Origin of the sequence: Streptomyces sp. NBC_00353, from assembly GCF_036108815.1 — a bacterium.
Classification (GTDB): domain Bacteria; phylum Actinomycetota; class Actinomycetes; order Streptomycetales; family Streptomycetaceae; genus Streptomyces.
Window position 1 is genome coordinate 5,437,733 of record NZ_CP107985.1, and the last position, 56,795, is coordinate 5,494,527.

48 protein-coding genes and 4 tRNA genes are annotated in these 56,795 nt (G+C 70.2%); 26 read left to right on the plus strand and 26 right to left on the minus strand.

Features of this window, described 5'->3' with window-relative positions; genetic code table 11:
• The first annotated feature begins 121 nt into the window (after positions 1–121).
• Positions 122–208, plus strand: a tRNA-Ser gene (locus OHA88_RS24620).
• Between the two features lie 82 nt (positions 209–290).
• On the opposite strand, the gene OHA88_RS24625 is transcribed toward OHA88_RS24620, so the two are convergent.
• The 9 genes from OHA88_RS24625 to OHA88_RS24665 form a co-directional block, all read right to left on the minus strand.
• The gene (locus OHA88_RS24625; RefSeq protein WP_326628962.1) at positions 291–1,088 is read right to left on the minus strand and encodes an HAD family hydrolase; all 798 of its coding nucleotides are present in this window, start codon (positions 1,086–1,088) and stop codon (positions 291–293) included.
• Positions 1,085–2,362 carry a serine--tRNA ligase gene (gene serS, locus OHA88_RS24630; RefSeq protein ID WP_328627092.1) on the minus strand — a complete coding sequence of 426 codons (1,278 nt, stop codon included), beginning with the start codon at positions 2,360–2,362 and terminating at the stop codon, positions 1,085–1,087. Before serS ends, OHA88_RS24625 begins: the two co-directional genes overlap by 4 nt.
• A 654-nt stretch (positions 2,363–3,016) precedes the next feature.
• On the minus strand, positions 3,017–3,952 hold the full coding sequence (gene pheA / locus OHA88_RS24635; protein ID WP_328627093.1) for a prephenate dehydratase: 936 nt from the start codon (positions 3,950–3,952) through the stop codon (positions 3,017–3,019).
• Positions 3,953–3,979: 27 nt separating this feature from the next.
• Entirely contained in the window at positions 3,980–5,347 is a 1,368-nt protein-coding gene (efeB, locus tag OHA88_RS24640) for an iron uptake transporter deferrochelatase/peroxidase subunit (RefSeq protein WP_328627094.1), read from the minus strand.
• Positions 5,348–5,355: 8 nt separating this feature from the next.
• On the minus strand, positions 5,356–7,302 hold the full coding sequence (locus OHA88_RS24645) for a copper resistance CopC/CopD family protein (protein WP_328627095.1): 1,947 nt from the start codon (positions 7,300–7,302) through the stop codon (positions 5,356–5,358).
• A 14-nt stretch (positions 7,303–7,316) separates the two neighbouring features.
• Positions 7,317–7,766, minus strand: coding sequence for a copper chaperone PCu(A)C (locus tag OHA88_RS24650; RefSeq protein ID WP_326604720.1), 450 nt, complete (start codon positions 7,764–7,766; stop codon positions 7,317–7,319).
• A complete protein-coding gene (locus tag OHA88_RS24655) occupies positions 7,763–8,413 on the minus strand; it encodes an SCO family protein (protein ID WP_328627096.1) in 651 nt (216 codons plus the stop codon). The genes OHA88_RS24650 and OHA88_RS24655 overlap by 4 nt, the downstream gene beginning before the upstream one ends.
• A gap of 46 nt (positions 8,414–8,459) precedes the next feature.
• On the minus strand, positions 8,460–9,206 hold the full coding sequence (locus tag OHA88_RS24660; protein WP_328627097.1) for a YcnI family copper-binding membrane protein: 747 nt from the start codon (positions 9,204–9,206) through the stop codon (positions 8,460–8,462).
• A 181-nt stretch (positions 9,207–9,387) separates the two neighbouring features.
• Positions 9,388–10,224, minus strand: a complete 837-nt coding sequence (locus tag OHA88_RS24665) for a hypothetical protein (protein WP_328627098.1) — start codon at positions 10,222–10,224, stop codon at positions 9,388–9,390.
• A 228-nt stretch (positions 10,225–10,452) separates the two neighbouring features.
• On the opposite strand from OHA88_RS24665, the gene OHA88_RS24670 reads away from it, so the two are divergent.
• The gene (locus OHA88_RS24670) at positions 10,453–11,016 is read left to right on the plus strand and encodes an ATP-binding protein (RefSeq protein WP_267004227.1); all 564 of its coding nucleotides are present in this window, start codon (positions 10,453–10,455) and stop codon (positions 11,014–11,016) included.
• 73 nt (positions 11,017–11,089) lie between these two features.
• On the opposite strand, the gene OHA88_RS24675 is transcribed toward OHA88_RS24670, so the two are convergent.
• Together OHA88_RS24675 and OHA88_RS24680 are read right to left on the minus strand one after the other, a co-directional pair.
• A complete protein-coding gene (locus tag OHA88_RS24675; protein ID WP_328627099.1) occupies positions 11,090–12,553 on the minus strand; it encodes an aminopeptidase P family protein in 1,464 nt (487 codons plus the stop codon).
• A gap of 193 nt (positions 12,554–12,746) precedes the next feature.
• Positions 12,747–14,234, minus strand: coding sequence for a PP2C family protein-serine/threonine phosphatase (locus OHA88_RS24680; RefSeq protein WP_328627100.1), 1,488 nt, complete (start codon positions 14,232–14,234; stop codon positions 12,747–12,749).
• A gap of 471 nt (positions 14,235–14,705) precedes the next feature.
• On the opposite strand from OHA88_RS24680, the gene OHA88_RS24685 reads away from it, so the two are divergent.
• Together OHA88_RS24685 and OHA88_RS24690 are read left to right on the plus strand one after the other, a co-directional pair.
• Positions 14,706–15,389 (plus strand): bifunctional DNA primase/polymerase, encoded by a 684-nt coding sequence (locus OHA88_RS24685; protein WP_328627101.1) that lies wholly within the window; start codon positions 14,706–14,708, stop codon positions 15,387–15,389.
• A gap of 601 nt (positions 15,390–15,990) precedes the next feature.
• Positions 15,991–16,293 (plus strand): hypothetical protein, encoded by a 303-nt coding sequence (locus tag OHA88_RS24690; protein WP_328627102.1) that lies wholly within the window; start codon positions 15,991–15,993, stop codon positions 16,291–16,293.
• Between the two features lie 241 nt (positions 16,294–16,534).
• On the opposite strand, the gene OHA88_RS24695 is transcribed toward OHA88_RS24690, so the two are convergent.
• The 3 genes from OHA88_RS24695 to OHA88_RS24705 form a co-directional block, all read right to left on the minus strand.
• Positions 16,535–17,500 (minus strand): DUF5926 family protein, encoded by a 966-nt coding sequence (locus OHA88_RS24695; protein ID WP_328627103.1) that lies wholly within the window; start codon positions 17,498–17,500, stop codon positions 16,535–16,537.
• 249 nt (positions 17,501–17,749) lie between these two features.
• Positions 17,750–18,349 (minus strand): ATP-binding protein, encoded by a 600-nt coding sequence (locus OHA88_RS24700; protein ID WP_328627104.1) that lies wholly within the window; start codon positions 18,347–18,349, stop codon positions 17,750–17,752.
• Between the two features lie 53 nt (positions 18,350–18,402).
• On the minus strand, positions 18,403–19,206 hold the full coding sequence (locus tag OHA88_RS24705) for a glycerophosphodiester phosphodiesterase (protein WP_328629784.1): 804 nt from the start codon (positions 19,204–19,206) through the stop codon (positions 18,403–18,405).
• Between the two features lie 222 nt (positions 19,207–19,428).
• Here OHA88_RS24705 and OHA88_RS24710 point away from each other — a divergent pair, with 222 nt between their 5' ends.
• Together OHA88_RS24710 and OHA88_RS24715 are read left to right on the plus strand one after the other, a co-directional pair.
• Positions 19,429–20,895, plus strand: coding sequence for a S1C family serine protease (locus OHA88_RS24710; RefSeq protein WP_328627105.1), 1,467 nt, complete (start codon positions 19,429–19,431; stop codon positions 20,893–20,895).
• Between the two features lie 49 nt (positions 20,896–20,944).
• Positions 20,945–21,031: transfer RNA gene (locus OHA88_RS24715), tRNA-Ser, on the plus strand.
• An 82-nt stretch (positions 21,032–21,113) separates the two neighbouring features.
• Here OHA88_RS24715 and OHA88_RS24720 read toward each other — a convergent pair.
• Positions 21,114–22,019, minus strand: a complete 906-nt coding sequence (locus OHA88_RS24720) for a bifunctional DNA primase/polymerase (RefSeq protein WP_328627106.1) — start codon at positions 22,017–22,019, stop codon at positions 21,114–21,116.
• Between the two features lie 367 nt (positions 22,020–22,386).
• Here OHA88_RS24720 and OHA88_RS24725 point away from each other — a divergent pair, with 367 nt between their 5' ends.
• The 9 genes from OHA88_RS24725 to OHA88_RS24765 all read left to right on the plus strand — a co-directional run bounded on the left by OHA88_RS24725 (position 22,387) and on the right by OHA88_RS24765 (position 31,028).
• Entirely contained in the window at positions 22,387–22,698 is a 312-nt protein-coding gene (locus OHA88_RS24725) for a hypothetical protein (RefSeq protein ID WP_326604707.1), read from the plus strand.
• Between the two features lie 207 nt (positions 22,699–22,905).
• Positions 22,906–24,108, plus strand: a complete 1,203-nt coding sequence (locus OHA88_RS24730; RefSeq protein WP_328627107.1) for an acyl-CoA dehydrogenase family protein — start codon at positions 22,906–22,908, stop codon at positions 24,106–24,108.
• An 80-nt stretch (positions 24,109–24,188) separates the two neighbouring features.
• Positions 24,189–25,124, plus strand: coding sequence for a bifunctional MaoC family dehydratase N-terminal/OB-fold nucleic acid binding domain-containing protein (locus OHA88_RS24735; protein WP_328629785.1), 936 nt, complete (start codon positions 24,189–24,191; stop codon positions 25,122–25,124).
• Between the two features lies 1 nt (position 25,125).
• A complete protein-coding gene (locus tag OHA88_RS24740; RefSeq protein ID WP_328627108.1) occupies positions 25,126–26,208 on the plus strand; it encodes an acyl-CoA dehydrogenase family protein in 1,083 nt (360 codons plus the stop codon).
• Positions 26,205–26,600 (plus strand): MaoC family dehydratase, encoded by a 396-nt coding sequence (locus tag OHA88_RS24745; protein WP_328627109.1) that lies wholly within the window; start codon positions 26,205–26,207, stop codon positions 26,598–26,600. Before OHA88_RS24740 ends, OHA88_RS24745 begins: the two co-directional genes overlap by 4 nt.
• Positions 26,597–27,766 (plus strand): lipid-transfer protein, encoded by a 1,170-nt coding sequence (locus OHA88_RS24750; RefSeq protein ID WP_328627110.1) that lies wholly within the window; start codon positions 26,597–26,599, stop codon positions 27,764–27,766. Before OHA88_RS24745 ends, OHA88_RS24750 begins: the two co-directional genes overlap by 4 nt.
• A gap of 178 nt (positions 27,767–27,944) precedes the next feature.
• Positions 27,945–28,670, plus strand: a complete 726-nt coding sequence (locus tag OHA88_RS24755) for a SigE family RNA polymerase sigma factor (RefSeq protein ID WP_328627111.1) — start codon at positions 27,945–27,947, stop codon at positions 28,668–28,670.
• A gap of 157 nt (positions 28,671–28,827) precedes the next feature.
• Positions 28,828–29,223, plus strand: a complete 396-nt coding sequence (locus tag OHA88_RS24760; protein ID WP_328627112.1) for a nuclear transport factor 2 family protein — start codon at positions 28,828–28,830, stop codon at positions 29,221–29,223.
• A 155-nt stretch (positions 29,224–29,378) separates the two neighbouring features.
• The gene (locus OHA88_RS24765; protein WP_328627113.1) at positions 29,379–31,028 is read left to right on the plus strand and encodes a long-chain fatty acid--CoA ligase; all 1,650 of its coding nucleotides are present in this window, start codon (positions 29,379–29,381) and stop codon (positions 31,026–31,028) included.
• Between the two features lie 106 nt (positions 31,029–31,134).
• Here the strand turns inward: OHA88_RS24765 and OHA88_RS24770 are convergent, their stop codons facing one another.
• A complete protein-coding gene (locus OHA88_RS24770; protein WP_328627114.1) occupies positions 31,135–35,184 on the minus strand; it encodes a hybrid sensor histidine kinase/response regulator in 4,050 nt (1,349 codons plus the stop codon).
• A gap of 226 nt (positions 35,185–35,410) precedes the next feature.
• The gene (locus OHA88_RS24775; protein ID WP_328627115.1) at positions 35,411–35,902 is read right to left on the minus strand and encodes an SSI family serine proteinase inhibitor; all 492 of its coding nucleotides are present in this window, start codon (positions 35,900–35,902) and stop codon (positions 35,411–35,413) included.
• Between the two features lie 199 nt (positions 35,903–36,101).
• On the opposite strand from OHA88_RS24775, the gene OHA88_RS24780 reads away from it, so the two are divergent.
• From OHA88_RS24780 to OHA88_RS24815, 8 genes are all read left to right on the plus strand, one after another.
• Positions 36,102–36,192: transfer RNA gene (locus OHA88_RS24780), tRNA-Ser, on the plus strand.
• Positions 36,193–36,407: 215 nt separating this feature from the next.
• Positions 36,408–36,480: transfer RNA gene (locus OHA88_RS24785), tRNA-Arg, on the plus strand.
• A gap of 160 nt (positions 36,481–36,640) precedes the next feature.
• Complete coding sequence (locus tag OHA88_RS24790; RefSeq protein ID WP_328627116.1) at positions 36,641–37,549, plus strand: DUF2797 domain-containing protein; 909 nt, start codon at positions 36,641–36,643, stop codon at positions 37,547–37,549.
• A 45-nt stretch (positions 37,550–37,594) separates the two neighbouring features.
• Positions 37,595–38,473, plus strand: coding sequence for an amidohydrolase family protein (locus tag OHA88_RS24795; protein WP_328627117.1), 879 nt, complete (start codon positions 37,595–37,597; stop codon positions 38,471–38,473).
• Between the two features lie 78 nt (positions 38,474–38,551).
• On the plus strand, positions 38,552–39,289 hold the full coding sequence (locus OHA88_RS24800; RefSeq protein ID WP_266983553.1) for a response regulator transcription factor: 738 nt from the start codon (positions 38,552–38,554) through the stop codon (positions 39,287–39,289).
• Positions 39,282–40,904, plus strand: coding sequence for a HAMP domain-containing sensor histidine kinase (locus OHA88_RS24805; protein ID WP_328627118.1), 1,623 nt, complete (start codon positions 39,282–39,284; stop codon positions 40,902–40,904). Before OHA88_RS24800 ends, OHA88_RS24805 begins: the two co-directional genes overlap by 8 nt.
• Before the next feature lie 26 nt (positions 40,905–40,930).
• A complete protein-coding gene (locus tag OHA88_RS24810; protein ID WP_328627119.1) occupies positions 40,931–42,232 on the plus strand; it encodes a bifunctional glycosyltransferase family 2/GtrA family protein in 1,302 nt (433 codons plus the stop codon).
• Complete coding sequence (locus OHA88_RS24815) at positions 42,229–44,382, plus strand: ArnT family glycosyltransferase (protein WP_328627120.1); 2,154 nt, start codon at positions 42,229–42,231, stop codon at positions 44,380–44,382. The genes OHA88_RS24810 and OHA88_RS24815 overlap by 4 nt, the downstream gene beginning before the upstream one ends.
• Before the next feature lie 13 nt (positions 44,383–44,395).
• Here the strand turns inward: OHA88_RS24815 and OHA88_RS24820 are convergent, their stop codons facing one another.
• On the minus strand, positions 44,396–45,238 hold the full coding sequence (locus OHA88_RS24820) for an endonuclease/exonuclease/phosphatase family protein (protein WP_328627121.1): 843 nt from the start codon (positions 45,236–45,238) through the stop codon (positions 44,396–44,398).
• Positions 45,239–45,380: 142 nt separating this feature from the next.
• On the opposite strand from OHA88_RS24820, the gene OHA88_RS24825 reads away from it, so the two are divergent.
• A complete protein-coding gene (locus tag OHA88_RS24825) occupies positions 45,381–46,904 on the plus strand; it encodes an MFS transporter (protein WP_328627122.1) in 1,524 nt (507 codons plus the stop codon).
• A gap of 94 nt (positions 46,905–46,998) precedes the next feature.
• Positions 46,999–47,757, plus strand: a complete 759-nt coding sequence (locus OHA88_RS24830) for a TetR/AcrR family transcriptional regulator (protein WP_328627123.1) — start codon at positions 46,999–47,001, stop codon at positions 47,755–47,757.
• 24 nt (positions 47,758–47,781) lie between these two features.
• On the opposite strand, the gene OHA88_RS24835 is transcribed toward OHA88_RS24830, so the two are convergent.
• The 5 genes from OHA88_RS24835 to OHA88_RS24855 all read right to left on the minus strand — a co-directional run bounded on the left by OHA88_RS24835 (position 47,782) and on the right by OHA88_RS24855 (position 53,226).
• The gene (locus OHA88_RS24835) at positions 47,782–48,732 is read right to left on the minus strand and encodes an NAD(P)-dependent oxidoreductase (RefSeq protein WP_328627124.1); all 951 of its coding nucleotides are present in this window, start codon (positions 48,730–48,732) and stop codon (positions 47,782–47,784) included.
• Positions 48,733–48,745: 13 nt separating this feature from the next.
• Positions 48,746–49,216 carry a PPOX class F420-dependent oxidoreductase gene (locus tag OHA88_RS24840; RefSeq protein ID WP_328627125.1) on the minus strand — a complete coding sequence of 157 codons (471 nt, stop codon included), beginning with the start codon at positions 49,214–49,216 and terminating at the stop codon, positions 48,746–48,748.
• Between the two features lie 9 nt (positions 49,217–49,225).
• On the minus strand, positions 49,226–50,041 hold the full coding sequence (locus OHA88_RS24845) for a YceI family protein (protein ID WP_328627126.1): 816 nt from the start codon (positions 50,039–50,041) through the stop codon (positions 49,226–49,228).
• A gap of 156 nt (positions 50,042–50,197) precedes the next feature.
• Complete coding sequence (locus OHA88_RS24850) at positions 50,198–52,681, minus strand: MFS transporter (RefSeq protein ID WP_328627127.1); 2,484 nt, start codon at positions 52,679–52,681, stop codon at positions 50,198–50,200.
• A 23-nt stretch (positions 52,682–52,704) separates the two neighbouring features.
• Positions 52,705–53,226, minus strand: coding sequence for a MarR family winged helix-turn-helix transcriptional regulator (locus OHA88_RS24855; protein ID WP_328627128.1), 522 nt, complete (start codon positions 53,224–53,226; stop codon positions 52,705–52,707).
• A gap of 275 nt (positions 53,227–53,501) precedes the next feature.
• Between OHA88_RS24855 and OHA88_RS24860 the strand changes: the two genes are divergently transcribed.
• Positions 53,502–53,711: a hypothetical protein gene (locus OHA88_RS24860; RefSeq protein WP_326604685.1), complete on the plus strand. Its 210-nt coding sequence runs from the start codon at positions 53,502–53,504 to the stop codon at positions 53,709–53,711.
• A 23-nt stretch (positions 53,712–53,734) separates the two neighbouring features.
• Here the strand turns inward: OHA88_RS24860 and OHA88_RS24865 are convergent, their stop codons facing one another.
• The 3 genes from OHA88_RS24865 to OHA88_RS24875 form a co-directional block, all read right to left on the minus strand.
• Complete coding sequence (locus tag OHA88_RS24865; protein WP_328627129.1) at positions 53,735–54,568, minus strand: hypothetical protein; 834 nt, start codon at positions 54,566–54,568, stop codon at positions 53,735–53,737.
• A 77-nt stretch (positions 54,569–54,645) separates the two neighbouring features.
• Positions 54,646–55,515 (minus strand): RNA polymerase sigma factor SigF, encoded by an 870-nt coding sequence (locus OHA88_RS24870; protein WP_267004264.1) that lies wholly within the window; start codon positions 55,513–55,515, stop codon positions 54,646–54,648.
• A 235-nt stretch (positions 55,516–55,750) separates the two neighbouring features.
• Positions 55,751–56,593: an RNA polymerase sigma factor SigF gene (locus tag OHA88_RS24875; protein WP_030973929.1), complete on the minus strand. Its 843-nt coding sequence runs from the start codon at positions 56,591–56,593 to the stop codon at positions 55,751–55,753.
• Between the last annotated feature and the right edge of the window lie 202 nt (positions 56,594–56,795).

Sequence of the window (56,795 nt, forward strand, 5' to 3'; positions counted from 1 at the left end):
TCGAGTTCCCATCGGGGCGGCCCGGAGCAGGCGCCGGAGTAACCATCACCTCACTCCGCCGAGCCGCTCGCAGCGGGAAGCCGGGGCGGCCCTTCTGCGCGCATCGCGCGGCCGCCCTCCCGGAGGATTGGCCGAGTGGTAAGGCAGCGGCTTGCTAAGCCGTCGTCGGGGCCTGGACCCCGCGCGCGTTCGATCCGCGCATCCTCCGCACAGTTACGTCAGCCCAGCCGGCACAGCCAACTCATCTGCGTATCCGCGCGTCGGCGCAACCGTGCGACCGGCGCAGATGCCTAGAGCAGCTGTTCCAGCACCACTGCGATGCCGTCGTCCTCGTTCGACGCGGTGATCTCGTGTGCCACGGCCTTCAGGTCGTCGTGCGCGTTGGCCATCGCCACACTGTGCTGCGCCCAGGCGAACATCGGGATGTCGTTCGGCATGTCACCGAAGGCGAGCGTGTCCGCCGCCTTCACGCCCAGTCGGCGCGCGGCCAGCGAGAGCCCGGTCGCCTTGCTGAGCCCCAGCGGCAGGATCTCCACCACTCCGGGTCCTGCCATGACCACGTCCACCAGGCTGCCGACGGCTCCGCGAGCGGCCTTCGCCAGTGCGTCGTCGTCGAGTGCCGGATGCTGGATGTAGACCTTGTTCAGCGGCGCGGACCACATCTCGGTCGGGTCCTCCACGAAGACGGCCGGAAGCGGCCCTTCCTGCACCTGGTAGCCGGGGCCGACCAGCACCTCGCCGTCGAGTCCGTCGCGGCTCGCCGCCAGCGCCAGCGGACCGACCTCCGCCTCGATCTTGGACAGCGCGAGTCCGGCGAGCTGCCGGTCCAGCGTCAGCGAGGTCAGCAGCTTGTGCTCGCCCGCGTGGTAGACCTGCGCGCCCTGACCGCAGACCGCGATGCCGTTGTAGCCCAGGTCGTCCAGGATGTGGCGGGTCCACGGGACGGCCCGACCGGTGACGATGATGTGCGCGGCACCGGCCGCCGTCACGGCGGCCAGTGCCTCGCGGGTGCGCTCGGAGACCGTGTCGTCGTTACGCAGCAGCGTGCCGTCGAGGTCGGTCGCGACGAGCTTGTAGGGGAAGGTCACTTGGCGACCGGTTCCAGAACCTCACGCCCGCCCAGGTACGGACGGAGCACCTCGGGCACCCGCACCGAACCGTCGGCCAGCTGGTGGTTCTCCAGGATCGCCACAATGGTGCGCGGTACGGCGCAGAGCGTGCCGTTCAGGGTGGCGAGCGGCTGAACCTTCTTGCCCTCGCGCATCCGGACGGAGAGGCGACGCGCCTGGAAACCGTTGCAGTTCGACGCCGAAGTCAGCTCGCGGTACTTGCCCTGGGTCGGGATCCACGCCTCGCAGTCGAACTTCCGGGAGGCCGAGGACCCGAGGTCGCCGGTGGCCACATCGATCACCTGGAACGGCAGCTCAAGTCCGGTGAGCCACTGCTTCTCCCAGTCGAGGAGACGCCGGTGCTCGGCCTCGGCGTCCGCCGGGTCGACGTACGAGAACATCTCGACCTTGTCGAACTGGTGGACCCGGAAGATGCCTCGGGTGTCCTTGCCGTACGTACCGGCCTCGCGGCGGAAGCACGGCGAAAAGCCGGCGTACCGCAGCGGAAGCTTGTCCGCGTCGATGATTTCGTCCATGTGGTAGGCGGCGAGCGGGACCTCGGAGGTGCCGACCAGGTAGTAGTCGTCCTTCTCCAGGTGGTACACGTTCTCCGCGGCCTGGCCGAGGAAACCGGTGCCCTCCATGGCGCGCGGGCGGACCAGCGCCGGCGTCAGCATCGGGATGAATCCGGCCTCGGTGGCCTGCGCGATCGCAGCGTTGACGAGGGCGAGCTCCAGCAGCGCGCCGACACCTGTCAGGTAGTAGAAGCGCGAGCCGGAGACCTTGGCGCCGCGCTCCACGTCGATGGCGCCGAGCGCCTCGCCGAGCTCCAGGTGGTCCTTGGGCTCGAAGCCCTCGGCGCCGAAATCGCGGATGGTGCCGTGCGTCTCGAGAACGACGAAGTCCTCCTCGCCGCCGACCGGCACGTCCTCGTGGACGATGTTGCCGAGCTGCAGCAGCAGGCTCTTGGCCTCCGCGTCCGCCTCGTCCTGTTCCGCGTCGGCGGCCTTGACGTCGGCCTTCAGCTGCTCGGCCTTCTTGAGCAGCTCGGTGCGCTCCTCGGGCGAAGCCTTGGGGATGAGCTTGCCGAGCGCTTTCTGCTCGGAGCGGAGTTCGTCGAAGCGGACACCGGACGACCTGCGCCGCTCGTCGGCGGAGAGAAGAGCGTCGACGAGTGCGACGTCCTCTCCACGGGCGCGCTGGGAGGCGCGAACACGGTCGGGGTCCTCACGGAGCAGGCGAAGGTCAATCACCCCTCCAGGCTACCGGTGTGCGCTTCCGTAGCTCGAACCGATATTGCCGAGCGTGTCACTTTGCCCGAATTGCCGGAATTAGCAATGCTGGGGCACGCTCGATGGCCGCAGTTGATCTTGGCTGTCAAATAAAGAGCCCCTATTCCCCTAAATGGGGTATTAAGGGGCTCCCGTTCTTGACGTACCGACCTTGCGTGGAGCGGGAGTTGGGGGTCGCTTGTCCACAGGGGGCGGTGACCCTCCGAAGTTATCCACAGGCTGTGAAGAAGATCTGTGGACACAGGAAGAGATCATTCCGAAAGCCGCATGAAGGCTCATGGATTCCCCGTTCAAACTCGCTTCACACACTCATTCGGGTGGGAATTCCTCGTCCTAAAGAGTTGATCAATGGAATTGAGGTGACACGGGCCGACCTGCGGGTCTGTGGAGGGGTGTGGGGTGACTGGAGCGATTTGTCGACCATGTCGTATTGGGGTGTCGACTTGTCCCCAGGTCGAGAACCAACCCTGTGGATAACTCTGCGGGTTGTGAAAATCGGCAGATAACACCGGTGATGGGCGCACGCCACCGCGGCACGAGGGCCGACACCCTGGATCCCGACTCTCGGCCCCGACCGTCAAGCGCGACCCTGGTCCCGACCGTCAGGCCGGACCGTCAGGCCCGACCGTCCTGATTCCGGGCCAGCCAGTCCGAGGCGTCCGTGAAGTCGGTGTCCGACGTCCCCGCACGCAGCGGCCGTACGTCCTCCGGCGCCACGCCGGCCCGCGGATACGAACCGAGGAACCGCACCTTCGGGCAGATCCGCTTCAGACCCATCAACGCCTCGCCGACCCTGCGGTCCGCGATGTGTCCCTCGGCGTCCACCGCGAAGCAGTAGTTCCCGATGCCCGCACCCGTCGGCCGTGACTGGATCAGCATCAGGTTCACCCCGCGCACCATGAACTCCTGGAGTAGTTCGAGCAGCGCACCGGGGTGGTCGTCGCCCAGCCAGATGACCACCGACGTCTTGTCCGCACCGGTCGGCGCCGCCGGCCGTGCCGGGCGGCCCACCAGGACGAAGCGAGTCTGCGCGTTCTCCGCGTCGTGGATCTCCGTCACCAGCGGTTCGAGACCGTACGTCGCCGCCGCGAACTCACCGGCGAAGGCGGCGTCGTACCGCCCCTCCTGTACCAACCGCGCACCGTCCGCGTTGGACGCGGCCGACTCCCACACGGCCTCCGGCAGATGGGCCGCCATCCAGTTGCGTACCTGCGGCTGCGCTGCCGGGTGGGCAGTGACCGTCTTGACGTCGGACAGCTTGGTGCCGGGCCGCACGAGCAGCGCAAAGGTGATGGAGAGCAGCACCTCGCGATAGATCATCAGCGGTTCGCCGGTCGTCAGCTCGTCGAGGGTCGCGGTGATGCCGCCCTCGACGGAGTTCTCGATCGGTACGAGTGCTGCCGCGGCAGCCCCGCTCCGTACCGCGTCCAGAGCCGCCGGTACGGAGACCATCGGGACAAGTTCCCGAGTGGCTGCTTCCGGGAGCGTACGGAGGGCGACCTCGGTGAAGGTGCCTTCGGGACCGAGATAGGCGTAGCGCGTGGCGGACATACCGTCACCCTAGTGCGCCGCGGTGGCTCACGACTCCAGCAGCCGCTGACCCACGTACTCCCCGTCCGCCGCGCCGCCCGGCACCGCGAACAGGCCGCTCGCCTCGTGCCGGATGAACGGCGACAGCGCGTCTCCTCGGTCGAGCTTGCGCTGCACCGGCACGAACCCCTTCAGCGGATCAGCCTGCCAGCAGATGAACAGCAGCCCGGCATCCGGAGTGCCGTCCGCCGCGATGCCGTCGTGGTACGAGAAGGGGCGTCGCAGCATCGCCGCGCCGCTGTTCCTTTCGGGGGAGGAGATCCGGGCGTGCGCGTTGTCCGGGATCAACAGCTTGCCGTCGGGCCCCGCCTTGTCGAGGTCCATCTCGGTGGTCTCGGTGCCACCGCTCAGCGGCGCACCGTCCGCCCTGCGCCGCCCTATGACCCGCTCCTGCCGGTCCAGCGGGAGCTTCTCCCAGTCGTCGAGCAGCATCCTGATCCGCCGCACGACTGCGTACGAGCCGCCGGCCAGCCAGGCGTATTTCGCGTCGTCGCCCTCCGCCGTGTGCGACGGGACGAAGATGCGCCGGTCGAAGTCGCTCTCCGACGGCTTCGGGTTTCCGGTGCCGTCGATCTGGCCCATCAGATTGCGGGCTGTCATCGGCTTGGCCGTGGCGCCGGGGGTGCGGTTGAAGCCGTTCATCTGCCAGCGCACCCCGGCGGTCGTGGCGGCCTCCTTCTGGATGGCGCGCAGTGCGTGGAAGGCGACGAGGGCGTCGTCGGCACCGATCTGCACCCAGAGATCTCCGCCCGAGCGCTTGGGGTCGAGCCGGTCGGAGGAGAACGGCGGCAGTGGGTCCAGTCCCGGCGGCCGATGGGCCGCCAGGCCCGTGCGTTCGAACAAGGTGTGCCCGAAGCCGAAGGTGACCGTCAGTGAGGACGGTCCGGCGTCCAGCGCGATCCCGGTGTCGTGTGTCGTGCCGTCCGCACTCCCGCCGGCGGTGGGTTCGCCGGCCATCAGCCGCTGGGCCACGGCGGACCATCGGCGCATCAGGGCGGCGGCTTCCTTCCGTCCCGCGCCGGGTGCCAGATCGAACGCGACGAGATGGCCGCGCGCCTGAAGCGGAGTGGTGATCCCCGGTTGATGTTTCCCGTGAAACGTTGCCCGGGCCGTGCCGATCGTCGCCAGCGCGGTCGGCTCGTCGGAGCGGGTGGCGGCGTAGCCCGTCGCGCCACCTGCCGCGCCCAGCACCAGTCCGGCCGCACCGGCCGCGCCCACACTGCCGAGGAGCCGCCGCCGGGAGAGGTCCCCCGTGGCGGCATCGGCTCCGGCATCCGTGCCGCGCTTGCTGCCTGCACCGTTCTTGCTGCTCGAGCCGCGCTTGCTGTTCGCGCTGCTCATGCTGGTTCCGCTCATGATCCTGCTCAGCCGATCTTCACGTTCTTGGCGATGGTGGTCTGATCGATGTCCGACGTACGCACGGTCACCGCGATCTTCCAGTTGCCCGCCATCGGGATCTGGACGCCGCTCGCCGTCCAGTGCCCCTCGGTGAGCCGGTCGGGGACGACGGGCAGCGGACCGATGTCCTTGGACGCGAGGGTGAAGGCGAGCTTCACCTCGGGGACGTCCATGGGCTGTCCGTCGGGGCCGTCGATCCACATGTGGAGCCCGTTGGCGCCGGTACGACCGGGGTCGATGTCCATCCGGACCGTCCCCTTGCCGTTCCGGCCGCCGGTGTCGAAAGGCAGGCTCACCGCGAGGGGGCCCGCGGTCGTGGGCGCGGATGCGGCCGTCGAGGTGCGGGCCGCTTCCTCCTCGGTACGTCCGGGCTCGGTCGAGGTCAGCACGGTCGTCACCGCCAACAGCGCGACCGCGACCCCGACTTCCGCCAGCACCGAGCGGCGGAGCCCGGACCGATCGGGATCGGCGTCGCGGATCCGCCTCTTCGTGGCGGTCGCCACGGCGGCCTTCTGCCGGGCGAGTTGGGCGGCCCGTGCGGGATCCTCGGGCACAGTCGCCGGCTCGGTCTCCACAGCGGCCCCGGTATCGGCGTCAGCGGTGCCGGCGCCCGTGCCCTCCGCCTCGGTCGTGCCCGCACCGAGGCGGGCCGTCCACCGCCGCGAGATCCAGGCGACCCCGACCAGGACGGCGACGAGCCCCACCTTCAGGAGCAGCAGCTGCCCGTACCGGGTGCCGGTCAGCGCGGACCAGGAGCCGACCTGCCGCCAGGACTGGTAGAGCCCGGTCGCGGTGAGCACCAGCACACTGCCGAACGCGATACGGGAGAAGCGGCGTACGGCCGTGACTTCGATGTCCGGCGTCCGGTACAGCGCGACCAGCAGCGCGGCGAGGCCGCCCAGCCATGCGGCGACGGCCAGCAGGTGCAGTACGTCGACCGGCATCGCGATGCCGGGCTGGATCCCGGTCGAGGCGTGTTCGGCCAGCGCCCATGTCCCGGCGATCCCGGCGGCGATGACCGCGCCGCCGATGGCCAGGCCGAAGGTGAGGTCCTTCTTCTCCCGCTCGTCCTCCCGCTTCGCGTACGCCCCGAACAGCACTGCGATGAAGAGCGCGGCGGCGCCGAGCAGCAGCAGCCGGGAGACCAGCGCGGCCCCCGGCTTGGTGTCGAGCACGGTTTTCAGGCCGTCCAGGTCGAAGATGTCCGCGAGCTTTCCGGAGCCGGTGTACGGGTTGCGCAGCAGCAGCATGGCCAGGGTGGCCGTGGTGAGCGTCATCCAGCCGCGCACGACGAGGCGCTGCAGCGGGCGGGCGCTCGCCCCGCGCTGCCAGCAGGCCAGTACGAAGGCCGCGCCACCGGCCAGCAGGATGAATCCGGCGTACGCGGCGTAGCGTGCGATGCCGTAGAGCGTGCCGACCAGGCCGCCTCCGGCCTGGTCCGTCGGCAGGGCGACGGTCGTCTCGGACGGGGCGCCGATGGAGAAGGTGAAGGCGCCGGAGACCGGGTGGCTGTCCGCGGAGACGGCCTGCCAGGCCACGGTGTAGGTGCCGTCGGGCAGCCCTGTGTGCAGCGGGACGCCGTACTTCACGGTGGAGCCGCTCTGCAGGTTCCGTGGTTCCGCACCGGTATCGGCGCGTTTGCCGCTGGGGTCCAGGACCCGGACGGAGCCGTCGCTCATGGCGACCTGTTCGGAGAAGGTGAGCGTGACCTCCTTGGGGGCGGTGGCGACCACCGCCCCGTCCTGCGGATCGCTCCCGGTGAGCGCGGCATGCGCGGACGCCGGTCCCGCGCCCCCCAGCAGCAGGCCGAACACCATGCCGGCGAATGCGGCGAGGAGTGCGGCAGCGGCGAGTGGCCGGCGCATCGGGGACACGGACGGGGTCGGCCCGAAGTGCGGGGCGGTGGCTGTCATGGAGTGTCAGTCCCTCACTGCTTCTTCGGGTTGTGGGTGGTCTCCTTCACGGGAAGGTCGACCTTGATGGGATCGGCCTTCTCGAAGTGCAGCTCGACGGACACCTTCTCGCCCTGCCTGGGCCGCTGCTTCAGTTTCATGAACATGATGTGGTTGCCGCCGCGCTCCAGGTCCAGCTCGCCGCCCGCGGGCACCTCGAAGGACGTCACCATGCGCATCGTCTGGTTCGTCGTCCGGTGGATCGTGACGTCGTCGGAGAGCGGGCTGGTGACCGAGGTGAGCCGGTCGGAGCTGTCGCCGCTGTTCTGTACGACGAGGAAGCCGGCCGCCATGTCGTTGACGGGCTGCGGCATGAACGCACCGGTCACCTTCAGTTCGGGCTTGCCGCCCGAGGACGAGCACCCCGCCAGCGTCAGCCCGGTGGTGAGGGCGACGACGCCGGCGAGGACGGTGCGGCGGTTCACGGGTTCTCCCCCTTGATGATCTTGGGGAGGTCCTTGGTGTAGTCGTCGGGCGTGGTGTCCTCGCTGTACAGCACATACCCCTTGTCGGTCTTCGGGGAGAACGCGATGACCTGCGACCCGTGCATCGAGACGACCGTGCCGTCCTTCTCCTTCTTCGGAGGGTCTATGCCGATGCCGATCTGGCGTGCGCCCGCCTGGATGGTCGGGAAGTCGCCGGTGAGACCGATGAAGGAGGCGTCCTGGGCCCTGAGCCAGCTGCCCAGCGAGGACGGGGTGTCCCGCTCGGGGTCGGTGGTGACGAAGACGACCTGGAGCTTGTCCTGGTCGGCCTTGGACAGGGACTTCTTGGCGATGGCGATGTTGCTCATGATGAGCGGACAGACGTCGGGGCAGTTGGTGTAGCCGAAGTAGATGAGCGTCGGCTTGCCCTTGGTCCGCTCGCGCAGGTCGTACTTCTTGCCGTGGGTGTCGGTCAGGACGAGGTCGGGCTTGGTGAACGGCTGGTCGAGCACCGTCGCGGCCTTGGTCTTCGCCTGGGCGGAGACGTCCGCGAGGGGCTTGTTGGCTTCGTCGCTGCTGCCGCAGGCCGACAGGGTGAGCGCGGCCGCGGCGACGAACGCCGCGGCCAGCACTGTCTTCTTACGCATGGATTGCTGATTCCTGGTGGGTCGATGGTTCGGTGGGGCCGGAGGGTCAGGCGGTGCGCCGGCGGCCGGCCAGGACGCCGAAGGCGACCCCGGCGGCGCCGATGAGGATGCCGACGATGCCGAGGACCCGGGCCGTGGTGTCACTGGAGGACGACGACGCGGACGACGCCTCGGTGTGCTCGTCCTTCGCCCGGTCGGCGCCGGCGGCACCGGCCTTGTCGTCGGCGGCGCCGTGCTCGTCGGTGGTCGCGGCGGTCAGCTTGAGAACCGGCGCCGGGCTCTCGGGCTCCTCGGCGCCGTCCTTCTGCTCCTCGATCCAGCGGACGACTTCCTTGTTGTCGTACGTCTGGATGGCCTTGAACACCAGCTGGTCGGCATCCTCGGGGAGCTGACCGACGGAGAGCGGGAACTGCTGGAACTGGCCCGGGCGGATGCCGAGGTCGCTCTTGCCGCCCTCGGCGGACCAGGTGACCTTGGAGACCGCCTCGTTGATCTTGTTGCCGTGGACCTCGAGCGGCTTGGCGAGCTTGCTCTTGGTGACGACGATCTTCCAGCCGGGCACCGGCTGCGGCATCACGGAAGCGAGCGGGTGGTCGGTCGGGAAGTTGACCTCGAGCTTGGTCGTCGAGGCGTCGTCGCGCTCGTTGGGGACCTTGAAGTTGATCGTGGCGTAGCCGCCCTTGGCGGCCTCGCCCTGCGGCTGCACGCTGACGTGGGCGGAGGCCGTACCGGCAAGGATCAGCACGGTGGACGCGGCGACGCCGCCGGCGAGGGCGATGCGGGAAACGTTCATGGCAGGAATCACTCCACTGAAGCACGAAGGAAAGGTGGTCCGACACGCGGATGCGCTACGGCATCGCGACACCTCTTCCTCACGTGCGGCGTGCCTGCACCGAGCCTGGCGGCCACCGCATGGCGGGCGCCGAGCGGTGACTGCGGTCGAGTCGTGCGTGCAACGAGCGGAGGGTGTCGCGTCAGGCTGCGAGGGTGAATACGGGCGGAGGCCCGCGCCTGATCACCAGGTGCTGCAGTGGATCGCCGGTGGCGGGAGCCGGGGCGTCGACAGCGGTACGGGGGATGCGCGGCCCGGTCGCCGGTTCGCCCGGGAGACCGGCGCACAGTGCCCGTACGAGAGCGAGCGCGGCCCACAGCGCACGCAACCGGGCCCCGGTCATGAGCTGCTTGATGCCGTGCGCCGACAGCCGGACCAGCCGGAACAGTGCGATTTCGCCGCGCCGCAGCAGCCAGCCGGTGGCCAGCGCGGCCAGCAGGTGGCCGAGCAGCATGGGCAGGCTGGGCAGCAGACCGGCGAGCGCGGCCGGGTCGGTCACGGCGGTGACCGCCGCTCCTGTCCCGGTGGCCATGTGCTGATGGCCCTGGTCCACCGCCGTCACGGTCGCCGGATCGATGCCCGCGTCGGTGACGATGCGGTGGGCGGCGGCGGCGTTCAGCTGTTCCGGTCCTGCGCCGCAGACGAGGCCTGCCGCGAACCGGATCAGTGAGCGGTCGCCCGCCGCGTCGCCCGTCGACGTGCTGGGGACGCCGTGCGAGCCCAGGCCGAAGAGAGTGTGCAGAGCGATCTGCCCGCCGGCCAGGGCGGTGGCGATGGACGGCATGGAACGCTCGCGTCCGGCGAGCGGCGCCACCACCGCGAAGACCCCGAGGAAGCCTGCGAGCAGCGTCCACCAAGGAACGGTCGCGCAGGAGGCCAGTGTGTGCCCTGCCGCGGACAGCGCGACACAGGCCGCGGTGAACACCGCGGCCCTCAGTAGCCGCAGACCGGCTCCGGCGCGTGCGACAGGCGTAGACATGGCCGGGTCATCATCGCACTGCGTCCCCGGCTTCCGTACGTCAGGTCCGGAAGGTCGCCTTCTGACCGGTTGGACACGAGGCGCGTGAGCTGGACGGGTCCGGCATACACGGGTGTACGGAGTGCTGGTATCCGCCGAATGAGCGGTCTCACATCAGAACTGTGCTTACGAACCGCCCGCCGCGGCAATACGTATCGGTATGTCGAGCCGCAGCCAGGAGGCTGGAGCATGAGCATCTGGTGGTCACTCCATTTGCGGCGCGAAGCTGCGAGCGTTCCGCTCGCCCGTCGCTTCCTGCTCGGCACCATGGAGTCCGCGGGCGTGGATCCGGACATCTCCTTCGACCTGTCGCTCGCGCTCAGCGAAGCCTGTGCGAACGCCGTCGAGCACGGCGGGGAGCAGCGGGGCGCCGACGACCGCGTCGCCCCCGGGGACTGCGACCCATGGGACGCGTGGGACTCCTGGAGCGAGCAGTCCGGTACGGCCTCCGGGCAGTACTGGGTCACCGCATATCTGGACGGTGAGAAATGCCGTATCGAAGTCGCCGACTCGGGGCCCGGCTTCCCCGCGCGGCGTGTGCTTCGCACTGCCGAACAGCCGCATGCGCATCAACCGCCCGCGCACCATCCGCAGCAGCTTCCGCCGCTCAGTGCCGAGGACGGCCGAGGACTCTGCCTCATCGAACAGCTCGCCGACCACGTCCACTTCGCCAACCGCCCGGGGCGTGGTGCGGTGGTGAGCTTCGACAAGGTCCTGAAATGGCGGGAGGGCGCCCTGCTCATGGTGTCCTGAGCGGGGCGCCCTCCGACGCGCGGTGCCGACCGGTCACGACCGGTCGATGATCAGCGTTTGATCAACCCTTGAATCAGCCCTTGAGCTGAGCCATCCAGGCCTCGACCTCGTCGGCCTGGCGCGGCAGCTTGTCGGAGAGGTTCCGGTTGCCGTCCTCGGTGACGAGGATGTCGTCCTCGATCCGGACGCCGATGCCGCGGTACTCCGCCGGCACGGTCAGGTCGTCGGCCTGGAAGTACAGACCGGGCTCGACGGTGAGGCAGACGCCGGGCTCCAGCGTCCCGTTGACGTACGTCTCGGTGCGTGCGGCGGCGCAGTCGTGGACGTCCATGCCGAGCATGTGGCCGGTGCCGTGCAGGGTCCAGCGGCGCTGCAGACCCAGCTCCAGGACCTTGTCCACGGACAGGTCGCCCAGCAGACCCCACTCGACGAGCTTCTCGGTGAGCACGCGCTGCGCGGCGTCGTGGAAGTCGCGGTAGGCCGCGCCGGGCTTGACGGCCGCGATTCCCGCCTCCTGGGCCTCGTACACCGCGTCGTAGATCTTCCGCTGCAGCGGCGTGAACGTGCCGTTGATGGGAAGGGTCCGCGTCACATCGGCGGTGTAGAGGTCATTGGTCTCCACACCGGCGTCGAGCAGCAGCAGTTCGCCGGAGCGCACGGGGCCGTCGTTGCGCACCCAGTGCAGGGTGGTGGCGTGCGGGCCCGCCGCGCAGATCGAGCCGTAGCCGATGTCGTTGCCCTCGATGCGGGCGCGCAGGAAGAACGTGCCCTCGATGTAGCGCTCGCTGGTCGCCTCGGCCTTGTCGAGGACCTTCACGACGTCCTCGAAGCCGCGTGCCGTGGCATCGCAGGCCTTCGCCAGCTCGGCGATCTCGAAGGCATCCTTGACCAGGCGCGCTTCGGAGAGGAAGACCCGCAGCTCCTCGTCGCGCTCCGCGGTGACCTTGTCGGTCAGCGCGGACTCGATGCCCGAGTCGTGGCCGCGGACGTTACGGACCGGTCCGGTGGCCTCGGTCAGCGCGGCCGGGAGCTGACGTACGTCCTTCGCCGGGATGCCCAGCAGCTGCTCGGCCTCGGCCAGGGAGTGGCGGCGGCCGACCCACAGCTCGCCCTGGCCGTCGAGCCAGAACTCGCCGTTCTCGCGGTTGGAGCGCGGCAGCAGGTAGATGGTCGCCTCGTGCCCGTCCTCCTTCGGCTCCAGGACGAGCACGCCGTCCTGGGTCTGGTCGCCGGTGAGGTACGCGTACTCGGTGGAGGCGCGGAAGGCGTACTCGGTGTCATTGGAACGGGTCTTCAGGTTGCCCGCGGGAATGACCAGACGCTCGCCGGGGAAGCGCGCGGACAGTGCGGCGCGACGGGCCGCAGTGTGCTCGGCCTGGGCGATCGGCTCGAGACCGTGCAGCTCGGTGTCGGCCCATCCCGACTTCATGTTGGCGGCGAGCTCATCGGAGACGCCCGGGTACAGGCCGTTCTTCCGCTGCTTGACCGTCTCTGTCTCTTCGGTCTCCGGGGTCTCCGGGGTGGGCTCCTCAGACACGACTTGTCTCTCCTTGATACGACACTGGACCCCGTCCATCGTACGGGCGTGCGGAAGGGGGCCCAGGGCCGGAAGACCTCTTACAGAGACCGGCTGCCGAGACCTGTTGCAGAGACTGATCACAAAGACCGGTCGGAGACACCGGCCGAACCACCTGCTCGGCCGAATCGCGAAGCTCCGCCGATGACGCGGGTCAGTCGAAGCGCGCGGCCAGAATGACGACGTCCTCGGCGCTGTCGACCTGGTCGAGCCCGTTCGGCAGGACGGTTCGCAGCACATGGTCGGCCACCGATCCGGCGTCCCGGCGCAGCGCCTTCGGTACGCTCGCGGCCGCCGAGTGGAGCCGTGCGAACGCCCGGTCCATCGAGTCGCCGGTGCGGCGCAGCAGCCCGTCGGTGTACAGCAGCAGCGTCTCGCCGGGCGCCGGAGCGAACTCCACGCTCGGCGCCTCCCAACAGGCGAGCATGCCCAGCGGAGCGGACAGGGTTGTCTCGACGAACTCCGTGCGCCGGTCGCCGGTCACCAGCGGTGGGGTGTGCCCGGCACCGGCCAGCACGATCTTGCGTGCGGCGGGCTCGCAGCAGGCGAAGAGCGCAGTAGCGGACCGTGCGGGTTCGGTCAGCCGCAGCAGCAGCTCCAGATCGGAGAGCACGGCAACCGGATCCTCGCCCTCCATCACCGCGTACGCCCGCAGACCGGCCCGCAGCCGTCCCATGGCAGTCAGCGCGCTGGGCCCGGAGCCGCCCACCGAACCGACGGCGAGACCGAGCGCGCCCTCCGGCAGCGCCATCGCGTCGTACCAGTCACCGCCGCCGCGCGGTGCGGCGCGATGGCGGGCGGCCAGCTGTACGCCGGGGACCCGGGGCAGCCGGCCGGGCCGCAGCTCCTCGGTGAGGGCGGCCACTTCTGCCCTGGCCCGATGCAGCTCCAGCAGCCGGGCCAGGTGCGCGCCCGCGTAACGGGCGTAGAGACCGACGAGGTGGCGCTGGCGTTCCAGGGGTTCGGCGGGCTCGTCGTAGAGCCAGACGGCCGCGCCGAGCCGTCCGGTCGCGGCGGTGGTCAGGGGCAGGGCGTAGCTGGCGGCGTATCCGAGCCGGGCGGCGACTTCGCGGTGGCGGGGGTCCAGGCCTGTGTCGCCGAGCAGATCGGGGCTGGTCTGGGGTCCTTCGGCGCCCGGGAGGCCGTCCAGGATCCTGCCGTACGAGGTTGCGCTGCGCGGCACCGTCTCGATGTGGCCGAGCTCGGCGTGGGCGAGTCCGAGACCGATGGTGGAGACCGGGCCGCGACGGTCGGAGGGTTCGAAGACGATCAGCCCCCGGCGGGCGCCGACCAGGGCCGCACCGGCACCGAGCAGCTCGTGCAAAGCGTCGTCGAGGGTGTTGGTTCCGGCCAGGCGCTCGGTGAGCTCGTGCAGCGTGGTGAGGTCGGAGACCCAACCGGCCAGACGGTCTTGAAGAAAGGCCCCTGGCGCGGCCGGCACATCGTCCAGAGGACCGGCAGTGTGCGCTGAAACAGGAACTGTGGGATCGATTCCAGCCACTTTCGGCAGGTGAGGGGCGCTCATGGCAACCGGCTTTCCGACCAGTGCGTTTCGTCGAATAGCATCGCAAACCCCCATGTCATTCTGCGCCGCTATCAGTGCATCCACATGTACACGCACAAGTAAGCAGATGTCCAGCATTGTCCCTGCGGGATTCGTGGTGTCCGCGGACTGCTAAGTTGGCCAAAAAATGCACCCTATGGACGCTATTTGCTGTCGACTGGGTCTGGCTCGACAGGGGGTTACCTCGGGGTGAAGTCCCGGGGGAGCGTCATTCCGGGCATGCTGGGTACGTAATCGGTGATGAACCAGGGGCAGTTCTATCGCCCCGGAACCTGGCAGCGAGCCCGGACGTCCTCACATGTGACGGCCGCGCCCCACCCCCGAGTGGCGGGGTTGTGCACCATGGGACGGCAGATGCGATGCGCACTGCCCCTCGCCATGTTTTTGGCTGGACCGGCTCAGCTCGACTCGGCTCACGCTCGGTACCGACGGGTTACCCGTACCGCAGACTTAGAGAACATGTACGCACGGTGAAGTAATACACACGTGGCGTGACGCACGCGTGTTGTGATGTGGCCCTCGGCGTTCAACGGAAAGGAACGAGCGCTCATGCGCGAGATCCTCGGAAGGCGACGCAGGCTCCGGCTCCGGCGCAAGGCACGGCCCGCCCAGCTCGACGCGGCCCTGACCTGCGCCACCGCATGGCAGTGGCCCGTGCTTCCCGGAGTGGGGCTGAGCGCAGGCGGTGGTCGCGGTGACCGCGGCCGTGGCTGTGCCTGCCCCGATCCCGAGTGCGCCGTACCCGGCGCACACCCCTTCGACCCCGGTCTCCTCGCGGCGACCACCGACGAGCGCATGGTGCGCTGGTGGTGGACCAATCGGCCGACCGCGCCGATCATGCTGGCCACCGGCGGCCGTGCCCCGTGCGCGCTCAGCCTGCCGGCCATGGCCGGCGCCCGGGCGCTGACCGAGCTCGACCGCATGGGCATGCGGCTCGGTCCGGTGGTGGCGACACCGACGCGGTGGTCGCTGCTGGTCGCTCCCTACACCCTCGAACAGCTCGGCGAGCTGTTGCACGCCAAGGACCGGGTGCCCAGTTCGCTGCGTTTCCACGGCGAGGGGGGCTATCTCGTCCTTCCCCCGTCCGAGGTGGGTACGGGGCAGGTGCGCTGGGAACGGGCTCCACTGCCCGGCCCTGCGACGCCCTGGCTGCCGGGCGTGGAGGCGGTCCTGGACGCGCTGGTCGAAGCAAGCAACAGCGCTCCCGACGGCGGCAGCCGGCTCGCGTACTGAGAGCGGCCGGTCGGCGTCGGCGGAGACCGGTGGGGCTCCCGAGCGGGCGTACGGGCTGCTGCTCGGCTCACTCGTTCGGGTGTGAGCCGGTCGAGTTCTGCGTTAAATGGGTGCGCTCCACCCCGGCGTCCGCTTTTCCGTCGATATCTTCGGCGCACCGTCAGGAATTCCCGCGCAGTCGACAGGTGGAGCCGCCACGGATCTCCGCATGATCGTTATGGCGGGCGTGGTGGTCTCCGCCGTCGTGCTTCCGCTCGCGGCTTCTGCGGAACCCCCGGGCGGCCCGGTCCCGTACCGCGTAATGCAAAGTCTGCCGATGCAAAGTCCAGTCATGGCGGGCTTTCTGATGGACCTTCCGGAACCGGTGCGAAGGAGCCTTCGAAGGAGTATTCGGGGGCGCTTTCAAAGGGATCTTCACAAGGGAGTTCCTGGCCCGGACTTCTGTCCGATACCGACCTGCCGAGCGGTCGCGGGAAAGTCGGCGGGCCCGGCGGAGGGGGCGGCTCCGCGTTCACCGGATCGGCCGGTTCCGCGCTGCGGACCGTCGACCGCTGCGGCCCCGAGAGACCCCCCCGAGTGCGCCGAAGGGCAGACCTGTGTCATGACCGACGGGCGTGCCGCATGGGCGCGCAGCTACTACCGCAATACGACGGGTGACGAACTCCGGTCCGTACTCACGCTGATGGGACCCCGAGGCCGGACCGTCGAAACGCACTGCGCGGTGGAGGGGTCACAGGACGAGCCGGGCGGCTGCGAGACGCCGCGTCGCTGGTCCTGCGGAGGTCCTGACGAGTACGTGGCGGTGGCCGAGTGCGCGGGCGGCGGGGTGCCCGACGGGACGGCCGAGGAGGCTCCGCTGCTGCTGAGGTCCGGATCTGATCCGGCGCCTTCCGCGGCGGGTTGACGCCGGTTCTGCAGTCACCGCGCCCGGTCCCGTGTGTCGCTCCGTGCGCCGTGTCCGGGCATGAGAACGCCCGGTCGCTGGCGACGGGGGATGCACCAGCGACCGGGCTTCTAGAACGGTAACAAGAGATCTGCCGTTCGCAAATTCGATCTCGCTTATTCGGACAGCTATTTACTTGCGGGTACTGTGAGTTGTGACGTGAGTCACCGATCGGCCCGCCGCTGTCGTCACGCGGTCACGGTCAGCTGAGCGTCACCTGGCGGTTGGTGAGACCGCCGCGGGCCCGCCGCTCGTCCGCGGTGAGCGGAGCGTCCGAGGCGAGCGCCTGCGCCAGCCGCTCCGCGAGCTCGGCCGCGGGCTTCTCGCACTCCTCGGCCCCCATCGCGCTCGGCAGATCCCAGACCGGGACCATCAGTCCGTGCGCGCGGAAGGAGCCGACCAGCCGCGTCCCCTCACCGAGCGAGGAGGTGCCGGCGGCGTGCAGCCGGGCGAGCGCGTCGAGGAGCTGCTCCTCGGGGTGCGGCATGACCCAGCGCAGGTGGTTCTTCTCCGGGGTCTCGCACCAGTACGCAGCGTCCACGCCGGAGAGCATGGTGGTAGGGATCGCCGCCTCGTTCGCACGCTCCAGGGATGCGGACACCTCGGGCGTGACGCTCTCCGCGTCCGGGACCCAGAACTCGAAGCCGGAGTGGACGACCGGCTCGAACGCGGCTTCCGGGTCGAGCAGGTCCTGCAGGCGCGGCCCGTCGGCCGGTACGCGCCGGGCGGCGACGGGTGAGCCGGGCTCGGTGGCCAGCGCGCGCTGCAGGGTGTCCGCGAGGTCGCGGCTGAGGTCGCCGGAGGAGGTGTCGTTCTGCAGGGCGAGCAGGACGGAGCCGTCGTCGCGGCGCAGCGCCGGCCACGCCATCGGCAGCACGGTCGCGAGCGTCACGGACGGCACGCCTTCGGGCAGTCCGCCCTTCAGGGTCAGCTCGACCGTTGCGGCGGGCACCAGCTCGCGCAGGGCGACCCAGTCGCACTCACCCGCCAGGCCCTCGAACGGGCGCTGGACCAGCTCGGTCACGGCGTGGGCGGCGGCGCGGCCGTGACAGGCCTTGTAGCGGCGGCCCGAACCGCACGGGCAGGGCTCGCGAGCCCCGACCACCGGGATCTCGCCGTCCTTGAGCTGCTGCTTCCCGGCCTTGGTCTGAGGGCGCTTCTTGGCCATGGTGGGCTTTCTCCCGATTGCGACAGTGCGGTCTGGGCCGCGAGCCTAGCCGCCCGTGTCGGGTCCGGGACACAGACGCCCGGGGCGCATGGGGTACGTACGCCGGAGCGCCGGTGTGTCGCGCTCCGTTCAGCGGCCCCGGGCCGCGTCGGGACATCGGTGCACAGGCTCATCCGTACACAGGTTCGCAAGCCCGTCAGTTCACCGGCCCGCGCGTACGCCGAACCGGTGCATCGACCTCGGGCCACGTCAGCCCGCGTCGTCGAAGGCGTCGGCGAGGTCCAGCCCGTCGAGCCCCGGCAGATGCCCGTTCCCGTGCCCGCGGCCCTCGCTGACCAGTACCCACACGGTGACCTCGCCGGACGAGCTGTCGCGTACGCCCCACTCCTCGGCGAGCGCGCTGATGATGTTGAGCCCGCGGCCACCGCGGGCCGTCACGGACGGTGTGGCCGGAATCGGTCGGGTCGGACCGCCTCCGTCCGTCACTTCGACGGTCAGCCCACCTGTTCTGTCGACGCGCCAGGCGGCACGTACGTCGCCGTCACCCACATCTGTGTGTCGGCCCAGCGGCCTGCCGTGTCGGCAGGCATTGCTGAGAAGTTCGGAAAGGATCAATACAGCATCGTCGACGACCGAATCCGACACCCCGTAGCTGCGCAATTGCTCGCGCATCCGGTGCCGCGCCTGCCCCACGCCCGCAGGGCCATGGGGTACGGCCATGCTCGACGACGTGGGCACTTCCTGTGCCACCACCAACGCCACCCCCGAGACCTCCTTTGCCCCACGCCACGGAGTGGATGCCCTCCTGGACTGGACCGGAAACCGGCCAATGGCCCGCCAGTGACGCATTCGTAACGAGCGAATACAGGCTGAATGCGCCGGTGTACACCCTGTAACTGATGTTAAAAGCGACCCAGTTGGGACAGGACCTGTTTTGGCCGGTTCGTGATGATTGCCTCGACGCCAAGGCGTGCGCAGAGCTCCACGTCCTCGGGTTCATTGACCGTCCAGACGTGCACGCGGTGGCCGGCGCGGTGCAGCCGCTCGATGTAGCCCGGGTGACTGCGTACGATCCTCAGCCCCGGACCGGCGATCCGGGCACCGGCCGGCAGTCGCCCGTCGCGCAGCCGCGGCGAGACGAACTGCATCAGATAGACGGTGGGCAGGGTGGGCGCGGCAGCCTGAATGCGATGCAGGGACCGTGCCGAGAAGCTCATGATCCGGACCGGCGAGGGGCCCTCGTCCGGCGGAGTGTCGAGCTCGAAGCGCTTCAGCAGATGCAGCAGCCGTTCCTCCACCTGGCCCGCCCAGCGAGTGGGGTGTTTGGTCTCGATGGCCAGCTGGAGGGGGCGCCCGGCGGCACGCGTCTCGACGACCAGCTCGAGCAGTCGCTCCAGAGTGAGTACGGAGGTGAGCTCGCCCGGCACCGGATCCCAGTCCGGGGACTCCTCGCGGTCCTTCCAGGAGCCGAAGTCGAGGGCGGCGAGTTCGGCGAGTTCCAGGGCGGAGACGGCGCCGCGGCCGTTGGACGTACGGTTCACCCGGCGGTCGTGCACGCAGACGAGGTGGCCGTCGGAGGTGAGCCGTACATCGCACTCCAGCGCGTCCGCGCCGTCCTCGATGGCCTTCCGGTAGGCGGCCAGGGTGTGCTCGGGAGCGTCGTCGGACGCCCCGCGGTGTGCGATGACCTGGATGGGATGCTGCATGGTGTGCTGCCGTGCGTGGGTCACCGCGTCATGGTGCCACCGAGTGGCGGCGGGGGTGCGTACCTTGCGGTGGGGGACCGTTTTGCCGGATATAAAGATTGGTGCACGGACGCACAGGTCCTGCTTACAGTGGCCTGACGGGTCATGGGAAAAGCTGGCTCCGGACACGTACACAGCGGATCTCTTGCCGAAAATTGATGAGGAACCGAGGAGTAAAGAGCTGTGAGCACAGAGAACGAGGGCAACGAGGGCACTGCGGCTCAGGCCGTTCCGTCCGTTCCGTCCGCACCTCCCGTGCCGGCCGCTGCTCCTGAGGGCACGCCTGCGCCCCCGTCGGCGCCCCCGGGCCCGGATTCGTCGGACGCGGCGGCGACGCAGCAGTCCGGGCCGGCGATGGACTGGCCGCCGCCGCAGCCCTCCGGGCCGCAGCACGCGCCGTCCGCGCAGCCGCAGCCGGCCGGTGCCTGGCCGCCGCCCCCGCCTGCCGTTCCCGCGTACGCGCAGGGCGCGGGTGATGGCGGTGGTCCCGTGTGGGGGGCGGCCGGCCAGCTGCCGCCGGAGGCCCCGCGAAAGAGGCGCGGCAGCGGCCTGGTGGCCGCGGTGGCCGTCGCGGCCCTCGTGGCGGGCGGCGTCGGCGGCGCCCTCGGCTACTGGGCTGCCGACCGGAACGACAGCGGCAACTCCTCCGGTTCGACCACGGTCACGGCGTCGACCAATCCGCAGGCCCTCAAGCGCGACCCCGGCACGGTCGCGGGCGTCGCGGCCAAGGCGCTGCCCAGCGTGGTCACCATCGACGCGCAGAACGGCGACGGCGAGGGCGGCACGGGCACCGGCTTCGTGTACGACAAGGAAGGCCACATCCTCACCAACAACCACGTGGTGGCTTCCGCGGCGAACAATGGCCAGCTCACGGCGACGTTCTCCAACGGCAAGAAGTACGACGCCGAGGTGGTGGGCCGCGCGGAGGGTTACGACGTCGCCGTACTGAAGCTCAAGAACGCGCCGTCGGGGCTCGCCCCGCTGCTCCTCGGCAACTCGGACCAGGTCGCGGTCGGTGATTCGACGATCGCGATCGGCGCGCCGTTCGGTCTGTCCAACACGGTCACGACCGGCATCATCAGCGCGAAGAACCGTCCGGTCGCCTCCGGTGACGGTTCCGGCGGCAGCAACTCGTACATGAGCGCACTGCAGACCGACGCCTCGATCAACCCGGGCAACTCCGGTGGCCCGCTGCTCGATGCGCGCGGTGCGGTCATCGGTATCAACTCGGCCATCCAGTCGACCGGTAGCAGCGGTCAGGCCCAGGCGGGATCCATCGGCCTCGGTTTCGCGATCCCGATCAACCAGGCGGAGAACGTCGCCCAGCAGCTGATCAAGACCGGTCAGCCGGTCTACCCGGTGATCGGTGCCACGGTCACCATGGACGAGAAGACCGGCGGCGCCGTCATCTCGGAGCAGGGCTCGGGCGGCACGCCGCCCGTCAGTCCGGACGGTCCCGCCGCCAAGGCCGGTCTCAAGGCGGGCGACGTCATCACCAAGTTCAACGACACGGTGATCGACAGCGGCCCGACCCTGATCGGCGAGATCTGGACCCACAAGCCGGGCGACAAGGTCACGCTGACCTACAAGCGCGACGGCAAGGTGTCGACGGCCGAAGTCACCCTGGGGGAGCGCAAGGGCGACAGCTGACCGGCTAGGCTGTCCTCGCGTCAAGGCCGGTCGATGACCGATGACGTGGGGTGGGTTGCCCGAGCGGCCTAAGGGAACGGTCTTGAAAACCGTCGTGGCAGCGATGTCACCGTGGGTTCAAATCCCACACCCACCGCAGCACCTGTGAAGGGGCGTCCGAGAGGGCGCCCCTTCTGCGTGCGCGGCCGACGGTGTCGAGTCCGGTCGGTGGTGCGGGCTCAGGGGAATCGGTCGGGACGGTCGGCGTCCTCCGGGCCCATGGGGCGGCCGGAGGTGAGGCGGGCGGCTGAGGCGATGGTGGCCCGTGCCTCGCGTTCGGTGAGGCCGGTGCGGACGGCGGCGTCGGTGAGGGCGTCCGCCAGGGCTTCGCCGAAGCCGTGTTCGTACGCACGGCAAGCAGCCCAGAAGAGACGGGTGTTGCGCTGTCCTTCGTGTGCCGCGAGAACGAACTGGACCAGGCCCCGGCCGTGGTGGGGGCGGCCGGAGGGGTGGTGAGGACGTGCGGGGGGCGTGAGCAGCCGGAGGAGCGCGCGGGGGCAGGGGGCTGGGGAGAGATCGGCGGCGCCGGGGGCGAGGCGGTAGGTGCCGCGGGCGGTGACCGAGCCGGGACCGACCAGGTAGCCGCCGGTGCCGCGGATGTCGATGCCGGGGGCGAGGCGGCTCGCGGAATTCGGTACGGATATGCCGGGCGGGCCGGTGAGCCAGATGTGGTGGCCGCCGCTGGGTGTGATCACCGTGACCGTCGGCGGGATGGTGAACAGGTGGTGCAGGGCCAGTTGCTGGAGGGCCGCCACGGAGTCCATCCGGCCGGTGGTGTCGATGTCGAGGTCGACGCCGATGAGGTGGTGCGGGGCCCGGCCGCAGGCGATTCCGTAGCCGGTGGCCCAGGGGGCGGCGGCGAAGAGGGCGCGTACGGCAGCAGGGTTCGTGGTGGCGTCGTGGACGCCGTGTCCGGGGAGACCGCAGGCGCCCCGGCACGTGACCGGCCGGTCCTCGTCGTGGTGGGGAGAGCGCAGGGCGGGGAGCTTGGTGGCGGACAGCGGGATGACGGGGAGCCCGTGCTCGGCGGCGGAGAGCGCGTGGGCGAGGGCCAGGGTGGCGGTCTGCCGGTCGGTGATGGCCATAGCTCTATGTTCGTACAACTGTTCGAAGAAAGGAAGGGGTGGCGGGGGTGAGCGGCGGGCGACGGTGGAGGGTGGGGCCGGATCGGTTGCTGTGGATCGGGCGGGGTGGAAGGGCGGGAAATGGGCCGAAACGTTTTTCCTCTTGGGTGCGCGGGATTGCGTGGTGCCGGGGGTGTGAGCTGGGGCTTCGGGGGCGGGCGGGAGGTTTATCGGGTGTTCCTCATGCTTGCGGGGGAATCGGTGGACCTGGGTGGTTCCCCGGGGATTCGGTGGGCAGCTTTGGTCTCGCGACGTCGTGATCAAGACCGAGGCGGTCGGCCAACTGCCTCGAGAACAGCCACACTTTCGGTTCCTGGAGGAAATTGACATGGCAAGCATCCGTACTGCTCGCGCCCTCGCCGCTGTTGCCGCACTGCCCCTCGCCGTCGCGCTCTTCGGCGGCGTTGCTCAGGCCGACAACGGCTCGTTCGCGAACGACGGGTCGAACGCGGGTGTTGCGACGATCAGCGGCAGTGGAGTCGGCAGGGACAACTCCGGCAATTCGTCGACGTCGCAGCAGCAGGCCACCGGTTCCGGGGCATCGAATCAGAGCAACTCGGCTCAGGTGAACCGCTCGGCGTTCGCCGCGATCTACCAGTCCAATAGGAATGTCACGGTGAACTTCACGAAACTCTGGTGAGTCGGGGTCCACCGTGGGCCGGTCGGGGGGCCGGCGCGGGGTGGGGTGAACAACGGCCTGCGTGAAGGCGCTTCTGCGTCTTCACGCAGGCCGCTCGCGTTTCCCGCGCAGGAGTGTTCGGGCGTCGCCGACCTTGACAGCGGCCACGAATCTGACGGACAGTCAGAAATCCTGATCCGTACGCCCGCGTCCGGAAGGCCCGCCGCCGTGCACCTCGCCCCGACGGAGCGTCAGCAACAGCTGCGCGCCGAGCTCCGCACCTATTTCCGCGATGTGATCACCGGGCCTGACGCGGCCTCCGGGACGGATGCGACGTCCGGGATGCGGGCAAGACATGCCGATGATCCGGTCGAACAGCGCCGGCTGCTGCGTCGGATCGGCACCGACGGGATGCTCGGACTTGGCTGGCCCGTAGAGTACGGAGGTCAGGGCCGCGGTCCCGACGAGCAGTTCGTCTTCTTCGACGAGGCGTACCGGGCGGGTGCGCCCGTGTCCATGGTCACGCTCAACACTGTCGGCCCGACCCTGATGAAGTACGGGACCGAGGCGCAGAGGGCGTACTTCCTGCCGCGGATCCTCAACGGCGACCTCGTCTTCGCGATCGGCTACAGCGAGCCGGAGGCCGGCACGGACCTGGCGGCCTTGCGCACCAGGGCGGTGCGGGACGGCGACGCCTGGGTGATCGACGGACAGAAGATCTTCACCAGCAATGCGCAGAACGCGGACTGGATCTGGCTCGCCTGCCGTACGGATCCGGATGCGGCCAAGCACAAGGGCATCTCGATCATCCTGGTCCCGACGGACGCCCCCGGGTTCGCCTGGACCCCCATCGAGACCGTAGGTGGTCTGACCACGACGGCCACCTATTACGACGGGATACGGGTACCCGTCACGAATCTGGTCGGCGAGGAGAACGGGGGCTGGGGGCTGATCACCAACCAGCTGAACCATGAGCGGGTGGCGCTCGCCGCGATCGGGATGCAGGCGGAGGAGTTCTACGAGGCGGTGCTCGCCCACGCCCGTACCCCCGATCCGGTGAGTGGACGGCGCCCGGTTGACGAGCTGTGGGTGCGGTCCCGGCTGGCTGAGGCCTATGCCCGGCTGGCGGCAACGCGCCTGCTCAACTGGCGTTTGGTGGGGGATGTGGGGGCGGGCTCGCTGGCCCCCGGCGAGGCGAGCGGCGTGAAATTCATGGGAACCGAATCGGCCGTCGAGGTGTATCGAATGTGCCAGGAAATCACGGGCGAGGCCGGAATGGTCCGCGGTGGTTCGCTCGGCTCCTTCGGGGACGGGGAGCTGGAGCGGATGAACAGGGCGGCGCAGATCAACACCTTCGGGGGCGGGGTGAGCGAGGTGCAGCGGGAGATCGTCGCGACGATGCGGCTCGGTATGAAGAGGGGGAAGCGGTGACGGACGCGCGATACGAGCAGGGCGGCCGGAGCCCGCAGGGCGGGCGCGGCGGGCAGGGAGGGCAGGGAGGGGCGGACGAGTTGTACGAACGGCTCAAGGCGTACGAGGGCCGGGCGGCCGCCACCGCCGGCGTCGGCAAGGACCTGGTCAACGAGCCGATGGTCAGGCACTGGTGCGAGGCCGTGGGAGACACGAACCCGGCATACGCGGGGCCGGGGGCGATTGCTCCGCCCACCATGCTGCAGGCGTGGACGATGGGCGGCCTGTCGGGGCACTCGAACCGTTCCGAGGCGTACGACGAGCTGTTCGCCCTCCTCGACGGCGCCGGGTACACATCGGTGGTCGCGACCGACTGCGAGCAGGAGTATCTGCGGCCGCTGCGTCCCGGGGACCGCATCACCTTCGACGCGGTGATCGAGTCGGTGTCGGAGCGGAAGACGACCAGGCTGGGGACGGGCTACTTCGTCACGACGCTGATGGATGTCCGAGCAGCCGGGGAGCCGGCCGGGACGCACCGCTTCCGGATCCTCAAGTACACGCCCGCAGCGGTGAGGCGAGGGGCGAAGCCGGGAGGGCCGGCGGGGGTGAAGGAAGGCGGCCGGAGTCTGCGGCCGAGGCCGGTGATCAATCGGGACAACGCCGGGTTCTGGCAGGGCGTCGCCGAACACAAATTACTCATCCAGCGGTGCGGGGAGTGCGAGACCCTGCGCTTCCCCTGGCTGCCCGGGTGCAATGAGTGCGGTTGTCAGGAGTGGGACACGGTCGAGGCGAGTGGCGAGGGCACCGTCTTCAGCTATGTAGTGATGCATCACCCGCCCTTCCCCGCCTTCGGCGCCTCCGACGACGCCGGGCCGTACGCAGTGGCGCTGATAGAGCTGGCGGAGGGTGTACGGATGGTCAGCAATGTGGTCGGTGTGCCGTACGACAAGGTGCGGACAGGGATGCCGGTCCGGCTGGAATTCCTGCGCACGGACCCAGAGTTGGAGTTGCCGGTCTTCCGGGGGAGCGAGGGTTGACATGGACTTCACGCCCACGGAGGAGCAGACCGCGGCACAGGGTCTCGCCGCGCAGATCTTCGGAGATCTGGCCACGCACGAGCGGCTGTCCGCCGCCGGGACGGGGACGGACAGCGAGCTATGGAAGGAGCTGTGCGCGGCCGGGCTGACCGCCGCCGTCGAGGAGATCGGGCTGCTGGGCCTGGTGCTGCTGCTGGAGGAGCAGGGGAGAACGACTGCGCAGGTGCCGTTCGCGGTGACATGTGCGTACGGGCTGCTTGCCATTGCCGAGCACGGTACGGACGAACAGCGGGAGCGACTGCTTCCGCCGCTGCGGGACGGCACTGCTGTCGCCACCGGCGCGTTCCCGGCACGCGATGGTCTACGGGCCGACGGGGAAGGGCGGTTGAGCGGCAGCGTGCCCTATGTGCCGTGGCTGAGGGACGCCACTCTGGTGCTCGTGGCGGACGCGGACCGGGTGCTGTGGATCGTACGGACCGCCGACCCGGGTGTGGCGGTGACGCCGGTGGAGACCACGGCTCCATGGTCGGCGGCCCGGCTCGCCCTGGACCGGGCGCCCGGCGAGCGGCTCGGTGGACCAGCAGGACGCACGGGGGCGAGCACGGGGGCGGACAGCGTAACCGGGAAGGCGGTGTATGGAGCTGTGCTGGCCGCGAGCCGTACGGCGTTTGCGGGGTTGCAGGCGGGGGTGTGCGCCGGGTCGCTGACCCGGGCGGTCGCCCACACCACCACCAGGGAGCAGTTCGGGCGCCCACTCTCCACCAACCAGGGGGTGCTGCTGCGGGCCGCTGATGCCCATATGGACACCGAGGCGATACGGGTCACCGCGTACGAGGCGGCGTGGCGCCACGACAAGGGGCTGCCGTTCGCGGCCCAGGCACTGACCGCGGCCTGGTGGGCGTCGGAGGCGGGCAAGAGGGTCGTGCATGCCGGACAGCATCTGCACGGTGGGACGGGAGCCGACCTCGACCACCCCGTGCACCGGCACTTCCTCTGGGGCCGCCAGCTCGACGCCTATCTGGGATGCGGCAGCGAAGTGCTGGAGGAATTGGGTCAGTTGCTGGTGAAGGAGGAATCGCAATGAAGGTCGGCGAGGAGCTGGCACCGCTGGAGGTCGCGGTGACCCGCACCCTGATCGTCGCGGGCGCCATCGCCTCCCGCGACTACCAGGACGTGCACCATGATGCCGAGCTCGCACAGCAGAAGGGCTCCCCGGACATTTTCATGAACATCCTGACGACCAACGGCCTGGTCGGGCGGTACGTCACCGACCACTTCGGGCCCTCGGCGGTGCTCCGCAAGGTCGCCATCAGGCTGGGCGCACCCAACTATCCGGGGGACACCATGGTGTTGAGCGGCACCGTCACGGCCGTCGGCGACGACGGGACGGCCGAGGTGACGGTCGTCGGAGCCAATGGTCTCGGCAGGCACGTCACCGGCAAGGTGACGGTCAGCGTCCCGGAGGGATCCGCATGAGCGTGCGCAGGGCAGATTCGCTCGGCGGACGGGCCGCGATCGTAGGGATCGGGGCGACCGAGTTCTCCAAGGACTCCGGGCGCAGCGAACTGAAGCTGGCCGTCGAGGCGGTGCGGGCCGCCCTCGACGACGCCGGGCTGACCCCCGCCGATGTCGACGGCCTGGTCACCTTCACGATGGACACCAGCCCCGAGATCACTGTCGCCCAGGCGGCCGGCATCGGGGAGCTGTCGTTCTTCTCCCGCATCCACTACGGGGGCGGGGCGGCCTGCGCCACCGTGCAGCAGGCGGCGCTCGCCGTGGCGAGCGGGGTGGCCGATGTCGTGGTCTGTTACCGCGCATTCAACGAGCGGTCGGGGCGCCGTTTCGGTTCCGGGGTGCAGCACCGGGAACCGACGGCTGAGGGGACTGCGCTCGGCTGGAATCTCCCCTTCGGACTCCTCACCCCGGCCTCCTGGGTCGCCATGGCCGCCCAGCGCTACCTGCACACGTACAACCTGACCCCGGAAGCCTTCGGCCATGTCGCGGTCACCGACCGGCGCCACGCCGCGCGCAACCCGGCGGCGTACTTCTACGAGAAGCCGATCACGCTTGCCGATCACGCCGCATCGCGCTGGATCGTCGAACCGCTACGGCTGCTCGACTGCTGTCAGGAGACCGACGGCGGACAGGCGATCGTCGTCACCAGTGCGGAGCGGGCCCGCGACCTTCCCCGTCCGCCCGCAGTGATCGTCGCTGCCGCTCAGGGTGCCGGGCGGGCGCAGGAACAGATGACCAGCTTCTACCGTGACGGGCTGACCGGACTGCCGGAGACGGATGTCGTCGCCGGACAGCTCTGGCGTACCTCCGGACTCGCTCCCGCCGACATCGACGTGGGCATCCTCTACGACCACTTCACCCCGTTCGTTCTGATGCAGCTGGAGGAGTTCGGATTCTGCGGACCGGGTGAGGCCGCTGACTTCGTGGCGGACGACGCGCTGCCACTGAACACACACGGAGGCCAGTTGGGAGAGGCCTATCTGCACGGGATGAATGGCATTGCGGAGGCGGTCCGGCAGATCCGGGGCACGTCGGTGAATCAGATACCCGGAGCGGCGAGAACGCTGGTGACGGCAGGCACGGGGGTCCCCACCTCGGGACTGATACTGGGCACGGACGGCGCGTGACGGGGGAGCGACGGCGCGGGTGGGGCGGTGGGGCCGTCCGGGGGTGACCCTGAGTCCTGATGACGGCCCCTACTCCTTCAGGAGGTGGGGCCGACCCCACCCCTACAACCTGAGGCGGACGTGGCTTCGGGACCTGGGGCCGATCCCCCGGGGTAGTACCCACTCCTAGCGTGGACCTATGACCACGCCAGTCTGCACGGGCGCCTCCAGGGGAGCCACTGCCGCCACCGGATACGCGCCGCACACCTCGTCGGCGTCGCACACGCAGCACGCGCCACGCGCCTCGTCGGCGTCGCACACGCAGCACGCGCCACGCGCCTCGTCGGCGTCATACCCGCAGCACGCATCGGCCACCACGCAGGCCTCGCACACCGCGCTCACTCCGCACGGGGCGTGTGCTCCGCACGTTCCGTACCCGTCGTTCTCGTCGTTCGTGCGGGCGCGGGGGCCCGTGCTGCTGCGTACCGCGCGCTCGCTCACCGCGAATCCGAGTGATGCCGAGGACCTGCTGCAGACCGCGCTCACCAAGACGTACGTGGCGTGGGAGCGGATCGAGGATCACCGGGCGCTCGACGGTTACGTTCGCCGGGCGCTGCTGAACACCCGGACCTCGCAGTGGCGCAAGCGCAAGGTCGACGAGTTCGCCTGCGACGAGCTGCCCGAGCAGGAGGCCTCTCCGGCGCCCGATCCCGCGGAGCAGCAGTCCTTGCACGATGCGATGTGGCGGGCCGTGCTGAAGCTTCCCGACCGGCAGCGGGCGATGGTCGTCCTGCGTTACTACGAGGACCTCAGTGAGGCGCAGACGGCCGAGGTGCTCGGGGTGTCCGTCGGCACCGTCAAGAGCGCGGTCTCACGAGCGCTCGGCAAGCTCCGCGAGGACCCGGAGCTGATCCCTGTGCGCTGAGCCCGAAGCTCACCGGCGGGCCGACAGCACGGCGGGCCTCGGGCCGGCAGACGGGCGGGCGCGGGCTCGCGAGGCGTTCCGGGTGGTGCGACGGTTGGGGGTATCAGCCTTCCTCCCAGGACCGGGAAACCAGAAGCCGGGAAAGGTGGCGACGGTCATGGCTGAACATCCGCATGCCGCGCTGGTCCGCAAGGGCTATGAAGCGTTCAACCGCGGTGACATGGAGACGCTGGCCGAGATTCTGGCGGGCGACGCGACCCACCATGTCCCGGGCAACAGTGCACTCTCCGGTGACTACAAGGGCCGGGACGAGATGCTCGCGTACTACCGGCGGCTGGCCGAGGAATCGGACGGCACGATGACGGCCACGCTGCTGAATGTGCTGGTCGACGGCCGGGGGCACGCAGTGTCTGTGCATCGGGTCATGGCGAAGCGCAAGGGGCGGACGCTCGATGCCATGGGCGGGATCGTCTTCCGGATCATCGGCGACAAGGCCACCGACCTTGACGAGTGCATGGAAGACATTGAGGTCAGCGACGCATTCTGGTCCTGATTCCCGGTTGCTCGCCCCGCGGGCCCCGTCGGCATGGCGGCCAGGGGAATCCGACGGAAACCGATTCGTACTCCCGGGAGTAGTGACATACCGCACGGTATGTGCGCAGAATCAGCGGAACCTTACTGCCGCGTAGCGCCCACCGGGAGGACGCCGTGCTGAGCACCATGCAGGACGTACCGCTGACTGTCACCCGCATCCTGACGCATGGGATGACGATCCATGGGAAGTCTCAGGTCACGACCTGGACCGGCGAGCCCGAGCCGCAGCGGCGAAGCTTCGCCGAAGTGGGCCGCCGTGCCACACAGCTCGCCCACGCGCTGCGCGACGAGCTCGGCGTCGTCGGCGACCAGCGGGTGGCGACCCTCATGTGGAACAACGCGGAGCACATCGAGGCGTATCTCGCGATCCCCTCCATGGGCGCGGTGCTCCACACGCTCAACCTGCGGCTTCCCGCCGAGCAGTTGATCTGGGTGGTCAAGCACGCGGACGACAAGGTCGTCCTCGTCAACGGCTCGCTGCTGCCGCTTCTTGCACCGCTCCTCGCCCACCTGACGTCGATCGAGCATGTGGTGGTCGTGGGGCCAGGCGACCGTTCGGTGCTCGACGGCGCCGTGCCGCAGGTGCACGACTACGAGGAGCTGATCGCCGGCCGCCCGACCAGCTACGACTGGCCCGAGCTGGACGAACGCCAGGCCGCCGCCATGTGTTACACCTCCGGCACCACCGGCGACCCCAAGGGCGTCGTCTACTCCCATCGCTCCATCTACCTGCACTCCATGCAGGTCAACATGGCCGAGTCGATGGGGCTGTCGGACAAGGACACCACGCTGGTGGTCGTCCCCCAGTTCCACGTCAACGCCTGGGGTCTGCCGCATGCGACGTTCATGACCGGCGTCAACATGCTCATGCCGGACCGCTTCCTGCAGCCCGCCCCGCTCGCCGACATGATCGAGCGTGAGAAGCCGACCCACGCCGCCGCCGTCCCCACCATCTGGCAGGGGCTGCTCGCCGAGGTCACCGCCAACCCGCGCGATCTGACCTCCATGGCCCGCGTCACCATCGGCGGCGCCGCTTGTCCGCCCGCCCTGATGGAGGCGTACGACAAGCTGGGTGTCCGCCTCTGCCACGCCTGGGGCATGACGGAGACGTCGCCGCTCGGCACCATGGCCAACCCGCCCGCCGGTCTGACGGAGGAGCAGGAGTGGCCGTACCGGATCACCCAGGGCCGTTTCCCGGCCGGCGTCGAGGCGCGGCTGGTCGGCCCCGGCGGCGACCACCTGCCCTGGGACGGCGAGTCGGCCGGTGAGCTGGAGGTGCGCGGTCCCTGGATCGCAGGTGCGTACTACGGGGGTGCGGACGGCGAGGCGCTGCGCCCCGAGGACAAGTTCAGCGACGACGGCTGGCTGAAGACCGGTGACGTCGGCGTCATCAGCGAGGACGGCTTCCTCACCCTCACCGACCGCGCCAAGGACGTCATCAAGTCCGGTGGGGAGTGGATTTCGAGCGTCGAGCTGGAAAATGCCCTGATGGCGCACCCGGATGTGGCCGAGGCCGCCGTCGTCGCCGTCCCGGACGAGAAGTGGGGGGAGCGTCCGCTCGCGACCGTGGTCCTCAAGGACGGCGCCACCGCCGACTACGTGACCTTGAAGGGGTTCCTCGTGGAGTACGGCATAGCGAAGTGGCAGCTGCCGGAGCGCTGGACGCTCATTCCGTCGGTGCCGAAGACCAGCGTCGGCAAGTTCGACAAGAAGGTGATCCGCAAGCAGTACGCGGACGGCGAGCTGGAGATCACCCAGCTCTGATCGACGGGTCCGACGGGTCCGCCACGGGCTGAGAGGGTCCGCCAGGCGAATACGACGAGGGCGGTACGGGGTTTCCCGTACCGCCCTCGTCGCATGCGTCCGTCCGTCAGTTCGTGCCGATCTTCGCCAGCAGGTCGACGATGCGGGACTGCACCTCTTCGCTCGTCGAGCGTTCCGCCAGGAACAGCACGGTCTCGCCCGAGCTGAGCTTCGGCAGTTCCGCCCGGTTCATGTCGGCCGAGGTGTAGACGACCAGCGGGGTGCGGTTGAGCTGGCCGTTCGCGCGCAGCCAGTCGACGATCCCGGCCCGGCGGCGGCGTACCTGCATCAGGTCCATCACCACCAGGTTCGGCCGCATCCGGGTGGCCAGCGAGACCGCCTCGTCGTCGGTGGCGGCCCGCGCGACCTGCATGCCGCGGCGTTCCAGCGTCGCCGTCAGTGCCACCGCGATCTCCTCGTGCTCCTCGATCAGCAGCACGCGCGGCGGGTGCTGCTCGCTGTCGCGGGGAGCGAGCGCCTTGAGGAGTACGGCGGGGTCGGCACCGTACGCCGCTTCCCGCGACGCCTGCCCCAGACCGGCCGTCACCAGCACCGGAACCTCCGCGGCCACCGCCGCCTGGCGCAGCGACTGCAGGGCCGTACGGGTGATGGGGCCGGTCAGCGGGTCCACGAAGAGCGCGGCGGGGAATGCCGCGATCTGGGCGTCCACCTCCTCGCGGGAGTGCACGATCACCGGCCGGTAGCCGCGGTCGCTCAGCGCCTGCTGGGTGGAGACGTCGGGCGCGGGCCAGACGAGGAGCCGACGCGGGTTGTCCAGCGGCTCCGGGGGCAGCTCGTCGTCGACCGGCTGCGGCGACGGACGGTTGGCGACCTCTACCGCGCCTCCCGGGCCGTCCAGCGGCTCCGGACCTTCGGCGCCCTCGTCGGGTGCCCCGATGGCGTATGCGCGCCCCTCGGCCGCAGGGGCGGACAGCAGCTGCCCGGAGGTGCTGGTGGTGGGAGCTGCGGCGGGCTGCGCAGCAGCGGCCGGTGCGGCGCCGGGCTGCGTGGCGGCCGGCTGCGGCACGGCGGGCTGTGCCGTGCGCTCGGCCTCGGGCGGGGCGGCGAGCTTCCGGCGTCGCCCGGCGCCGCCGAGCGTCTGGTTCTGCTGATGGGCGAGGTGCTGGACGAACGGCACGCCCTGCCCGAGCGTCCGCACGCTGAACGCGCGCCCCTGCGTCGAGTCGGCCGACGGGGAGGCGGGCATGGGGGCCTCGGCCGGCAGCGGCTGGCGCCGCGCGTCCGGCACGGGCTCGGGTGCAGGTGCAGGTACGGGTTCGGTGTCTCGCGGGCGGCTCTCCGTCACACCGGCGGGGCTGGTGTTGCCGGTGGTGTGGGTGGTGTGCCCCCCTCCGGTCCGGTCCAGGTCGTCGCCGGGGGGTGTCAGGGAAGCCGGCCCCTGTCCCGAGGTGCCGTTCTCCGCCCAGCCCCCGGGCTGCGCGGGCAGTCCGGGCTGCATCGGCTGCTGCAGGGGCTCCGGCTGCTGCGGTGCGTCGGCCTGACGGGCCCGGCGGCGGCCGGTCGGCCCGGGGTGTGCCTGCGGCGGCGTGTGGACGTCGTCCTGCGGGGCCCGTACGGCGTCATGGCGTCCGGGCAGCGAGGCGTCCGCCTCACCGGCCGTGGGCGGGATCCGGTCGGCCTCGGCGGGCGGGAGCGCGAACGCGGTCCGCGGCCCTGTCGACTCGGCCGGAACGGACCGGTCCTGCGCGGTCCCGAGCGCCCGCCGGGCCCGCCGCCCGGTCGGCTGCGGCTGGGCCTCGCCCTGCTGCGTGTTGCCCTCGCTCTGCCCCTGGCCGGCGGCAGGAGCGACTGCCGGGAGGGCCAGCTGATTCTCGTTGCCCTGACGAGTGCGGTGTCCGCCCGCAGGCACCGGCATCGGCATCTCGACCGGAACACCCTGCGGCGGCACGGTCTGCCCGCGCTGCGGACGGCCGCCACCGCCCTGTGCGCCCTCGGCCGCCGTCACCACGGAGCCCTCGGACGGCGCCGCGGCTCCGGGCAGAGCCAACGCCTGCCCGGGCCCCTGCCCCGGCTGCGGAGACTGGGTGGACTGTGCGGGCAGCGGGGACTGCGCGGGCGCAGCGGTCGCCTCGGCCGGGCTGGGCCTCCCCCGCCTGCGGCCGGATCCCTCGCCGTGCTGCTGGGCGGGGACGAGCCCCTGAGGCGACTGCGGACCCTGCTGGACCTGCTGAGCCGACTCCTCCTGTGTCACCGTTTCGCGCCGCGCCCGCCGCCGTCCGGTCGGCTCCACCGCTGCTGTGTCCGCCCCCGGTCCGGCTTCCGCCGCACCCACCGGGCTCTCCAGGAAGGCATCCGTCGACGCCCTGCGGGCCCTGCGCCGCCCGCCGGGCGGTGTGCCCGGCTGCTCCTGCACGGCACCGGCCCCGGCAGCGCCACCGGCCGTCGCCTCCGCCGGTGCCTGCACGACGGGCGGCTCCGGCGGCATCACGGTGCCCGACCCCGCGCCCAGCGGCACCTCGAGTACATACGCGCTGCCGCTCATCCCCGGCATCTCGTGCGTCTGGAGCACACCGCCGTGCGCCCGCACGATTCCGCGCACGATCGGCTCGTGCACCGGGTCTCCCCCGGCGAACGGTCCGCGCACCTCGATCCGTACGACCTCACCGCGCTGCGCCGCCGCCACGACCACCGTCGAGTCGACGTAGCCGCCGCCCGGCACCACACGTGCCTTGCCGGTCGAGTCGACCCCGGCGACATCCGCGACCAGATGCGCGAGCGCGGTCACCAGCCGACCCGCGTCGACCTCGGCCTCGATCGGCGGCGCGTGCACCGCGAACTGGGCCCGGCCGGGGCCGATCAGCTCCACGGCGGCGTCGATCCCGGCCGTCACGACACCGTCGAGCAGCACAGTCGCCTTGACCAGCTGCTCCGCACCGCTGTCCAGCCGCTGGAAGCCCAGCACGTTGTCGACGAGCGTCGTCATGCGGGCATAGCCGGCAGCCAGGTGGTGCAGGATCTGGTTGGCCTCGGGCCACAGCTGACCCGCCGGGTCGGCGGCGAGCTTGAAGAGCTCGCCGCGCAGCTCCTCCAGCGGGCCGCGCAGCGACTCGCCGAGCACGGCGGTCAGCTGGTGGTGCCGGGCGGTCAGGTCCGTGATCCGCTCGGCCTGCTCCTCCAGCTCTGCCGCGTACCGCTCGGTCCGGTCGGCCAGCTCGGTGGTGTGCCGTTCGGTGAGCTCGGCGACTTCGGTGGTGTGCTGTTCGGTGAGCTCGGTGACCTCGGTGGTGTGGCTCTCGGTCAGCTCGGTGAGCTGCGTCGTGTGCTGCTTGGTGAGTTCCTCGTACGGCCTGCGGTCGGTGAACGTCATCACCGCGCCGACCAGCTGGTCCCCGTCGCGGACGGGCGCGGTCGTCAGGTCGACCGGCACCTGGGCGCCGCTCTTGGACCACAGGACCTGCCCACGCACCCGGTGCTTGCGCCCGGACTTGAGCGTGTCGGCGAGCGGCGACTCCTCGTACGGGAACGGCTCGCCCTCCGCACGCGAGTGCAGGATGAGCGGGTGCAGCTCCTGGCCGCCCAGGTCGCTGGCGCGGAATCCGAGGATCTGCGCGGCGGCGGGGTTGACCAGAACGACCCGGCCGTCCGTGTCCGTGCCGACGACACCCTCGGCCGCGGCCCGCAGGATCATCTCGGTCTGCCGCTGCGAGCGGGCCAGCTCGGCCTCGGTGTCGACGGTGCCCGACAGATCCCGTACGACGAGCATCAGCAGCTCGTCACCCGTGTAGCTGCCGGCGTAGCCCGCCTGGAAGTCGTTGTACGCGGCCTGCCCGTCCTCCAGGCTGGCGCTGGTGACCTCGACCGGGTACTCGGTGCCGTCGGTCCGCCGCGCGGTCATCCGCGTCGGCTTCGTACGGCCCCGCTCGTCCGCGGCCTCGGGCCTGCGCATCGACCCCGGAATCAGCTTGGAGTCGAACTCCGGCAGCAGATCGAGCAGTCCACGACCGACGAGCGCGGTGCCCGGAGTCTCGAACATTTCGAGGGCGATGGTGTTGGCGTTGACGACCGTGCCGTTGCAATTGACGAGCAACAGCCCGTCCGGAAGGGCATCGAGTATGGCTGCGAGGCGAGCAGCGCCTCGGGATGGCCTGCTGCTCACGACGACGCTTCCTCCCTGATTACCGCACCTTGCCGACAGCGGGCCCCATCTTGCCCCTCGGGCCGCAGGCTGTCACTGGAGGAGTCTAAAGGCAGGGAGGGGGCATCCGACGGCGGATGAGGGGGAGCTCTCACCAAGGTTCTGTGCATACGGTGTACGACTCCTGCCCTGTGCGAGTCCTGTGAAGCCCCCGGTACGGGTCCTGCGACGGGCCCGGCCGCCGTGGTCAGCGGACGTTGGGGAGCACCGGCCGCAGCGTGTTCCAGCGGGCGATCTCGCAGCCGTTGGTCCGGTCGAAGGACGCGTCGACGTGCTGCCCCCGCCAGCTCCCGGTGACCCGGGCGGTGGCCGAGCCGCCGAACTGCTGGGTGCACATGGCGTCCGCGGGCACCGGACGGAAGGGGTCCGCGCCGGCATTCCCGTCCGTGGGCTGCGCGAGCTCCGCCAGCCGGTCACAGGCCTGCTGCGCCACCGGATGGGTGCCGCCCGCCGGGAGGCACCGCAGTTCGTACACGCCGTCGGCCTCCCGGTCGCCGGAGTCCGAGACCGTCACCCTCAGCTGGGTCCTCTCGGTGCCGTCGTCGCCCTGGAGCGCCGACGGCAGCGGCAGCGGAACGGGCAGCAGCGGCAGGGGGCCGGTTCCGGCGTTCGCGGCCGGTGCGGCAGCCGACAGTACGGCGAGCGATGCGACAGCGGTGAGGACGAGGCGGCGCAGCATGCGGAGCTCCTGTTGGACGCGGAAGAACGGCGGAGGCGGTACCCCCGTCTTCACTAACGCTCCGCACGCCGCGGCGTTGCGCAACCCAGACGCTTTGCCCTCGTGGCCGCCTGCCTAGTACCGTAGGCGGCGATTGGAGAGACAGCGCTCAGCTGTGTCATCATCTGCACGCACCACTCGCGCTCGCGCGAGGTGTGCTGGAGGCGTCGCCTAGTCCGGTCTATGGCGCCGCACTGCTAATGCGGTTTGGGTCTTAAAGCCCATCGAGGGTTCAAATCCCTCCGCCTCCGCTTGATCGCTGAAGCCCCGAGCCACTGGCCGGGGCTTCAGTCGTATCCGGACGTGGAACGTGCTCGCGGCAGCGCGGGGCGAGGTGACCGAATGAGGCGCCACAGGGCGTCTTCGCAGGTCAGAGGTGGTGTGGCTAATGGATTTCGCGTGACGGCGCAGGTCATGTAATGTTGTTCCCGCAACGCCGACCAGGCAGAAAAGCCCGGAACGCCAAGCACTCGTAGCTTAACGGATAGAGCATCTGACTACGGATCAGAAGGTTGCAGGTTCGAATCCTGCCGAGTGCACAGTAAGCAAGAGGCCCCCAGGAGAAATCCAGGGGGCCTCTTGCGTTGCCTGTGTCCGCGCCACCGGGCCCGTGTCCGCGCGTCGGCTGATCTTCCTTCCGTTCGCGGCCTGTTCATCGGGATCTCCGCCCCGGCGCGGAGCCTCGTTACGATCGCACGCATGAGCTGGCACTGCACCGGGTTGCGATGGCCCCAGGAAGGGCCGGCCCTGGGATGGCAGAAGGACGGGACGAAGGATCGGACGAAGGGTGAGGCCGGTTCGACGCGGGTGAGTGTCCTTGTGTACGGGAAGGAGCTCGGGTTCCGCGCCGGCGGTGAGCGGCACTGTGTGGGCGCTCGGGGGAACGTATGTCCGCTGGGGGCCGTGGTGTCCGGGCGGAGTACGGGGGCGCGGTGCCCGGAGTGCGCGCGGCTGGACCGGGCGCACTCGGTGGCCGCCGACACCATTGCCGACGACCCGCGGACGTACCGCGTCTATCTCGCCTGGTTCGGGCCCTCGATGGTGAAGGTCGGGATCACCGCCGAGGCGCGGGGTGCGGCGCGGCTGCGGGAGCAGGGGGCCGTGGTCTACAGCTGGCTGGGGCGCGGGCCGCTGATGGCGGCGCGGCGTACCGAGGAGCTGCTGCGGTCGGCGCTGGGGGTGCCGGACCGGATCCCGTACGCGCGCAAGCGTGCGGTGCGGGCCGGGTTGCCCGGGGCGGCGGAGCGGGTCGCGGAGGTCGAGGGGCTGTACGGGCGGGCGGCTGCGCTGGAGCGGGAGGGGGCCGGGTGGCCGCAGTCGCTGGAGCGGCTGCCGTTCGAGCCCGTCGATCACACGGGGTTGTTCGGGCTCGACGGGCCGGTCGAAGTGGCTCGGGCGGTGACCGAGTTGAGGGACGGCGGGGTGGTCGCGGGGCGCCTGGTCGCGGCCGCCGGGCCCGATCTGCATCTGGCGGCCACGGACGGGGTGGTCGTGCTGGACACCCGGCTGATGACCGGATGGGAGCTGGTGGGGGCCGATGCGCGGTCGGGGGTGACGGTGCCGGTGATCGATATCGGGGGCGGCGGCGTGCAGGACGGGCTCTTCTGAGATCGTCGGTGATCAGGTCGGAGCGGGTCGGACGAGGAGTGTGCGGTGAGTGACGGCAGCGATGACGTGGTGCGGTTCTGGGAACGGCTCGGGCTGCCGGGGCTGATCGATGTCCATACGCATTTCATGCCGGAGCAGGTGCTCCGCAAGGTGTGGGCGTACTTCGACTCCGTCGGTCCGCTGACCGGGATGGAGTGGCCGATCGCCTACCGGCACGACGAGGACGAACGGCTCGCGCTGCTCCGGTCCTTCGGCGTGCGGCGGTTCACCTCGATGCTCTATCCGCACAAGGCGGGGATGGCGGCCTGGCTGAACGGCTGGGCGGCCGACTTCGCGCGGCGGGTGCCCGACTGTCTGCACACCGCGACCCTCTTCCCCGAGGAGGGCGTGGAGCGTTACGTCCGTGAGGCGGTCGAGTCGGGGGCACGCATCTTCAAGTCGCACCTCCAGGTCGGGGCGTACGACGCGAACGATCCACTGCTCGAACCGGTCTGGGGGCTGCTGGCGGAGGTCGCGGTGCCGGTCGTGATGCACTGCGGGTCCGGTCCAGCGCCCGGCAAGTACACCGGTCCCGAACCGATCGGCCGGCTGCTCGAGCGGCATCCGCGGCTGCGGCTGATCGTGGCACACATGGGGATGCCCGAGTACGGGGAGTTCCTGGCGCTGGCGGAGGCGTACCCCGAGGTGCGGCTCGATACGACGATGGCGTTCACGGACTTCTCGGAGGACCTCACGCCGTTCCCGGTGGCGGAGCGGGGACGGCTCGCCGATCTCGGGGACCGGATCCTGCTGGGGACGGACTTCCCGAACATTCCGTACCCGTACGTGCACCAGCTGCATGCCCTGGAGCGGCTGGAGTTGGGGGACGACTGGTTGCGGGCGGTCTGCTACGGGAACGCGCACGCGATGTTCGACCGGCGCTGAGCCCGCGCTTCCCGGTTTCTCAGGGAATTCACAGGATCGGGAAAGGACCCTCTCAGAGGCGTCTCACAGGGTTGCGGCATGACGACGACCACGCCCCAGGGGCGTACCGAACTGCTCAGGCCGGACCGCAATCCCGTCCGCGTGCTGGTCGTGGACGACGAGGCGCCGCTCGCCGAGCTGCTCTCCATGGCCCTGCGTTACGAGGGCTGGGAGGTGCGCAGCGCCGGGGACGGTGCGAGTGCCGTCCGGATGGCGCGCGACTTCCGGCCCGACGCGGTGATCCTCGATGTGATGCTGCCCGACACCGACGGGCTCTCGGTGCTCGGCAAGCTGCGCCGGGACCTCTCCGAAGTCCCCGTGCTGTTCCTGACCGCGCGCGACTCGGTGGAGGACCGGATCGCCGGACTCACGGCGGGCGGCGACGACTATGTGACGAAGCCGTTCAGCCTGGAGGAGGTCGTGGCGCGGCTGCGCGGGCTGATCCGGCGGTCCGGGACGGCGACGGTACGGAGCGAGTCGACGCTCGTCGTCGGTGACCTGGTGCTCGACGAGGACAGCCATGAGGTGAGCCGGGGGACGACCTCCATCCATCTCACCGCGACCGAGTTCGAGCTGCTGCGCTTCCTGATGCGCAATCCGCGACGGGTGCTGAGCAAGGCGCAGATCCTGGACCGGGTGTGGAACTACGACTTCGGCGGGCAGGCGAACGTCGTCGAGCTGTACATCTCGTATCTGCGCAAGAAGATCGACGCCGGACGGACGCCGATGATCCACACCCGGCGCGGGGCCGGATATCTCATCAAGCCCGGTGAGTAGCCCGGTGAGCCGCCGGGCGCGGCGGCGGGGAGAGCGGTGGGGAAAGGGGCCGTGGACGCTGCGGACCCGGCTGGTGGTGTCCGCGGTGACGCTGATCGCCGTGGTGGCCGCGGTGATCGGTTCGGTCACCACCATCGCCTTCCACAGCTATATGTACGACAAGCTGGACAAACAGTTGTACTCCATCGCCATGCGGGCCACGAAGCCGCCGCCGGGCGGCGGCGCGGCCGGCGCGGGTGGTCAGCCGATGCCTGCCGACGGCCCGGACGACGATCCGCTGGCCTTCATAGACGCCCGCGGGCAGCCTTTCGGCACGCTCGGTGCGGTGTCGGTGGACGGTTCCATCACTGTGTCGAGCGTGGTCGAGGAGAGCTCCGCCGCCCTCGAACAGACCGCCGCGGCCTCCGAGAGGCCGCTGAAGGGTGCGGAGGAGAAAGCCCTGGAGGCGGCGGACATCGAGGTCGGGGACGGGGCGCGGAGCGTCGATCTGCCCGGGCTCGGCGTGTACCGCGTGACGGCAGTCGAGGGAGCGGACGGGACGACGACCGTCCTCGTCGGCATCCCCGCCGCCGAGGTGCGCGGTGCCCTCACCACCCTGATCCTCGTCGAGGTCTGTGTCACCGGGGCCGGGCTGATCGCCGCCGGGATCGCCGGGGCCGCCATGGTCGGGGTCGCGCTGCGGCCGCTGCGCCGGGTCGCCGCGACCGCCACCCGGGTCTCCGAACTCCAGCTGCACAGCGGTGAGGTGGCACCTCTGGAGCGGGTGCCGGCCGCCGAGGCGGATCCGCGGACCGAGGTCGGGCAGGTGGGCGCGGCGCTCAACCGGATGCTGGGGCATGTCGGTTCGGCACTGGCGGTGCGCCAGGAGAGCGAGATGCGGGTACGGCAGTTCGTCGCGGACGCCAGCCATGAGCTGCGGACGCCGCTGGCCTCGATCCGCGGCTACGCCGAACTGACCCGTCGCGGACGCGAGGAGACCGGTCCCGACACCCGGCATGCGCTGGGGCGGATCGAGTCCGAGGCGGAGCGGATGACGGGCATGGTGGAGGATCTGCTGCTCCTCGCCCGCCTCGATGCCGGGCGCCCGCTCTCGTACGAGAGCACTGATCTGTCACCGATCGTCGTCGACGCGGTGAGCGATGCCCGCGCAGCCGGGCAGCGGGGTCATCACTGGCGGCTGGAGCTGCCCGACGAACCCGCGACCGTGCGCGCCGATCCGACCAGGATCCACCAGGTGCTGGTCAATCTGCTGGCCAATGCCCGTACGCACACCCCGCCCGGCACCACCGTCACCGCACGCGTACGGGCCGGGGCCGCTCATCCGTGGGTGACGCTGGAGGTACAGGACGACGGGCCGGGAATCCCGGCGCAGTTGCTGCCGCATGTCTTCGAACGGTTCGCGCGCGGCGATGCGTCGCGCTCGCGCAGTGCGGGTTCCACCGGGCTCGGCCTGGCCATCGTGCAGGCTGTCGTCACCGCGCACGGCGGCCGGGTGGAGGTGCGGTCGGTGCCGGGGTGCACGGTCTTCGCCGTCCATCTGCCCGCGGTTCTGCCTGCTGTTCCGCCGGTCCGTACCGACTCACAGCACAACCACAGGACCATCACACCGGTGTGACAGCGGGGTTGGCGACTGTCGATGACATGCGAACCGACTCTTCCTGGAGCACGTTGCCGGCCCGGGAGCATCTCCTGGCCGGAGCGGTCGACGCGGCAGATGCCCCCGTCCTCGATGTGGTGGTACCCGTCTACAACGAGGAGAAGGACCTCGAAACCTGTGTGCTGCGCCTGCACGACCATCTGGTGCGCACTTTCCCGTACGCCTTCCGGATCACCGTCGCCGACAACGCGAGCACCGACCGCACGCCCCAGGTGGCGGCCCGGCTGGCGGCGATCCTCCCGCGGTGCCGCTCGTACCGGCTGGAGGAGAAGGGGCGCGGGCGGGCACTGCGTACCGTCTGGTCGCAGTCGGACGCCCCGGTCCTCGCCTATATGGACGTCGATCTCTCCACCGACCTCAACGCTCTGCTCCCGCTCGTCGCACCGTTGATCTCCGGGCATTCGGACCTGGCCATCGGATCGCGGCTGGCCCGCAGTTCGCGTGTCGTGCGGGGATCGAAGCGGGAGTTCATCTCGCGGGCCTACAACCTCATCCTCCGGTCGTCGCTGGCCGCGCGGTTCAGCGACGCGCAGTGCGGGTTCAAGGCCATTCGGCGGGACGTCGCGCAGCGCCTGCTGCCGATGGTCGAGGACACCGGCTGGTTCTTCGACACCGAGATGCTGGTCCTCGCAGAGCGCGCGGGGCTGCGCATCCATGAGGTTCCGGTGGACTGGGTCGACGACCCCGACTCCACGGTCCACATCGTGCGTACGGCGACCGAGGACCTGAAAGGTGTGTGGCGGGTGGGGCGGGCGCTGGCCGTCGGGGCACTGCCGCTGGACCGTCTCGCCCGGCCCTTCGGGGACGATCCGCGCGACCGCGGACTGAGCGGTGTGCCGGGCGGCCTGGCCCGGCAGCTGGTCGGTTTCTGCGTCGTGGGCGCGCTCTCCACGCTCTTCTATCTCGCCCTGTACTCGCTCTTCCGACTGGGCGCCGGGCCGCAGATCGCCAACGGCGGTGCGCTGCTGGTGTCGGCCGTCGCCAATACGGCAGCCAACCGGAGGCTCACCTTCGGCGTACGCGGCCGGAGCGGCGCGGTACGCCATCAGGCGCAGGGCCTCGTCGTCTTCGCCGTCGGCCTCGCACTGACCAGTGGCTCGCTCGCGGCGCTGGGTGCGGCGTCCGGATCGCCCTCGCACGGCACGGAACTCGCCGTGCTGATCGCGGCCAACCTCGCGGCGACGGTGCTGCGGTTCCTGCTGTTGCGCGCCTGGGTCTTCCCGGACCGGGCCCCCGCGGCCGACCGCGCCGACGACACTCACCACGAACTGGGGAACGTCCGATGACCACCCTGCACCCCACCGACCGATTTCCGGCACCGCCGACCACAGCTGCACCGGCTGCGGACGAGCCGTTCCTGCGACGCGTACGGAAGGGCAGGCCCGAGGACCCGCGCTGGGCACGGCCCGCCTTCCTCGCCCTGCTGCTGGCCATCGCGCTGGCGTACCTGTGGAATCTCAGCGCCTCCGGTTACGCCAACTCCTTCTACTCCGCCGCCGTGCAGGCCGGCAGTCAGAGCTGGAAGGCGTTCTTCTTCGGCTCGCTGGACGCGGCGAACGCCATCACCGTCGACAAGCCGCCGGCCACGCTCTGGCCGATGGCCCTGTCGGTGCGGATCTTCGGCCTCAGCTCGTGGGCGATCCTCGCTCCGCAGGTGCTGATGGGGGTGGCGACGGCCGGGGTGCTGTACGCGGCGGTTCGCCGCCGGTTCGGCGCGGCTGCCGGGCTGATCACGATGGCGGTGTTCGCGCTCACGCCCGTCGCCGCGCTGATGTTCCGCTTCAACAATCCGGACGCGCTGCTCGCGCTGCTGATGACCGTGACCGTCTACTGCGTGCTGCGCGCGCTGGAGAACGGCCGGACGAAGTGGCTGGTGTGGGCCGGGGTCGCGGTCGGTCTCGCGTTCCTGTCGAAGACCCTGCAGGCATTCCTGATCCTGCCGCCGCTGGCCGTGCTGTACGCGGTGTGCGCGCCGACGACGGCACGGAAGCGGCTCGGCCAACTCGGGCTGGCGGCGCTCGCGATGGTGGTCGCGGGTGGCTGGTGGGTGGCGATCGTCGAACTCTGGCCCGCCTCCTCCCGCCCGTACATCGGTGGTTCGCAGAACAACTCCTTCCTGGAACTGACCTTCGGCTACAACGGGCTCGGCCGGATCAGCGGCGACGAGACCGGCAGCGTCGGAGGAGGCGGTGGTGGTGGTCAGTCCGGTGGCCAGTGGGGCGAGACCGGCATCGGCCGGATGTTCAACTCCGAGATCGGCAGCCAGATCTCCTGGCTGCTGCCCGCCGCGCTGATCCTGCTCCTCGCGGGCATCTGGATCACCTGGAAGGCGAAGCGGACGGACACCGCCCGTGCGGCCTTCCTCGCCTGGGGCGGCTCGCTGCTGATGACCGCGGTCGTCTTCAGCTTCATGGCCGGCATCTTCCACCAGTACTACACGGTCGCCCTGGCCCCGTACATCGCGGCGCTCGTCGGCATGGGCGTCACGGTCCTGTGGGAGGAGCGGGCCAAGTGGGCGGCGAGCGGAGTGCTCGGAGCCACCGTCGCTGTCACGGCGCTGTGGTCGTACGTGCTGCTGGGGCGGACCCCGGACTACCTGCCGTGGCTGCGCTGGGCCGTCCTCATCGGCGGTCTTGCGGGCGCGGCGGGTCTGCTGCTTGCGGGCCGGGCCGGACGCCGGCTGGCGTTCGCCGCGGTGGGGATCGGTTTCGTCGCATCGCTGGCCGGCCCGACTGCGTACACCCTGAGCACGCTGAACACCGGGCACCAGGGCTCGATCGTCACGGCCGGCCCGTCGGGCGCCAGCACGATGGGCGGTGGTGGCCGGGGTGGTCCCGGGGGTGGTGGCGGAATGCAGCCTCCGGGCCAGAACAGCCAGCAGAACCGGAACGGTCAGAGCAGCCAGGCCAATCAGCAGGGCGGCGCCATGGGCCGGCCGCCGGCCGTTGGCCAGGGCGGCTTCCCGGGCGGCGGCCGGCAGGCTCAGGGCCAGGGCAATCAGCAGAACGGCATGCCGGGCGGCGGCCCCGGTGGCATGGCCGAGGGCGGCATGCCAGGAGGCGGCGGCATGGGCGGTCTGCTGAACGGCTCGTCGGTCGGCTCGCAGGCCAAGAAGCTCCTGGAGAAGAACGCCGACGCCTACACCTGGGCAGCCGCGGCCATCGGCTCGCAGAACGCCGCCAGTTACCAGCTCGCCACCGGCGACCCGGTGATGGCGATCGGCGGCTTCAACGGCAGTGACCCGTCCCCGACGCTCGCCCAGTTCAAGCAGTACGTCGAGGACGGCAGGATCCACTACTTCATTTCGAGCGGCACGGGCGGGATGGGCGGCGACAGCGGCACCTCGTCCAAGATCAGCTCGTGGGTCGAGGACACCTTCGAGAAGGTCACTGCCGGCAGTTCGACCTTCTACGACCTGACCCGGCCCAAGAGCTGATCGGAACCGGCCGTCAGCGCCGGAGCAGCAGCAGATCGGCGACAACCGGGCGGTGGTCCGAGGCAAGTGTCTCGGCCACCGCCGCGTCGCGTACCTGTACGCCGTCCTTGGACACGGCCACGAAGTCGATCCGCTTCACGGGGTTCAGCGCGGGGTAGGTCGGCGCGCCCGGTTCGGCATCGGCCAGCTCCTCCCAGAGCGGGGCCAGTTCCGGGGCGCCCGGCTCCGCGTTGAAGTCGCCGAGCAGTACCTTCCGCCCCTCGTCCTCCGCCATGACACGCCGGGTGTCGGCGACCTGCGCGATCCGTACGGACGGGTCGCCGCGGTAGTCGAGGTGCGTCACATACACATGCACGGGCATCCCCTTCACCCGTACGACCACCTCGCCGAAGCCGGGCGCGGGCGCCGGCACCGGGTTGGGGACCTGGGTGGAGAGCCGGGTGATCTCGTGGTTCTCGGCGCTCACGATCCGGTACCTGGACAGCACCGCGACGCCGAACTCACGCCGTGGCGCCCCCGGTGTCGTGGGATCGAGGCTGTATATCGGGGCGAACGACACCCGCATGTGCAGCCGCTCGGCCAGCTCGCCCGCGACATCCCGCCACTGGCTGCGGGTGTCCCAGTGGACGTCCACCTCCTGAAGCCCGATCACGTCGGCGTCCAGTGCGCGCAGTTCGGCCGCCTGCCGGTCCAGATCGAAGACGTTGTCCATCCCGGCGCCCGCATGGATGTTGTACGTGGCGACGCGCAGCGGCACCGGACGGCCGTGCCCGGCAGCTCCGGCGGGCGGGACGGCGGCCACCCCCAACAGGCCCGCAGCGATCAGGACTTCCGCCGTACGGCGACGCAGTGACATACCACTCCCGGTGCTAGTCGGCTCCCTCTCGGATCAGCGCGGAGCACCGTACCGCGCGAAAGTTGCTTGTACACCGTACGCGGGCTGCTTTACGGTGTACAACGATTCTCCCGTACACCGTATAAGACCTCCAGGAGCCCGCATGACGGCGACCGCAGCCGCCCAGGACCGGCTCACGCCCCCAGGCCACCCGCAGCGCTGGATGATCCTCGGCGTCATCTGTCTCGCCCAGCTCACCGTGCTGCTCGACAACACGGTCCTCAACGTCGCGATCCCCTCCCTCACCCGAGAGCTGGACGCGTCCACCGCCGACGTGCAGTGGATGATCAACGCCTACTCGCTCGTCCAGTCGGGTCTGCTGCTCACCGCCGGCAGCTCCGCCGACCGGTACGGCCGCAAGAAGATGCTGCTCGCGGGCCTCGCCCTGTTCGGTATCGGTTCTCTGGTGGCGGGGCTCGCCCAGTCGTCCGCGCAACTGATCGCCGCCCGTGCGGGCATGGGCATCGGCGGTGCGCTGCTGATCACCACGACCCTGGCCGTCGTCGTCCAGATCTTCGACGACGCCGAGCGCGTGAAGGCGATCGGCATCTGGTCCACCGTCAACTCGCTCGGCTTCGCCGTCGGGCCGCTGATCGGCGGAATCATGCTCGACCACTTCTGGTGGGGCGCGATCTTCCTGGTCAACATTCCGGTCGCGGTCATCGGCCTGGTCGCCGTGGTCCGGCTCGTACCCGAGTCCAAGAACCCGCGCGGCGACCGTCCCGACCTGCTCGGGGCGCTGCTCTCCACCATCGGTATGGCCGCTGTCGTGTACGCGATCATCTCCGGCCCCGGACACGGCTGGACCTCGGGCCACGTCCTGCTCACGGCCTTCACCGGGGTCGCCGTCCTCACCGGCTTCGTGCTGTGGGAGCTGCACATCCCGTACCCGATGCTGGACATGCACTTCTTCCGGAACCAGAAGTTCATCGGGGCGGTCGCGGGCGCGATCCTGGTGGCGTTCGGGATGGGCGGCTCGCTGTTCCTGCTCACCCAGCAGCTCCAGTTCGTCCTCGGCTACGAGCCGCTGGAGGCGGGCCTGCGTACGGCTCCGCTGGCGCTGAGCGTCGTCGCGCTGAACCTCACGGGCCTGGGCGCCAGGCTGGTGCCCAGGCTGGGCACGCCCGCCACCATCGCCGCCGGGATGAGTCTGCTGGCCGCGGGTCTCGCCGCGGTCGCTCTGCTCGGCGGCAACGGCTACGGCGGCATGCTGCTGGGCCTGGTCGTGATGGGCGCGGGTATCGCCCTCGCCATGCCCGCCATGGCCAACGCGATCATGAGCGCCATCCCGCCGGAGAAGGCGGGCGTGGGCGCCGGGGTCAACGGCACGCTGGCCGAATGCGGCAATGGGCTCGGGGTCGCGGTGCTCGGTGCCGTCCTGAACTCCCGGTTCGCCGCCCTGGTGCCGGCGGCGGTCGGCGCCGCCTCGCTGCCCGCCGCCGTCGCCGCGGCGACCGGCGACGGCGAGCGGCAGCGGATCACCGACGCCTTCGCCTCGGGACTGGAGACGAGTCAGCTGGTCGGAGCGGTGGCGGTGCTGGCCGGCGGTCTGCTCGCCGCCGTACTCCTGCGGCGGGCGGAGCGGGCAGAATCGGCTCAGGCAGACTCGGCCGCGGTGGCGGCCTAGCATCAGGCGGGGCGTACCGGACTGTATGAATCCGGTTGTTGCGCACAGGGTACGGATCCGGTCCGTCCCGCCGGCAAGACGAGGAGAGTGCGCCATGGCGTCCGCGGCCGACCGTGTGAAAAACCGTGCCCGGACCAGCGTCTGGCTGGACCGGCGGGCACCCTCGCGCACCCGCAGGGCCGATCAGCCGGCCGGCCTCGACCGCGAGAAGATCACCGCTGCAACGGTCCGGCTGCTGGACGCCGAGGGACTCGCCAAATTCTCCATGCGCCGGCTCGCCGCCGAGCTGGACGTCACCGCGATGTCCCTCTACTGGTACGTCGAGACCAAGGACGACCTGCTGGAGCTGGCCCTGGACTCGGTCTACAGCGAGATCGCGCCTCCCCGGGAGGAGGCGCACTGGCACGACCGGCTGCGCGAACTGGCCACCACCTATCGGGAACTGCTGGTCCGGCACATCTGGGTGTCGCCGCTCGCGGGGCACTTCCTCAATATCGGCCCGAACTCGATGCTGTTCTCGTACGCCGTCCAGGATGTGATCCGGGCGACGGGGCTGCCGCTGCGCAGGCAGACGGGAGCACTCTCCGCGGTCTTCCAGTTCGTCTACGGATTCGGCACCATCGAGGGCCATTTCGTACAGCGTTCCGCGCAGGCGGGACTCAGCCAGGACGAGTTCTTCCAGCAGGCAATGGGCACGATCCGCTCCCAGCCGCAGTTCAGCCGGATGGTGGAGGCCTCGCAGGACCTGATGGACGCCCGCGGCGGCGACACGGTCGAGGAGATGCGCGAGCGGGACTTCACCTTCGCCCTGGACCTGCTGATCGCGGGCATCGAGGCGATGCGGGACCGCTGAGATCCTGCCCGTCCCGTAGGACTCTCAGTACCCGCGCCCCACATCCACGGCCGTGTCCGGCACCCGCCCCTCCGCCATCGCCTCCCAGCACGCGGCGAAGTCGACGACGATGTCGTCGTCCGCCGTGATGCCCGCGGAGTGCGAGGTGATCACCGTACGGGGCAGCTGCCAGCACGGGTCGCCGGGTGCGGCGGGCTCCTCGGGCAGTACGTCGAGGACCGCGCGTCCCACCGCACCGGTGTGCAGGGCGGTCTCCAGTGCTTGCATGTCCACTGTCGCGCCCCGGCCGACGTTGATGAATGTGGCTCCGCCCATGCCCGCGAAGCGGTCCGTCCCGAAGAAGCCGTCCGTCGCGGGGGTCAGCGGCAGCGTGGAGACCACCCACCGCGCCGAGGCGAGCGACTGCGCGTCGGCGTCCGCCCCGACGACCCGGTCGAAGCCGGCCGATGCCGTACGCGCCCCGCGCCCGACGCCCACGGTCCGGATGCCGCACGCCCGCAGCTGACCGGCGACGGCCGAGCCGATGCGACCGGTCCCGTAGATCACGGCGGTCTGCCCGGAGGCGAGTTCGGAGGGGATACGGCGCCACTCGGCCCGTGCGTGCTGGGCGGCGAACTCGGGGACGGACTGGCAGTCGGCGAGTACCCAGGCGAGTACGTACTGGGCGATCCGCTCACCCATACGGCCCACCGTCCGGGTGAGCAGCGCCCCGGACGGCCACGGTCCGGCGCTGAGCAGGGCGTCCGTACCGGCGTTCACGCTGTGGAACCACACCAACGGCCCGCCCCGCAGCGCATCCGGCAGCGTGGCCCCGACGCAGATGAAAGGTTCCTCCGGTGGTGTGCTGGAGAAACCCTGTTCCACCGGTCGGCCGGTGATCCGCTCCAGGCTGCGGACGACGGAGGCGCCGACGGTCGGTGCGGCCAGCAGCCGGGCCCGGGCGAGCAGGCCCGGCGCCGGAAGGTTCTCACTCATCCAGGAGCAGCGGTCAGTTGCCGGGCGCCAGGTGGGCGGGGAAACCGCCCGTAGCGATGGGCCCCCACCGCTCCGGAGTGATCCGGATGATCGACTTGCCCTGCTTCACCATCGCAGCCCGGTACTCGTCCCAGTCCGGATGCTCCCCCGAGATGTTCCGGAAGTACTCGACGAGCGGCTCGACCGAGTCGGGCGCATCGATCACTTCGGCCGAGCCGTCGATCTGCACCCATGCCCCGTTCCAGTCGTCCGACAGGACGATCACGCTGACGCGCTCGTCCCGCCTCGCGTTACGGGTCTTGGCCCGTTCGGGGTACGTCGAGACGACGATCCGGCCCGAGTCGTCGACGCCGCAGGTCAGCGGCGAGCCCTGGGGGCGGCCGTCGGACCGGGTGGTCAGCAGGATCGCCCGGTGCCGGGGCCGTACGAACGCCAGCAACTCGTCGAGCTCCACGGCGGTGTTGGTCGCGATGTTGGGTGCCATGTCCGCAGACTACGACGGCAGGGAGTCACCCTGCACGGCCTGGATGTCCAGCTCGACCCGGAGCGTCGTGCCGATCGCCGAGATGCCGGCCTGGACCACCTGGTTGTAGTTCATGGCGAAGTCGTCGCGGCGCAGCTCGGCCGTGGCGCTGAACGCCGCGCGCGTCCCGCCCCACGGGTCGGGCCCGGTGCCGAGGTAGCTCAGGTTCAGGTCGACGCTCCGCGCGACACCGTGCATCGTCAGCTCGCCGTGCACGGTCCAGCGGTCGGGACCTGCCGGTTCCAGCCCGTGGGAGCGGTACGTGATCTCCGGGAACCGGTCCGAGTCGAGGAAGTCCGGCGACCGCAGGTGCTTGTCCCGCATGTCGTTGCCGGTGTCGATGCTGGCTGCGCTGATGACGGCGTCGACCCGGGACCGGTGGAGCTCCTCGGCGATCTCGATCCGGCCGCTGAACTCGGTGAACCGGCCGTGCACGCTGGAGATCCCCAGGTGCTGCGCGACCGCGCCCACCGAGGAGTGCGCCGGGTCCAGCGACCAGGCACCCGGCGGCGGCAGCTCCACGCCGCCCTGGCGGGCCAGCACCACCGTGCCGGCTTCGACCCGGCCGCTCGCCGTGACGAGGGCGGTCGACGCGGCCGGCGCGTACCCGACCGCGGTCACGATCACCGTGTACGCGCCGGCGGGCAGCAGAGCGTCGGTCCGAACCGCCCCGTCCTCGTCGGCCGCGGCTCGCAGCACCTGGGTGCCGGTCATGTCGGTCACCGTCACGACCGCGTGCTGGACGGCCCAGCCGTCCCGCGTCCGTACCTGTGCGCGAAGTCCCATCCCGTTTCTCTCCTTGCTCCATGACTCAATGAGTCGGGCCCCGGGGCGGGGACGGCAGGCCGTCCCCTGCCTGCCGTCCCGACCGCCGGGGCCCATTTCCACCGGGGGCAGCCTCTCCGCTCGAAGAGCTGTCCACCAGGGGTCTGTGTTACTCGGTCACTCGCCGGGGTGGGCGAGCTCGATGTCGTGGCCGTCGACCCCGCGACCGGCCACGGTCAGCGCGCCGGCCACCGGCGGGTATCCGGTCGCGATGACCGAGTACTCGCCCGCGTCCAGGTCGGCGAAGGCGTACGCCCCGTCCTCCCCGGTCGTCGAGGTGGCGACCACGTTGCCCGCCGCGTCGACCAGCGTGACGCGCGCGTCCGGCAGCGGCCGCAGCGCGGCACCGGCCCGCACGACACCCTGGACCAGCGCACCGGACTGCAGTGCGGCGTCGATCCGGGTGACTCCCTGGCCGCCGATCTCCACCGGCAGCGCCAGCGGACGGTATCCGGCGGCGTTCACCGCGACGGTCACCGCACCGGGCACCAGCTCGGCGAAGGTGAACTCGCCGTTCTCGGTGGACTTGCCGGTGGCCAGCACATCGCCGCGCACATCGGTCACGATGACCATGGCGCCGTCGACCGGAGCGCCGCTCTCGGCGGCCCGCACGGTCCCGGCCAGGCCGCTCGTACCGACGAGCAGGATGTCGTACGACAGCTGCTCGTCGCCGACGACCACGGTGGACGCCTGCGGCTGGAATCCGTCGGCGGACGCGATCAGGACGTAGCTGCCGGAGCCCGGCGCCTGCACGCCGTAGCTGCCGTCGGCCTGGGCGACGGAGCGCCCCAGCTGCCGGCCGCCCAGCGAGATCAGCGTGACGGCGGCACCGGCCACGGGTACGCCCTCGGCGCCCCGCACCACACCGCGCACCGCCGTGCCCGGCGCGGTTGCTGCCGGAGCTTCGAGGGTGTCGACCGAGGTGACCCCGGCCGCGCCTTCGGCGACCAGCGCGGCGGCACCGGACGGGACCTCGGCGAGGACCGCGGCAGGAACCTCGGCCTCCGCGGGGGCGTCGTTCGCGGCGTTCGTCTTCAGCGCGACCTCCTTGATGAAGATCGTGATCAGGAAGGCGATCAGCGCAGCCGGAGCGGCGTACAGGAAGACATCGCCGACACCGTGCCCGTAGGCGCTCTCCACGACCGTGCGGAACGGTGCGGGCAGCTTGTCCAGGTCGGGGATGCCCCCGCCGCCGGTACCGCCGTGGCCCAGGGCCGCGCCCTTCGGACCGAGGTCCGCGAGGCCGTCCTTGACGTAGTGGGTGACGCGGTTCCCGAGGACGGCGCCCAGCGCCGAGACGCCGATCGCACCGCCGAGGGAACGGAAGAAGGTGACGACGGAGCTGGCCGAGCCGAGGTCGGACGGGGCGACCTGGTTCTGCGTGGCGAGCACCAGGTTCTGCATCATCATGCCGATGCCGAGACCCATCACGAACATGAAGATCGCGATGTGCCAGTACGCCGTGTCGTACCTGATGGTGCCGAGCATCCCGAGCCCGGCGGTGACCAGGAAGCCACCGCTGACCAGCCAGGCCTTCCAGCGGCCGGTCTTGGTGATGATCTGGCCGGAGATGGTCGACGAGAGGAACAGACCCGTGATCATCGGGATCGTCATGACGCCGGACATCGTCGGCGACTTGCCGCGCGCCAGCTGGAAGTACTGGCTGAAGAAGACGGTGCCCGCGAACATCGCGATACCGACGAACAGCGAGGCGACCGAGGCCAGCGTGATGGTGCGGTTACGGAAGAGACGCAGCGGGATGATCGGCTCGCTGGCCCGGGACTCCGTGAAGACGAAGAGAGCGGCGAGCACCGCGGAGCCGGCCAGCATCGCGCCGGTCTGCCAGGACATCCAGTCGTACTTGTCGCCCGCGAAGGTCACCCAGAGCAGCAGCAGCGAGACGGCGGCGCTGATGAAGAACGCACCCGTCCAGTCGACCTTGACCTCGCGCTTGACGACCGGGAGCTTCAGGGTCTTCTGGAGCACGATCAGTGCGATGACCGCGAACGGCACACCGACGTAGAAGCACCAGCGCCAGCCCATCCAGCTGGTGTCGGTGATGACACCGCCGAGCAGCGGGCCACCGACGGTGGCGACGGCGAAGACCGCGCCGAGGTAGCCGCTGTAGCGACCGCGCTCACGCGGGGCGATCATCGCGGCCATCACGATCTGGGCGAGGGCGGAGAGACCGCCGACGCCGATGCCCTGCACGACACGGCAGGCGATGAGCATGCCGCTGCTGGTCGACAGACCGGCCACGACCGAGCCCGCGACGTAGATGATCAGCGCTATCTGGACCAGCAGCTTCTTGCTGAACAGGTCGGAGAGCTTGCCCCACAGAGGCGTGGTGGCCGTCATCGCGAGCAGCGAGGCCGTGACGACCCAGGTGTACGCGGACTGGCCGCCGCCGAGGTCCGAGATGATCTCGGGAAGAGCGTTGGAGACGACGGTCGACGACAGGATCGCGACAAACATGCCGAGCAGCAGCCCGGTCAGTGCTTCCATGATCTGCCGGTGTGTCATCGGCGCGCCGTCGGAGGAACTGATTCCCCCGTGCTTGGCGTGGCCGCCCCGCACACCGGTGGGTGTGGTCGTAGCCATTGAGTTCCTTGTCTTTGCTTCTGTTACACGGGTGTACGGGTGTACAAGTCGTCGTCGCTGTCGGCGGGCCGCAGACGGCACTCGTCGCTGTGCTTTCCGGGGGCGCACCCGCCGGAGCCGCGACGGGCGAAACTGTCGCGCAGCCGGGCCAGCAGCGTGTTGAGCTGTCCGACGTCGTCGTCGGACCATTCCTGAAGGTGATGGGCGAACATGTCGGTGACCCGCAGGTTCAGATCGACGAGTACGTCGTCTCCCGCGGGGGTCAGCCGCAGGATGCGGGACCGCTTGTCCGCCGGGTCCGGAGACCGTTCTATCCAGCCGCGCTCGGCCACATGGGCGACATGTCGGCTGGTCACAGACATGTCGACGGCCAGTAGCTCGGCCAGCCTGCTGATCCGCATCTCGCCGTGCTGATCGAGGAGGGCCAGCACGGCGGCGGATCCGCCAGGGCATTCAGCAGGCAGGGCGCGGGCGAGTCCGCGTTTGACGGCTCCGACGGCGCTGAGTTGCCGGGCCAGTTCTTCGTACTGACTCCGTGCGGCCACGGGACCCCCAGACTGTTCCACTGCATGTTGTTGCTTAGGGCAACCATAAAACCTGTTGGTTGCTGCAGGCAAACGAAAATGGCCTTGCATAAGTAAAGGAACGCAAAAGGCTGCGTAGGGACCGGGTCAAACGCCCAGCGTGCGCCCGGCGCACTTCGCGGCCGTGTGCATCGCGCCACAGCCCGCAGTGATTCACGGGTTCTCCGTCTCCGGTGCGGGGCCTTCACCGACCCGGGGGTTGGGCCGCACCCCCGAGTTCGCTAGGGTCCTGGCCCATGGCACACAACCCCCATGCCCCCCAGGGCCCCGAGGGCAACTACGACCCGGCGGGCAGCACTCAGATGTTCCGCGCCTTCGTCGACGAGGGCGAGCCGCAGCGCCGGCAGCAGCCGGCCGCGTCGTCCGGACCGAAGACCGGGGTGATCGTCGCCGTCGTCGCGGTGGTTGTCATCCTCGGTGCGATCGCCTGGCTCGCGCTCAGCTGACCTGGCTCCGCTCTCTCCATCCGTCACTTCCAGACGGCGGTGACGCCCCGGGTCTCGATATGCATGCCCAGGGGCACCCGCCAGGCGTCCACACAGACGGTGTACGTCTTCTTCCGCGCCGCTCCCGCGTCGATCGGCGCGGGCAGCGGCGCTGTCGATTCGATGGTCGCCCAGTCGATTCCCAGCGCGCCGATGATGTGCGTGGCGAAGGTGACCGTTCCCGAACGGACCGGTGATCCACCGGTATTGCGGAACTCGACGGTCACCTTCTCGCACCAGCGGTCATCGGCCGCCGCCCGCTCGGGTGCGCTCAGCGTGAGTACGGCAGGCCCAGCGGGTGCGGTGGACCCTGGTGCGGACGGGGTGGAGGGGCCCTGCGAGACGCTTCCCGAGCCACCGGAGACGGCGCCACCGGTGCCGTCGGCGCTCCCCGTGCCGCCGGTGTGGTCGCTGCTCGAACTGCTTGGGGAGCCCGTGGTGCCACCGGTGACGGCGCCGGACGAGCCGGGCGACTGCGTGCCGCGGCCCGCGCCGTCCCCCGTAGCGCCCGCCCCGCCCGGGGCGCCGCTCTGCGCGGAGGAGCCCGGCTTCGGCTCCGCGCCTTCTCCGGCGTCACCGCCTCCGCCGTCGCTCCCGGCGCCGTCCAGCGGGATCAGCGTCACCTTCCCCGAGGGGGCCACCGCCCCCGTCGGTGCCTTCTCCGGCCCCGTACCCGCCGCGCCGACCGCCACATAGCCGTCGTCCCCGCCCGTCCCCGCGCCACAGGCGGCGAGCGCGCCGCCCAGGCACAGCACGGCCGCCGAGGCGGCGAACACTGTGCCCCGGCGGCCGGTCGAGCCCCACGTCTGACGTCGCATCGCGCCAGTGTGGCTGACGGTCCGTCAATTCGGAACCCTCGTGCCCCAGTACGGCGTTCGGCGGCGCCCGGCCCCGGTCAGTCGGCGATGAGTCCTTCCCGAAGCTGTGCGAGCGTCCGGGTGAGCAGCCTCGAGACATGCATCTGCGAGATGCCGACCTCCTCGCCGATCTGCGACTGGGTCATGTTGGCGAAGAACCGCAGCATGATGATCTGCCGCTCCCGGGGCGGGAGTTTGGCCAGCAGCGGCTTCAGCGACTCGCGGTACTCGACGCCCTCCAGCGCCGAGTCCTCGTAACCGAGCCGGTCCGCGAGGGAACCCTCGCCGCCGTCGTCCTCGGGAGAGGGCGAGTCCAGCGAGGACGCGGTGTACGCGTTGCCGACGGCCAGGCCGTCGACCACGTCCTCCTCGGAGACCCCGAGCGCCACCGCGAGCTCCGGCACGGTCGGCGAGCGGTCGAGCTTCTGGGCCAGCTCGTCGCTGGTCCTGGTCAGCGCGAGCCGCAGCTCCTGGAGCCGGCGCGGTACCCGCACCGACCAGGAGGTGTCACGGAAGAAGCGCTTGATCTCGCCTACGACGGTGGGCATCGCGAACGTCGGGAACTCCACGCCCCGCTCGCAGTCGAACCGGTCGATCGCCTTGATCAGGCCGATCGTCCCGACCTGGACGATGTCCTCCATCGGTTCGTTACGGCTCCGGAACCGCGCCGCCGCGTAACGTACGAGCGGGAGGTTGAGCTCGATGAGTGTGTCCCGTACGTAGGCACGCTCCGGGCTGTCGTCCGGTCCGTCGGGACCCGGTGCGGGCCCCAGGGCGGCGAGCCGCTGGAACAGGGAGCGGGACAGAGTGCGGGTGTCGATGGCTTCCGACGAGCTGGTGAGCACAACGGGTGCGGGTGCGCTCTTCGTGAGCGTGAGCACCTTCGAGCTGCCCTGTTCTGCGGACATGCCACCCCCTTGAGGTCGCGGACGGTCGCGTTGAGCCGCGACCATCGGAGGAACGCAGCCTCCACCTGAATACCGGAGGCGGGGCTGCGGCAAACGCGGTTCACGCAGAATGTCACATGTCGGCAACACGCTGTAGTGACATGTCGACAAGTCAAGGTGGGATATGCGCAGTTAACGGGGGTTCTGGGGCATTCAGGCGTTCCGGAGCGGGCTTCGGATGATCTACCCGATCCGGTTACGCCTCGATCCTATTTGCGGATCTGAGACGCGCGAAGCTTCTCGCCAGAAGTCTTGACACATGCATCTGGGAGACGCCCAGTTCGGCGCTGATCTGCGACTGTGTCAGATTGCTGTAGTAGCGCAGCAGCAGGATCCGCTGCTCGCGTTCGGGCAGCTGGACGAGCAGATGCCGGACCAGGTCGCGGTGTTCGACCCCGGCGAGTGCGGGGTCCTCGTAGCCGAGCCGGTCGAGCAGTCCGGGCAGCCCGTCGCCCTCCTGGGCCGCCTCCAGAGAGGTCGCGTGATAGGAGCGGCCGGCCTCGATGCAGGCCAGCACCTCCTCCTCGGAGATCTTCAGTCGTTCGGCGATCTCGGCGGTGGTGGGCGAGCGGCCGTGCGCGGTCGTCAGGTCCTCGGTGGCGCCGGTGACCTGGACCCAGAGCTCGTGCAGCCGCCGCGGTACGTGGACGGTCCGCACGTTGTCCCGGAAGTACCGCTTGATCTCGCCGACGACGGTGGGCATCGCGAAGGTGGGGAACTGCACGCCGCGCTCGGGGTCGAACCGGTCGATGGCGTTGATCAGACCGATCGTGCCGACCTGGACGACGTCCTCCATCGGTTCGTTGCGGCTCCGGAAGCGCGCAGCGGCGTACCGGACGAGGGGGAGGTTCGCCTCGATGAGAGCCGCCCGCACCCTGCCGTGCTCCGGAGTTCCCGGTTCCAGCTGCTTGAGCTCCCCGAAGAGGACCTGGGTGAGCGCCCTGGTGTCCGCACCCCGGGTCCTGGCGGGCGTCGTGCTGTCGGGCGTCTCCGTCTGGACGGTCTGGGGAGGCACTTGAGGCGCTGTACTGGCCGGCACGATACGCCACCCCTTTGCGGTCAACTTCGGTCAACTCATCCGTCAAAAGCGGTCATAGCATCACAAGACATGTCCACTGTGTGCAAGCACCGCGTAGTGCCGTGTTGGGGTCAAGTTGGTTTAAACAAGAGGAAAAGCCCCTCACCGGATCGGTGGGGGGCTTACGCGCTCCTGGACCGAGTGGTCCGGAGCGTCGGAACCG

Bases quoted from the DNA above. Each gene is read 5' to 3' on its own strand.
- OHA88_RS24680 (WP_328627100.1), bottom strand. From the start codon at position 14,234: ATGCTGGACATCTGCTTACTTGTGCGTGTACATGTGGATGCACTGATA.
- OHA88_RS24815 (WP_328627120.1), top strand. From the start codon at position 42,229: ATGACCACCCTGCACCCCACCGACCGATTTCCGGCACCGCCGACCACA.
- OHA88_RS24695 (WP_328627103.1), bottom strand. From the start codon at position 17,500: ATGGCCAAGAAGCGCCCTCAGACCAAGGCCGGGAAGCAGCAGCTCAAG.
- OHA88_RS24840 (WP_328627125.1), bottom strand. From the start codon at position 49,216: ATGGCACCCAACATCGCGACCAACACCGCCGTGGAGCTCGACGAGTTG.
- OHA88_RS24740 (WP_328627108.1), top strand. From the start codon at position 25,126: ATGGACTTCACGCCCACGGAGGAGCAGACCGCGGCACAGGGTCTCGCC.
- OHA88_RS24790 (WP_328627116.1), top strand. From the start codon at position 36,641: ATGAGCTGGCACTGCACCGGGTTGCGATGGCCCCAGGAAGGGCCGGCC.
- OHA88_RS24825 (WP_328627122.1), top strand. From the start codon at position 45,381: ATGACGGCGACCGCAGCCGCCCAGGACCGGCTCACGCCCCCAGGCCAC.
- OHA88_RS24685 (WP_328627101.1), top strand. From the start codon at position 14,706: ATGCGCGAGATCCTCGGAAGGCGACGCAGGCTCCGGCTCCGGCGCAAG.
- pheA (WP_328627093.1), bottom strand. From the start codon at position 3,952: ATGTCCGCCACGCGCTACGCCTATCTCGGTCCCGAAGGCACCTTCACC.
- OHA88_RS24810 (WP_328627119.1), top strand. From the start codon at position 40,931: ATGCGAACCGACTCTTCCTGGAGCACGTTGCCGGCCCGGGAGCATCTC.
- OHA88_RS24700 (WP_328627104.1), bottom strand. From the start codon at position 18,349: ATGCGTCACTGGCGGGCCATTGGCCGGTTTCCGGTCCAGTCCAGGAGG.
- OHA88_RS24845 (WP_328627126.1), bottom strand. From the start codon at position 50,041: ATGGGACTTCGCGCACAGGTACGGACGCGGGACGGCTGGGCCGTCCAG.
- efeB (WP_328627094.1), bottom strand. From the start codon at position 5,347: ATGAGCGGAACCAGCATGAGCAGCGCGAACAGCAAGCGCGGCTCGAGC.
- OHA88_RS24665 (WP_328627098.1), bottom strand. From the start codon at position 10,224: ATGTCTACGCCTGTCGCACGCGCCGGAGCCGGTCTGCGGCTACTGAGG.
- OHA88_RS24725 (WP_326604707.1), top strand. From the start codon at position 22,387: ATGGCAAGCATCCGTACTGCTCGCGCCCTCGCCGCTGTTGCCGCACTG.
- OHA88_RS24745 (WP_328627109.1), top strand. From the start codon at position 26,205: ATGAAGGTCGGCGAGGAGCTGGCACCGCTGGAGGTCGCGGTGACCCGC.
- OHA88_RS24655 (WP_328627096.1), bottom strand. From the start codon at position 8,413: ATGCGTAAGAAGACAGTGCTGGCCGCGGCGTTCGTCGCCGCGGCCGCG.
- OHA88_RS24760 (WP_328627112.1), top strand. From the start codon at position 28,828: ATGGCTGAACATCCGCATGCCGCGCTGGTCCGCAAGGGCTATGAAGCG.
- OHA88_RS24830 (WP_328627123.1), top strand. From the start codon at position 46,999: ATGGCGTCCGCGGCCGACCGTGTGAAAAACCGTGCCCGGACCAGCGTC.
- OHA88_RS24755 (WP_328627111.1), top strand. From the start codon at position 27,945: ATGACCACGCCAGTCTGCACGGGCGCCTCCAGGGGAGCCACTGCCGCC.
- OHA88_RS24775 (WP_328627115.1), bottom strand. From the start codon at position 35,902: ATGCTGCGCCGCCTCGTCCTCACCGCTGTCGCATCGCTCGCCGTACTG.
- OHA88_RS24850 (WP_328627127.1), bottom strand. From the start codon at position 52,681: ATGGCTACGACCACACCCACCGGTGTGCGGGGCGGCCACGCCAAGCAC.
- OHA88_RS24800 (WP_266983553.1), top strand. From the start codon at position 38,552: ATGACGACGACCACGCCCCAGGGGCGTACCGAACTGCTCAGGCCGGAC.
- OHA88_RS24660 (WP_328627097.1), bottom strand. From the start codon at position 9,206: ATGAACGTTTCCCGCATCGCCCTCGCCGGCGGCGTCGCCGCGTCCACC.
- OHA88_RS24750 (WP_328627110.1), top strand. From the start codon at position 26,597: ATGAGCGTGCGCAGGGCAGATTCGCTCGGCGGACGGGCCGCGATCGTA.
- OHA88_RS24705 (WP_328629784.1), bottom strand. From the start codon at position 19,206: ATGCAGCATCCCATCCAGGTCATCGCACACCGCGGGGCGTCCGACGAC.
- OHA88_RS24690 (WP_328627102.1), top strand. From the start codon at position 15,991: ATGACCGACGGGCGTGCCGCATGGGCGCGCAGCTACTACCGCAATACG.
- OHA88_RS24670 (WP_267004227.1), top strand. From the start codon at position 10,453: ATGAGCATCTGGTGGTCACTCCATTTGCGGCGCGAAGCTGCGAGCGTT.
- OHA88_RS24820 (WP_328627121.1), bottom strand. From the start codon at position 45,238: ATGTCACTGCGTCGCCGTACGGCGGAAGTCCTGATCGCTGCGGGCCTG.
- OHA88_RS24720 (WP_328627106.1), bottom strand. From the start codon at position 22,019: ATGGCCATCACCGACCGGCAGACCGCCACCCTGGCCCTCGCCCACGCG.
- OHA88_RS24835 (WP_328627124.1), bottom strand. From the start codon at position 48,732: ATGAGTGAGAACCTTCCGGCGCCGGGCCTGCTCGCCCGGGCCCGGCTG.
- OHA88_RS24870 (WP_267004264.1), bottom strand. From the start codon at position 55,515: ATGTCCGCAGAACAGGGCAGCTCGAAGGTGCTCACGCTCACGAAGAGC.
- OHA88_RS24645 (WP_328627095.1), bottom strand. From the start codon at position 7,302: ATGACAGCCACCGCCCCGCACTTCGGGCCGACCCCGTCCGTGTCCCCG.
- OHA88_RS24865 (WP_328627129.1), bottom strand. From the start codon at position 54,568: ATGCGACGTCAGACGTGGGGCTCGACCGGCCGCCGGGGCACAGTGTTC.
- OHA88_RS24860 (WP_326604685.1), top strand. From the start codon at position 53,502: ATGGCACACAACCCCCATGCCCCCCAGGGCCCCGAGGGCAACTACGAC.